The 47,528-nt window shown below is 33.7% G+C and carries 37 protein-coding genes, 5 pseudogenes and 1 riboswitch; of the genes and pseudogenes, 8 read left to right on the forward strand and 34 right to left on the reverse strand.

The genetic code is table 11. The features are described from left to right. Window positions 1-582: 582 nt before the first annotated feature. Together DN392_RS27565 and DN392_RS30550 are read left to right on the forward strand one after the other, a co-directional pair. Window positions 583-2,049 (forward strand): catalase, encoded by a 1,467-nt coding sequence (locus DN392_RS27565; protein WP_116349226.1) that lies wholly within the window; start codon window positions 583-585, stop codon window positions 2,047-2,049. Window positions 2,050-2,838: 789 nt separating this feature from the next. Next, window positions 2,839-2,976: a hypothetical protein gene (locus DN392_RS30550; RefSeq protein ID WP_002162343.1), complete on the forward strand. Its 138-nt coding sequence runs from the start codon at window positions 2,839-2,841 to the stop codon at window positions 2,974-2,976. A 50-nt stretch (window positions 2,977-3,026) separates the two neighbouring features. Here the strand turns inward: DN392_RS30550 and DN392_RS27575 are convergent. The 3 genes and pseudogenes from DN392_RS27575 to DN392_RS27590 form a co-directional block, all read right to left on the reverse strand. Next, window positions 3,027-3,119: pseudogene (locus DN392_RS27575) on the reverse strand (helix-turn-helix domain-containing protein); the annotation flags it as partial. Window positions 3,120-3,405: 286 nt separating this feature from the next. Further along, the gene (locus DN392_RS27580; RefSeq protein WP_370512831.1) at window positions 3,406-6,540 is read right to left on the reverse strand and encodes an immunoglobulin-like domain-containing protein; all 3,135 of its coding nucleotides are present in this window, start codon (window positions 6,538-6,540) and stop codon (window positions 3,406-3,408) included. 1,308 nt (window positions 6,541-7,848) lie between these two features. Next, window positions 7,849-8,232, reverse strand: a pseudogene (locus DN392_RS27590) (IS4 family transposase); the annotation flags it as partial. Window positions 8,233-8,297: 65 nt separating this feature from the next. Between DN392_RS27590 and DN392_RS27595 the strand changes: the two are divergent. Continuing rightward, entirely contained in the window at window positions 8,298-8,984 is a 687-nt protein-coding gene (locus tag DN392_RS27595) for an IS6 family transposase (RefSeq protein WP_149238155.1), read from the forward strand. Window positions 8,985-9,405: 421 nt separating this feature from the next. Here the strand turns inward: DN392_RS27595 and DN392_RS27600 are convergent, their stop codons facing one another. The 5 genes and pseudogenes from DN392_RS27600 to DN392_RS27620 form a co-directional block, all read right to left on the reverse strand. Beyond that, window positions 9,406-10,644, reverse strand: a complete 1,239-nt coding sequence (locus tag DN392_RS27600) for a cytochrome P450 family protein (RefSeq protein WP_000253789.1) — start codon at window positions 10,642-10,644, stop codon at window positions 9,406-9,408. A gap of 295 nt (window positions 10,645-10,939) precedes the next feature. Next, a pseudogene (locus tag DN392_RS27605) lies at window positions 10,940-11,584 on the reverse strand (IS6 family transposase). A 163-nt stretch (window positions 11,585-11,747) separates the two neighbouring features. After that, entirely contained in the window at window positions 11,748-12,827 is a 1,080-nt protein-coding gene (locus DN392_RS27610; protein ID WP_149238156.1) for a Ger(x)C family spore germination protein, read from the reverse strand. A 2-nt stretch (window positions 12,828-12,829) separates the two neighbouring features. Further along, a complete protein-coding gene (locus DN392_RS27615; RefSeq protein WP_149238157.1) occupies window positions 12,830-13,912 on the reverse strand; it encodes a GerAB/ArcD/ProY family transporter in 1,083 nt (360 codons plus the stop codon). A 20-nt stretch (window positions 13,913-13,932) separates the two neighbouring features. After that, complete coding sequence (locus DN392_RS27620; protein ID WP_149238158.1) at window positions 13,933-15,432, reverse strand: spore germination protein; 1,500 nt, start codon at window positions 15,430-15,432, stop codon at window positions 13,933-13,935. A gap of 642 nt (window positions 15,433-16,074) precedes the next feature. Between DN392_RS27620 and DN392_RS27625 the strand changes: the two genes are divergently transcribed. Beyond that, window positions 16,075-16,281, forward strand: a complete 207-nt coding sequence (locus DN392_RS27625; RefSeq protein WP_000760018.1) for a DUF3955 domain-containing protein — start codon at window positions 16,075-16,077, stop codon at window positions 16,279-16,281. A gap of 67 nt (window positions 16,282-16,348) precedes the next feature. Here the strand turns inward: DN392_RS27625 and DN392_RS27630 are convergent, their stop codons facing one another. After that, entirely contained in the window at window positions 16,349-18,748 is a 2,400-nt protein-coding gene (locus tag DN392_RS27630; protein ID WP_179955929.1) for a discoidin domain-containing protein, read from the reverse strand. 133 nt (window positions 18,749-18,881) lie between these two features. Further along, window positions 18,882-18,967: riboswitch (cyclic di-GMP riboswitch) on the reverse strand. A gap of 703 nt (window positions 18,968-19,670) precedes the next feature. Between DN392_RS27630 and DN392_RS27635 the strand changes: the two are divergent. Continuing rightward, window positions 19,671-19,811, forward strand: a pseudogene (locus tag DN392_RS27635) (IS256 family transposase); the annotation flags it as partial. A 144-nt stretch (window positions 19,812-19,955) separates the two neighbouring features. Here DN392_RS27635 and nheC read toward each other — a convergent pair. The 4 genes from nheC to DN392_RS27655 all read right to left on the reverse strand — a co-directional run bounded on the left by nheC (window position 19,956) and on the right by DN392_RS27655 (window position 25,205). After that, window positions 19,956-21,104 (reverse strand): non-hemolytic enterotoxin subunit C, encoded by a 1,149-nt coding sequence (nheC, locus tag DN392_RS27640; RefSeq protein WP_149238160.1) that lies wholly within the window; start codon window positions 21,102-21,104, stop codon window positions 19,956-19,958. 273 nt (window positions 21,105-21,377) lie between these two features. Next, window positions 21,378-22,514: a non-hemolytic enterotoxin subunit B gene (gene nheB / locus DN392_RS27645; protein WP_149238174.1), complete on the reverse strand. Its 1,137-nt coding sequence runs from the start codon at window positions 22,512-22,514 to the stop codon at window positions 21,378-21,380. Between the two features lie 64 nt (window positions 22,515-22,578). Then, window positions 22,579-23,745, reverse strand: a complete 1,167-nt coding sequence (gene nheA, locus DN392_RS27650; protein WP_149238161.1) for a non-hemolytic enterotoxin subunit A — start codon at window positions 23,743-23,745, stop codon at window positions 22,579-22,581. 887 nt (window positions 23,746-24,632) lie between these two features. Next, entirely contained in the window at window positions 24,633-25,205 is a 573-nt protein-coding gene (locus DN392_RS27655; protein ID WP_149238162.1) for a tyrosine-type recombinase/integrase, read from the reverse strand. A gap of 416 nt (window positions 25,206-25,621) precedes the next feature. On the opposite strand from DN392_RS27655, the gene DN392_RS27660 reads away from it, so the two are divergent. Continuing rightward, window positions 25,622-26,902 (forward strand): phosphatidylinositol-specific phospholipase C, encoded by a 1,281-nt coding sequence (locus DN392_RS27660; RefSeq protein ID WP_149238163.1) that lies wholly within the window; start codon window positions 25,622-25,624, stop codon window positions 26,900-26,902. Between the two features lie 364 nt (window positions 26,903-27,266). Then, window positions 27,267-28,379, forward strand: coding sequence for an RICIN domain-containing protein (locus tag DN392_RS27665; RefSeq protein WP_149238164.1), 1,113 nt, complete (start codon window positions 27,267-27,269; stop codon window positions 28,377-28,379). Between the two features lie 196 nt (window positions 28,380-28,575). On the opposite strand, the gene hfq is transcribed toward DN392_RS27665, so the two are convergent. The 5 genes from hfq to DN392_RS27690 all read right to left on the reverse strand — a co-directional run bounded on the left by hfq (window position 28,576) and on the right by DN392_RS27690 (window position 30,604). Beyond that, window positions 28,576-28,764 carry an RNA chaperone Hfq gene (gene hfq, locus DN392_RS27670; protein WP_149238165.1) on the reverse strand — a complete coding sequence of 63 codons (189 nt, stop codon included), beginning with the start codon at window positions 28,762-28,764 and terminating at the stop codon, window positions 28,576-28,578. Between the two features lie 39 nt (window positions 28,765-28,803). Then, complete coding sequence (locus tag DN392_RS27675) at window positions 28,804-29,127, reverse strand: hypothetical protein (RefSeq protein WP_046958517.1); 324 nt, start codon at window positions 29,125-29,127, stop codon at window positions 28,804-28,806. Between the two features lie 289 nt (window positions 29,128-29,416). Next, complete coding sequence (locus DN392_RS27680; RefSeq protein WP_002193623.1) at window positions 29,417-29,695, reverse strand: AbrB/MazE/SpoVT family DNA-binding domain-containing protein; 279 nt, start codon at window positions 29,693-29,695, stop codon at window positions 29,417-29,419. Between the two features lie 430 nt (window positions 29,696-30,125). Next, the gene (locus DN392_RS27685; protein WP_033732564.1) at window positions 30,126-30,389 is read right to left on the reverse strand and encodes a hypothetical protein; all 264 of its coding nucleotides are present in this window, start codon (window positions 30,387-30,389) and stop codon (window positions 30,126-30,128) included. A gap of 26 nt (window positions 30,390-30,415) precedes the next feature. Next, the gene (locus DN392_RS27690) at window positions 30,416-30,604 is read right to left on the reverse strand and encodes a hypothetical protein (protein WP_149174034.1); all 189 of its coding nucleotides are present in this window, start codon (window positions 30,602-30,604) and stop codon (window positions 30,416-30,418) included. Window positions 30,605-30,719: 115 nt separating this feature from the next. Here DN392_RS27690 and DN392_RS30555 point away from each other — a divergent pair, with 115 nt between their 5' ends. Further along, window positions 30,720-30,872 carry a ribbon-helix-helix domain-containing protein gene (locus tag DN392_RS30555; RefSeq protein ID WP_000290205.1) on the forward strand — a complete coding sequence of 51 codons (153 nt, stop codon included), beginning with the start codon at window positions 30,720-30,722 and terminating at the stop codon, window positions 30,870-30,872. Between the two features lie 214 nt (window positions 30,873-31,086). Here the strand turns inward: DN392_RS30555 and DN392_RS27695 are convergent, their stop codons facing one another. The 16 genes and pseudogenes from DN392_RS27695 to DN392_RS27765 form a co-directional block, all read right to left on the reverse strand. Further along, window positions 31,087-31,749 carry a restriction endonuclease gene (locus DN392_RS27695; protein WP_149238166.1) on the reverse strand — a complete coding sequence of 221 codons (663 nt, stop codon included), beginning with the start codon at window positions 31,747-31,749 and terminating at the stop codon, window positions 31,087-31,089. After that, entirely contained in the window at window positions 31,742-32,719 is a 978-nt protein-coding gene (locus tag DN392_RS27700; protein WP_050001299.1) for a DUF3991 and TOPRIM domain-containing protein, read from the reverse strand. Before DN392_RS27700 ends, DN392_RS27695 begins: the two co-directional genes overlap by 8 nt. A 97-nt stretch (window positions 32,720-32,816) precedes the next feature. Next, complete coding sequence (locus DN392_RS27705) at window positions 32,817-35,474, reverse strand: type IA DNA topoisomerase (RefSeq protein WP_149238167.1); 2,658 nt, start codon at window positions 35,472-35,474, stop codon at window positions 32,817-32,819. A 15-nt stretch (window positions 35,475-35,489) separates the two neighbouring features. Further along, a complete protein-coding gene (locus DN392_RS31015) occupies window positions 35,490-35,624 on the reverse strand; it encodes a hypothetical protein (protein ID WP_255257104.1) in 135 nt (44 codons plus the stop codon). 145 nt (window positions 35,625-35,769) lie between these two features. Beyond that, window positions 35,770-39,009 carry an LPD25 domain-containing protein gene (locus tag DN392_RS27710; protein WP_149238168.1) on the reverse strand — a complete coding sequence of 1,080 codons (3,240 nt, stop codon included), beginning with the start codon at window positions 39,007-39,009 and terminating at the stop codon, window positions 35,770-35,772. After that, window positions 39,002-39,277, reverse strand: coding sequence for a hypothetical protein (locus tag DN392_RS27715; RefSeq protein WP_105590236.1), 276 nt, complete (start codon window positions 39,275-39,277; stop codon window positions 39,002-39,004). The genes DN392_RS27710 and DN392_RS27715 overlap by 8 nt, the downstream gene beginning before the upstream one ends. Window positions 39,278-39,319: 42 nt before the next feature. Next, window positions 39,320-39,751, reverse strand: a complete 432-nt coding sequence (locus DN392_RS27720; RefSeq protein WP_149238169.1) for a hypothetical protein — start codon at window positions 39,749-39,751, stop codon at window positions 39,320-39,322. After that, window positions 39,752-40,945, reverse strand: a complete 1,194-nt coding sequence (gene mobP2 / locus DN392_RS27725) for a MobP2 family relaxase (RefSeq protein WP_149238170.1) — start codon at window positions 40,943-40,945, stop codon at window positions 39,752-39,754. Then, on the reverse strand, window positions 40,938-41,198 hold the full coding sequence (locus DN392_RS27730) for a hypothetical protein (protein ID WP_016102512.1): 261 nt from the start codon (window positions 41,196-41,198) through the stop codon (window positions 40,938-40,940). The genes mobP2 and DN392_RS27730 overlap by 8 nt, the downstream gene beginning before the upstream one ends. Window positions 41,199-41,457: 259 nt before the next feature. After that, complete coding sequence (locus DN392_RS27735) at window positions 41,458-42,354, reverse strand: hypothetical protein (protein WP_149238171.1); 897 nt, start codon at window positions 42,352-42,354, stop codon at window positions 41,458-41,460. A gap of 22 nt (window positions 42,355-42,376) precedes the next feature. After that, a complete protein-coding gene (locus tag DN392_RS27740; protein WP_149238172.1) occupies window positions 42,377-42,955 on the reverse strand; it encodes a MerR family transcriptional regulator in 579 nt (192 codons plus the stop codon). Window positions 42,956-42,982: 27 nt separating this feature from the next. Continuing rightward, window positions 42,983-44,116: a bifunctional lytic transglycosylase/C40 family peptidase gene (locus DN392_RS27745; RefSeq protein WP_149238173.1), complete on the reverse strand. Its 1,134-nt coding sequence runs from the start codon at window positions 44,114-44,116 to the stop codon at window positions 42,983-42,985. 4 nt (window positions 44,117-44,120) lie between these two features. Further along, a complete protein-coding gene (locus DN392_RS27750; RefSeq protein WP_016128052.1) occupies window positions 44,121-46,058 on the reverse strand; it encodes a VirB4 family type IV secretion system protein in 1,938 nt (645 codons plus the stop codon). A 15-nt stretch (window positions 46,059-46,073) separates the two neighbouring features. Next, on the reverse strand, window positions 46,074-46,886 hold the full coding sequence (locus tag DN392_RS27755) for a hypothetical protein (RefSeq protein WP_016128053.1): 813 nt from the start codon (window positions 46,884-46,886) through the stop codon (window positions 46,074-46,076). Between the two features lie 14 nt (window positions 46,887-46,900). Continuing rightward, a complete protein-coding gene (locus DN392_RS27760) occupies window positions 46,901-47,188 on the reverse strand; it encodes a DUF5592 family protein (protein WP_002130425.1) in 288 nt (95 codons plus the stop codon). Between the two features lie 47 nt (window positions 47,189-47,235). Further along, window positions 47,236-47,528: pseudogene (locus tag DN392_RS27765) on the reverse strand (hypothetical protein); the annotation flags it as partial.

Below are 47,528 nucleotides of genomic sequence, written 5' to 3' on the forward strand. Positions count from 1 at the left end.
AAAAGAATTGATATTGGATTTTTAATGAAATTTTTCGACAAAATATTTACTTTTAGAAATTATCATTTTATAATGATTACAACTTAATAGATATACTACATAATGTGTAATAATTACTTAATTGAACATATAGTTATCAAAAGAGGGATTTTTAAATAATCCTACAGATGGTGAACGAATGCTCATTACGGATTAACATCCGGAAATATAAGGAAACTAAAATTCCAGAAAAGATGTGTGATTAGTATGCTCAAGTTTAGAAGATTACTAATTGGTTAGCGAAGTGTAGGGAATACACCAGATTCATGGATTTGATCAGATGTACAAGACTTGACGAGAGGTTTATATATAAAGTAGGTTATGACTCTTTTGTTTATTGTCCAATTGGATTTATTGCAGAGTATTTTAGACTGGCTATGCTAAATATACAAGATATATTTATGGATTGTTTCGCGGACCCTATCTCAAAAAATGAAAAAAACGATTTTAAATTATTGACAAGTAATAAAACTAAATATATATTAAATTATAATATTTACAATAAAATAATTATTATTGAATATAAATAGGAGGTTCCCCTTTATGAATCCGAATAATCGCTTAACAACAAATCAAGGTTCTCCTGTAGGAGATAACCAAAATTCTCGTACAGCTGGTCAACGTGGACCAGTATTATTAGAAGATTATCATTTAATAGAAAAGCTTGCTCATTTTGATCGTGAACGTATTCCAGAGCGTGTTGTACATGCACGTGGTGCAGGTGCTCATGGTATGTTCGTAACAAAAAACAGTATGAAGCAATATACGAAAGCAGCATTTTTACAAAATGAAGGAACTGAAACACCTGTATTCGTTCGTTTCTCAACGGTTATTCATGGTCAAGGTTCTCCAGAAACAGCTCGTGATCCACGCGGATTCGCTGTTAAATTTTATACAGAAGAAGGAAACTACGATATCGTAGGTAACCATTTACCTGTTTTCTTCATTCGTGATGCAATTAAATTCCCTGACATGGTGCATTCTTTAAAGCCAGCACCTGATACAAATATCCAAACACCAGATCGTTACTGGGATTTCATGACGTTAACTCCAGAATCTACACATATGCTGACATGGGTATTTTCTGATTATGGTACACCGGCAAACTATCGTGAAATGGAAGGTTTCGGCGTACATTCATTTAAATGGATTAATGCGGAAGGGAAAATTGTTTACATTAAATATCATTGGAAACCACAGCAAGATGTCCGCAATTTAAGTGCAAAAGAAGTGGAAGAAGTGCAAGGTAAAGATTTCAACCATGCGACTCGTGATTTATTCGAAGCGATTGAAAAAGGAAACTATCCAAAATGGGATCTACACGTACAGGTTATGCAATTAGATGAAATGGATTCTTTAGAGTTCGATCCATTAGATCCAACAAAAGTATGGTCAGAAGATCTCTTCCCATTAATTGAAGTAGGGACAATGACTTTAAATCGCAACCCACAAAACTTCTTTGCGGAAGTAGAGCAAGCGGCATTTACGCCAAGTGCAACTGTACCTGGTATTGAACCATCTGAAGATAAACTATTACAAGGTCGTTTATTCTCTTACCCAGATACACAGCGTTACCGCCTTGGTGCAAACTATTTACAAATCCCTGTAAACTGCCCATACGCAGCTGTTCGTAATCAACAACGTGATGGTGCAATGCAAATCAATCAAAACCCATCAACAATTAACTACGAGCCAAGTCGTCATGCTGAAAATCCTGTTGAAGATTCAGCTTACTGTGATTCGAATATGAAACTTGAAGGCTATGTATCTCGTGAAAAAATTGATAAACCAAACGACTTCCAGCAAGCTGGTGAGCGTTACCGTTCATTCTCTAAAGAGGAACAAGATAATTTAATCGCAAACTTAACAAGCGATTTAAAAGATGTGAATGAGCAAACGAAACTACTTGCAATTTGCAATTTCTTCCGCGCAGACCGCGAGTATGGTATGCGCCTAGCGGAAGCATTAAATGTTGATATTTCAGCGTATGTAGGAAATTCTACAAAATAATAACATTCATAATTCTATTTTATTCTCAAATTTAACTTGCAATATGTGTTTACTAATACAATATATGAGAAAAGAAGTTGTCTCAAAAATTCGTTGAAAAACGATTTTTTAGAGACAACTTCTTTTTTAAGCTTCCTTCAACAATAGGTAGGAATATTAATACTTTATTTTTTATTTGTTTGACGGATCTGGCCATTCACTTTTTTATGATTTTGCATAGACACGCATCCTATTGATACCAAAACAAGAATATAGAACTATCGTTACATATTCAATTCAAAAGAAGGAAAGAATCCCTTGGTGAAGATCTTTGATTTGTTTATTAATAAATACGGTACGTGAAATTATTATATGTCACGTTGAGAATGCCCCCATATGAGAACTGCCTAAGGATATTTCATATTCGAGTTAGAGCTATTGTAACTACAGCAGAACCAAATTAATGATATTTTCAGCAATATTACCTTTGTTAGGATTAGTAATTTTTTGGAGGGTATATCTAGAAGAACTTAAAGAGATTGCGAAAGTGGAAATATTCTTGGCCAATGATGTTGAGGATGACAATGATCTGTGGGTATGTAAGCGTACGAAGTTTTATCATAAGAGTTCTATTTGCTTTATAGAGAAAAGAAATGAGATAGAATGATAGGTTTAATGAAAAGAGCCCTAAGGAGATAGGGGCTCTTTAGGGCTCGCCTAATCGGATAAATTGATTAGGAGGAATATAAATATTTTAACATATAGATGACTCATTTGAAGGTAACAAAAAGATAACAAATGAGAATGTATATGGCAATGAAGATTTTCACTGTAAAAAACGGATCAAAAACAGAAATTTGCATCAAAGAGTTAATTGAAGAAGGTGTGGCGAGATTACCCTTGTTTGAAAAGAAAATGAAGATTTTAGATTTTTCTTTAGACCTTTAAAGCATAGATAATCGAAGGGAAAAAAGTTATATACTCATGATTTCTGGCTATACAAACCGACTGCAACCAATCGTTTTAGCAATTACTATTTCTTGTTTCTTATTTGGATAGATACGAAATTTATATGCTTTATTTACTAACATAGGTTGCACCTCGCTTTGTTATAGGACATCTACAGTATACAAAATACTGGCATTCATCTCCCACCTACCGTTGGGCTAACGCCCTTCACACGCTTGAGGAAGGAGTATTCTGTCAGGAAACGATAAATTGTACCCCTGTTATTTCTCTATTTTTCCACTTTGGATAAATTTCTTCCATTTTAATGAAATAGCTCATACTTACCAAGATTCCTTTCCTACCTGAAATTAATAAAAAGACATCTTCATTATTTGAAGATGCCTTTTTATTCACTGCACTTAGTCACAATTATTTTAGTACCTTTTTAAATTTGCGACCAAAAGTAATTACCATACCTGCAAGAACCATCAATATGCCCAATGCTGCACTGTTATTTGTACTTGCACCCGTTTTGGGAAGCTCTTTATATGTATCTTCTTTTTTATCAGAAGTACTATTGTTTGAGATATTACTGTTACCAGTATCAGAGCCATTGCTGTTGTTAGTACCAGTACTGCCATTATCAGCACCATTACCGTTGTTGGTATTGTTATTACCATTGTCTTTATCTTTCACAACCACTTTTTGTATTGTAGTTACCTCATTACCACCGGAGTCACGAACAAGGAATTTTACTTCGTAAGTACCAGTTTTAGATGTATCTACTTCACCAAATTGTATTACTTTATCAGTAATATCGCCATCTTCTTTATCAATAGCTTTAACCCCAGACATTGGATCGAATTTATCTCCAACTGTTACTGTAGTTTCTGAAGGTACAGTTAACTCAGGACCTTGAATTTCAACACGTTTTTCTTTTTCTTCTTCTTTAACTGTTACAGTTTGTGTTTGAGTTGCCAAATGACCTGCAGAATCTTTAACTGTGTAAGTTAAAACATACGTACCCGGTTTAGTAGTATCTACTTTACCGTCAACTGTTACTTTAGAAGTAAGATCTCCGTCTTCTTTATCAGTAGCAGACACTCCTGACATTGTGCCGAATTGATCACCTACATTCATTGTTGCTCCAACAGGTACTGTTAATTTCGGTTCCATATCTGGAGTTTCTCCGCTTTCTTCTACAATTACAGTCTGTGTAGCTGTTGCATTAACCCCTTGAGAATCGACAACCGAATACTCTACAATGTATTTACCCGGTTTAGTAGTACCTACATTACCTTTATATTTGACTTTGCTTGTTAAATTGCCATCTTCTTTATCGGTAGCAGACACTCCTGACATTGGGTCAAACGTATCTCCTACATGGAACGTAGTTGTAAATGGTACTTTTAACACCGGAGCTTGGTCTTCCGAAGGTTTTTCTGCCGCTTTAACAATTACAGTACGTAATTTAATTATTCGATGACCTTTAGAATCCTCCACAACATACTTGATTTTGTAAGTATCCTCTTTATCAGTACCTTGGTCTCCGCTATATGTTACTTTAGAAGTGATATCACCATCTTCTTTATCGATAGCTTTAACTCCACTCATTGGGTCGAATTGATCACCAACTGTTAATACTGTTTCCTCCGGTACTGTTAACTCTGGCTCATTGTCTTCAGCAGGTTTTTCTTTAACTGTTATAGTTTGTGTTTGAGTTGCCAAATGACCTGCAGAATCTTTAACTGTGTATGTAATCGTGTAAGTGCCAGGTGTATTTGTATCTACATTACCTTCATATTTTACTTCCGACGTAATGTCACCATCTTCTTTATCCGTAGAACTTACATCTTTCATTGGATCGAATTTATCTCCTTCAGTAATTGTCGTTTCTGAAGGTACTTTTAGTACTGGTGCTTCATCTTTTGTTTCTTCTTTCTCTTTAACCGTTACTGTTTGTTTTGCAGTTACTTTATGACCTTTAGAGTCTTTAACTGTGTAAGTTAAAACATACGTTCCCGGTTTAGTAGTATCTACTTTACCGTCAACTGTTACTTTAGAAGTAAGATCTCCGTCTTCTTTATCAGTAGCAGACACTCCTGACATTGGGTCGAATTGATCACCTACATTCATTGTTGCTCCAGCAGGTACTGTTAATTTCGGTTCCATATCTGAAGTTTCTCCGTTTTCTTCTACAATTACAGGTTTAGAATCAGTTGCTTCCCAAATAGGAGCGGTTAATATCGGATAGTTCAAAGCTTCTATTTTTTGCCGTGTTTCTTGTGATGCTTTCAGTCCCCATTGATCAAAAAATGGAAGTAAATTTTGTTTCGCTACTTTTGATGTATTGTAAATAAATGCTTGTATTTTATCTTCATCCGTTTTTGGAAGTTGATTCTCTGGTAACTCTCGATATAGTTTGTGAAGATTTGGATAAAAATCTTCACCATATGCTAGATTAAGTTGCCAAAGCATAACAAGTTTCACAAACAAGTCATTAATATTTTTATAGTCTTTATCTGTTTGTTTTATATATGTAAAGGCTCTATCGTAATCCCCCGATTTTTCTAAACGTGTTGGTTGATTCGGGAATAATTGCTTTTGTGCAGCTAAAGAATATAGATTAACAGTTACTTCCGTCATACCTCTTAGATCATTCCAAATCCATGGGTATTGTTGTCTTGCATGTCCCGCCTCATGCATTTGTCCCCATCCAAATTTATTTACATCTAAAGCACTTTCGATTGCATTACCAGCAGTAGTAAATACGGCTCCATCAAGAGAGGCATACATGCCCCAATCTGGTTTGTTAGGATTTTCTACAAAAGCCCAAATGCGTCGAGTCGAACGATGTAAAGGATTCGGGTCTGTTTCAGATAATCCTGATATCTTATCTTGTGCTCGAATCATTTCATCATATTTTTCTAATAGAGGAACAGGATCTTGATCCACAATATATTTCTGGGCACTATCACGAGTGACAGTAAGTACTGCTTTTTCCGATTTCAATTGTACCGCATGTGCATCTGGATACTTGTTCATCATCGTAATCCAGTCTTCTCTCGTATGCTTCCCTAGTTCAAAGAATGGAACAGGGCTTCCGCCTTGTGTTACTTTCACCTTAACTGTTCCTGTATCTTGTGGGTTATCAAATCCTAATAAACCACCGTTTGGAGAGGAGATGGTATTAGAACCAGGAGAAAGATCAACTTCTTTTCCCCATTGTTTATCATATTGATGCGTCCCAATAATCGCTCTAACCTTTTGCGTTCCCGATACTTCAATCGTAATTTGTTCATTCGGTTTTACATAGATTCCTGTTGGCATATATGTTTTTTGCTCACTTCTTCTTTCTCTTTTTGCTTCACTACTAAAACTTCCTGTACCCGGAAGTTCAAAATCCCTCTGTTCATATTGGTTTGTAGTCTGTGCAGCAACTGTTTCAGCTTGAACTGTTAAGCTATTTGTTATAGTAGGTGTAAATAGTGTAGTTGTCAAAATAGCAGATGTCGCAAGTACTTTCATCGGTTTTTGAAACATATAATGCTTCCTTTTCTGCATATAAATCATCCTTTCCTTTTCAATTCGTTCCATTAAAGTCCTTTCGCTGAATGAATGTAATTGATTTCAATTTCCTGTCGGTTTCATTTTTTGAAAATTAAGAAATAAGTGCTCGTAAATCTTCCTATAGTTTGATAAATATAAAACATACCTGAAGAAAGAAATCTCCATCCGTGTTCATACTAAATAATTACGAAAGGTAGGATATGGGAATGGAACGAACCCGTTTCCTTTTTTCTTATTACTAAGAATTTAACATCGAACAGGTCGTATAGCAATCAAAATTAGACAAATTTAGCTATTTTCCGACATTTTTTGTCGACTTACTAAAATAGTAGTCTCACGTTTATCAACTAAAAAAGTTTGAAATCAGTAAAGCGAAAAATGAGGTTCTGCTGCAAATTTTTGTAACACATAAAGATATGAGAAAATTGAGGTCCAATTTTATGAAACCGTTAATATATTCTGTAATTCGTTGTACGCCGAAAAGATGGAGTCTATTTTCACAAAAAATGAGGTATAATTTTTGTTGAAGAGCAATCTGTAAGTCCCAGTAAAATATGTGGTAATTTTACAGAATTTACGATACGGGAAAGCCCACGCAGGACTTTAGTCCGTCTTTAGACGTGGGATGAAAGTATCGTTTTTGCGTAGCAAAACATGGTATATTTTATTCATAGTCATGCAAAAGACTCTAAAACGACTGTTCTCTGAAAACAGAATACATATGAGGTTGGGGTAGCAAATTCTTCTACTCCGTAAAATGTATTAAGTCGTCATGCAAAAGACGTAAAAATATTTGAGAACCAACAATCTTTACGGTATGGTCACAGTACCGTAGCCCACGAACCTATATGGTCTGTTGTGGGAGTGGTGATGGCACACCGCAATCTTGCACGTCAGCGATACCAGAAATGGACTTCGCCTTTGGTAGCGAGAATCCCACTGACGTTAGTCAGCTGGCCCCTTTAGGGGTGGGAGTGTCAAATAGGATATGCAATACATATTCGAAAAGAGATACTGCACTAATAATAGTGTTCTTATCTCTTTTTTACTTATATTATGTAGGAATTAGTTGAAGGGAAATTCAGCCTCTAAAAGGATGTTCCATCTAACTTTTTCAATTTCATGTTTACTATATAGTTTTTATATAACAAGAAAAAAGTAGGGGAAAGAAGTCATGCCCATCAGCTTAAGAACAGCAACAAAATGAGATTTCGTTCATCAGGACTAAAATACGCTTAAAGCAGTGGTACATCTTAAAAATGTGCATGCCAAATAAACCTAGATAGGCATTATTTTAAAAAACTATGCAGCTTTATTTTGTCTTCTCAAACCACTATACTCATATACAATGCCCAGAATATCAAAGACTGTCTTCTTCTCATACCTGTGAGATTTCTGTCCGTTTTTTTGTAAAAGATTAAAAAGATAGAGAAAAACTTTTGTTATTTCTTGGTTACCTTTTTGTAGAGCTTCGTACGCTAAATACAGATGATCTTGAATCATGTAAATAGCTTTATATTCACTTAATTCGTTTTGCTTTTTCTGTAGTAACAGTTGTCTCATTTTGAAAATAGTGGAAGAACAAAGAAAAATAGCGATTAATTGTCCATAAAGATGACATTCTAGACTCTCCCGCTTAATATTGTGACAACGATTGATACCAAAAAGAGATTTCCATGTTTTAAATGGTTCTGTTGCAAAGTTTTCTAAATGAGACTACACTCTAGAAAAAAGAGTAAGGAGAATCACAAATGCGATATTTTAAAGGGAAACAGTTCAAGAAAGATATTATTTTGGTAGCCGTAGGCTACTACTGTCGTTTTTCTTTAAGCTATCGTGATGTCTCTGAAATTTTAATAGAACGTGGAATTTCAGTTCACCCGACAACCATCATGCGCTGGGTTCATGAATACGGAAACCTGATCTATCAAATTTGGAAAAATAAAAATAAAAACGTCCAATTATCTTGGAAGCTAGATGAAACCTATATAAAAGTCAAAGGGAAATGGTGTTATTTATATCGTGCAATAGATACAGATGGGCACACATTGGATATTCACCTTCGTAAAAAACGGGATTATCAGGCTGCCTATGCCTTTATGAAAAGACTGGTGAAAACGTTTGGAGAACCAACAGTTCTCACAACAGACAAAGCGCAGGCATTACTTTGCGCATTGAATAAATTACAAAAGCAAGGTTTTTATTTAAATACAACTCATTGTACAGTGAAACATTTGAACAACCTTATCGAACAGGACCATAGGCATGTCACGAGACGTTTTGCCAAATCCGCAGGATTTCAAAACCTTCGTCATGCTTCACGAACCTTGAAAGGCATTGAAACCGTTCACGCTTTATATAAACAAAACCGAAATCTGAACCCAGATTTCGGTTTTTCGACGTATGATGAATTACGAAATTTAGTAACAATCGCGTAAAATATAGAGCCTTTTGCTGGATTACCCTATTCTTTAATAAATTTTGCAACAGAACCAATATAAGTATATATCTGGCTGTAAGAATGCTACATTTTACGTAGTAGTAACAGTTATATTTTCAAACCATTCTTCTTTCATGAAATTACTGCTAGTAATTAAATCTTCCAGCTCACGTCCTACTTTTTCCATATCTACATTGGTTTCAGAAAATAGATTAAAGTGATGGTATACTGTTTTCCCCCCTTCAATTTAAAGTTCCCTTTAATTCTCCTCTTCACTCTATCTATTCAACAGAAAAATGGAAATCCAGTAAAATAAAAAATCTCTCTCCGCTATTAAAATTCCAATAGCATTAAAACATTCATGAAGAGGGAGTCTTCTTTTTGAAAAGAAACTCCCTTTTTATTGATAGCTATATTAGTTAAAACTTCAGAGGCAATTCTTCTAATGACCTCATTAAGTAGTTTTCTTTCCATCTCACTTGCTCTTTATCGCCTTGTAGTTGCATAGTTGGCATACGGAGTAATAATGTAGAAATTGCAATTTTTGCTTCTAAACGAGCGAGTGGTGCACCAAGACAAAAGTGACTACCATGACCGAAAGCGATGTGACGATTGTTTTTTCTTGTAATATCAAATACATCAGCATTCGGGAACATTATTTTATCGCGATTAGCAGATGCTAATGAAATAATAACCCTATCTTTTGGTTGAATATTTTGACCGTGCAATGTGAATGGTTCTGCTGTCCAACGTAAAGTAGTTAACTCAACAGGGCTATAAAATCGTAATGCCTCTTCTATTGCTAAATTGATTAAATCAGGGCTTTGACGTAGTTTTTGTAATTGAATTGGGTGTTCCAGCAATGCTAAAGTCATATTTGTAATTAAATTTACAGTTGTTTCATGTCCGGCAACGATAAGCAACGTAATTGTTGAATATAATTCTGATGAATTTAATTTCGTTTCTTCACTTTCTGCCTTTATGAGTGCACTTATTAAATCATCAGCGGGATTTGTTCTTTTTTTATGAACTAAATGCTGTATATATTCGGCAAATTCCCCTAATTTTTGATTGTTTTTTTGCATGTCTTCTAACGTATGTGGAGTATCAATAATTGCTTGTGACCAAACTCTAAATTTATGTTGATCTTCAAGAGGAATACCTAACATTTCACTAATTACCATAATTGGTAAGGGGAAAGCATAATCACTTACAAGGTTTATAGATTGATTATGTTCCACTTTACTTAATAAAGTATCAGCAATATGTTGAATTCGGCCTTCAAGTTGTAAAATCATCTGAGGAGTAAATGCCTTTTGAGCAAGTGATCGTAGACGGCTATGATCAGGGGGATCTGAATTCAGCATATGATTTCTTAAGAGTTCTCTATTCTCTAATGAGATAGGAACGTCTACTTCTTCTTTGTTACTGAACACGTTTTCAATATTTTTCATTAATTTTGCATCTTTTAATAAAGAGATTGCATCCTCATATCTCGTAATAAGCCAACTTTGACTCTGTTCCCCCGAAGATAAAGGGTAAACAGGTTGAAATGCGCGTAATTCTTCATAAATATCATATGCTTCCTGTTTAAATATAGGAGAAGATAATTGTGTTTCTAATAATAGCTTGAGATTTAGCTCGTTTTTTGAAACCATTCATATAACCTCCATCTTTATAGATCTTTGGATAACTGCAGCACCTAATTTACATTATAACCCATGTAAATTTAATAAAGGTGAGAATATTCCGATAAAATATTACTTTACTTGGTGAAATAAAAACAATAATCCTTAGATACATACTTCTTTTATTATGATTAATATGTAATAAAGTTTAGTTCTGGTGCAAAAAGATGTTAAATAAAAAAGAATCAAGGATTCCTAATGGAATCACCCGTTAAGTAGTTAAGGCAAACAGCTGGTTGATGAAAAAATTCTGATTTTAGACAGACTAATCCCGTAAATCAATTTGTTCTTCTTTGACCATATGCATTGCTTCTACACCACTCAATATAGAGGCTGATGTTTTGTATGATTTAAATCCCAACATAGAGTGTATACGTTTTTTAATAAAACGATGATCTTGTTCTACTATGTTATTTAAATATTTTATCCTTCGGATTTGGATGCCTATTGGTACCCTTTTTTCTTTCTTCAACTGTTCGATAGCGATTGGATAAGCAGGGTTCTTATCAACCATGATGATACAAGGTTTTGAGACATGAAAAGACCGCAAAGCTTTCTTGAAGAATCGCTTTGCAGCCTTATGATTTCTAGATTTACTCAAATAAAAGTCAATCGTGTTTCCTTCAGATTCAATGGCACGATATAAATAACACCATTTTCCTTTCACCTTTATATAGGTCTCATCTAATTTCCACGCTAATGGTACATTTTTGTTTTTCTTCTTCCAAATCTGATAGATCCGGTTTCCATATTCATGAACCCAACGCATGATAGTGGTTGGATGAACTGATATTCCACGATTTCTCTAGATTTCAGATATATCTCGATAGCTTAAAGAAAAACGACAATAATAGCCAACGGAAATTAAAATGATATCTTTCTTAAACTGTTTTCCTTTAAAATATCTCATCTTATCGTGCTCTTACTCATATTTTCTAAAATGTAACGTGGTTTAGAAAACTTTGCAACAGAACCTAAGTATTTCAACTTTTCATAAGATGCTTTCCTCTTTTCATCCCATAACACCTGGTTTCATTTATTAACAGCTTTCATACCTTATCTGATTGACTTTTTTATTCCGTCACACCAGATTGGGTAATTTTCACATCCGCAGTTACATGAAAACGTAAATGCTTATAGGAGTTTTCCCACTCTTTATCGTTCCACTTTCTTGTTTGAGTCCTACCAAATTTTCTAAGACCTATAGGATCTGTACCCTTATTGATAAACCTTTTTATTAATTTAGTTGCCTTTTGTTCTATTTCATTTTCCATTATTTTTTCCAGCTTTCGTATTTCTTTGGCATTATCCAAGCTTTTTGTTTTTGTAATTTCTTGAATTTCACCTGTCACTTGAATATGTGCATCTATGAATGGATTCCGGCTATTTCCCTTCATTTTATATTTTGTTCCTGCTCTAATATTTTCTATTGTGGCATAATTATCAGAAAAACCAGGAAGGTGGAATTGGTACGTTCCATGTTGAAATTTATCGGTCAACAACTTGAATATAAACAAATCTTTAGATGAGAGCGTATCAACCATCCTATACCTTTTGAATAAAACCACACCATTTACCTCTAGTGAATTTTCTTTTTTGGAAATTAGAGGCAAATATGAATCTCTCGCATCATCATAAAGTTGATTTAAAAATAAATAAAGATTTGTTTCTGGCTGTACTCCATTCTTAATATTTTGCTCAATTAAGGAAGATAAATAGGTAGAAACTCCTTTTTCTTTAGAGTAAGTTCCTTTTAAAAGTGATTCTCCTTTTTCATTTGTAATCGCTAAATAAACAGAATTCCCTATATTTGGAATTCTGTTCGCGGTTTCTAAAATTTCTTTCATCCCCTTTTTAGCTAATTTTTCATCAAATATAATCATGCGTAATTGACCTAATTCTAGAGGACCAGAGGATTTTTCAGATGCTCTTGCAAGTACTTCTTTACTAGTTTTCCCTGAAGCTGAATAAATTTTTGTTTGGCCTTCTCCACTATCTTTATATGCCGAAACCGCAAATGTTCCCTGTAGTTTATTCTCATCCTCTACATCATATGCAACGACTTGAACTAAACCTATGTCATCTACAATTTTGGTTTTAGCACACCCTGCTAAGAGGACACTTAATATGAGAAAAAATAACCACTTTTTCATCTTTATCTCCTTAATTTTATTTGAATGGTTTGGATAATCCACAATATAGGAAGGTACATATATATGTAAATAAAGCCAGCTTGGCCTACCCAAGTGTTTAATACATTTATTTGATTACGATTATTTAAGAAAAATGTTAAAATGAAGATAAATAGGATAAGAAACGGCAAAACATATTTTTGTTTTATCCTCAATGTCTCTTTTATGCCACGGCTTACTCCCCATAATGTCATAGATATATTTGGTAATATAAAAAATGCCCAGACAGAGATTATAATGTACTCAAATCGCTCTATAAAAGGAAGTTGGATGATTTTGGTCATACTCAAATATGCCCATATAGCACTGGAAAGTTGTTTTTCACTAAAAAATGTGAGTGATAAAATCATAAGGTACGTGTATGTGACAGTGGTTACTAAATTCCCGTAGTGCGCATATCTCTGAGAGGTTCGCGCATTTTTAATAAAGGGATAATACATCAATAACATTTCAAATCCTAGATAGCTGAACATAGTTCCTTTCATTCCCTTAATAATTTCTTGGACTGAATGCTGCCATATTGGAAATAGATTTCGAAAATCTGCATATTGCAAAGGATAGAAAAATGTAAAAAACAGTATACTTGGAATGACAATTCCAAAGAAACCAATACCTGCAACTACACGGAATCCTCCTGTTACAATGTAGTAACATAAAATCAAAAAAACCCCTGAAAGAAACCACGTTGACATAGAAGGAAACATCCAAACATGTACTACCTCAATATAGGTGTGTAATGTTGTTGCACCCAACATTAACAGATATACTAAAAAAATGAGGTTGAATACTCCACCAATCCATTTTCCAAAGACATTCTTTTGGATTGTGATGATGTCACTATTACCTCGATTCAAAATTTGATATATAATCCAAATTATGACGTTAACAGACAAGCCAAAAAACAGAGTACTAATCCATGCATCGTTTCCTACTAACTTTGCACTAATTCTTTCAAAACCGAGCATGCCGACTCCCATTTGCATAGTACAAATTAAAAAAAACACAACAAATGGGGAGACTTTATACTCAATTGGAATGTTTTTCATAACGCTCCTCCATGTTTTGTTCAATCATCAAAGTCATTTCGTGATGAAATTTTATTTTTCTTTTCGTTTTCAGGATTAAACCGAATGCGCTGTTTGGTTCTTGAAAACAAAGGTCGCTGAAACATTGATGAGATTGGCATACGAATAATACTGTCTTTCCAATCTGTCAGTCTTGTTGGATAAAACGGGAATAAATAAGGACGTTTTAACGATTTTGTACGTAATAAATGCGTTAGAAGAAAAGAGCTTGCTATAACAATCCCTAGTAACCCTAGTAGTTGTGCTGCTACTATAAAGGGAAAGCGGATTACTCGAATTGTAATACCAATTTTATAAATTGGAGTTGTAAATGATGTTAGTGCTGAAAGAGCAACAATAATGATAAGCACGTTACTTGTGAGACTGGCTTCTACTGATGCTTGTCCAATTACAATACCACCTACTATACCTACGGTTAATCCCACTTTAGTTGGTAAGCGTGTCCCTGCTTCTCTCAGTAATTCAATAGTTATTTCTAAAAAAAATGCTTCGATTATCGGAGGGAAAGGTATCTTACTTCTAGAAATCACCAATGTTTCAAGAAGTTCTTTCGGAATAAGCTCGTAATGATATGTTAATATCGCAACATATAAGGGCGTAGTTAAAACGGAAAATATAAAAGCAAAAATTCTTAACAACCGAAAGAAAGAAGCTAAAACCCAAGGCATCGTATAGTCTTCTGTTGAAGTGAAAAATTCAATCAATGTCGTAGGGAGTGTAATAGCAAAAGGTGAGCCATCTACAAATAGTGCAATCTTTCCTTCAGCCAAAACAGCAGCTACACGATCTGGACGTTCTGTATTAAGGAAGTGTGGAAAAATAGAACTTGGATTATCAACAAGCAGTTGGGTTAAATAAGTACTATCAAGAATGTGGTCTATTTTTATTTTACTTACACGTTTTATGATTTCCTCTACATTTTGATTGTTTGCGATTCCTTCAATAAATACAACGGCCACAGAGGTATTAGATAAATCTCCTACTCTCAATTCTTCTACTTGGAGAAACGGCGTTGGAAGCTTTCTGCGCAGCAAATTCAAATTTGTATCTAAATCTTCAACAAATGCGATTTGCGGGCCTACAATATTATATTCAATTTCGGCTGTTGTAATATCCCTTCCCTCTTTTTTGGATATATTGATTAACAATCCGCTTGACACATCTCTATCCATTTGAATTAGTATATACCCGTTTAAAATATCATTCTGGATGTCTGCTATTTGTTTTGTTATTTTTGAAATTCCGATTGGTAAAACAGCTTGAATATCTTGTAGTGAATCGAAAGGTTTTTCTTTTATGTACGGTAAAACATCTTCTTGTAACATATTTACATCAATTAATGTCCGAAAATATGAGACCACTATAGGTGATTTATCTGAATGGATTTTAATTTCATTGAAATCTTTAGATTTCTTTAACAATTGAATAAGGTCTTTCAAAGATTTCATAGGATAACTAGGGATTTTTTCATGTTGTTTCAATTGATAATCCCCTTCCCTTCAGAAATAAACTATATAATATATTTCAAAAATTCATATTCGAAAATCCGATAAGAGTAATACGAAAATATACTCATTGAAATTGCTACATTCCCTCTAGAAATAACTTAACCCAAATCGATTGGGAAAATGTATACAAAGGAAAAAAGGTTCTGTAGCAAAGTTTTTTTACATATAGAGACCTGGAGAGAAATAGGGGGTACTTCAAAATCTTAGCTTGATGGCGATGTGGTGATACCCTATTTTTACTTATAAAGTCTTACAAAACTGTCACCTTTATGTAAGGATATTAGATAGTTTAACTATTATTTCAATGTGATAATAAAAATATAAGAAATACATAAAAAATATATTATACAGAGGTAACCATACGATGATTGTAAAACTAGCATTTATACTTTTTGGAGTAGTCTTAGTATTATGGGGTATATATAGTACGAAAACATATGAATCATTTTTAGACAAACTCACTGGAATAGGACAGTTATTAGGCGGAATTACATGCATAATTGCTGGGATTTTATCCTTTATAATTAAATAATTTATAAAGGAGTAGCTCCAGCCTTACTAACCTATAAATCACTTATTTTGTATCAAACAATCCTTACATACGGAGGTTTTAAAATGAAAAAATATATTTTAACTTTAATACCATTTATCCTAGGGATAGGGTGTGTAGTTAGTTATAATACTATCGGATCTAAAGTTGCATCGGATGGTACTCTTGTGGAACCATTCTATTTACTACCAATGGGTTATTCATTTTTAGCTATCGGTATAATTAGTCTTTTTGTAAGTAAAATTAAAAAAGTTAATAAATCATTGTTTTGAGCACATAAAAAAAAGACTGTAGCAAACATATAAAATACTTTTGCTACAGTCCCCATTCATCTTTCAATTAGTTATTATATAATTTTATTTCTGAAGCTGAAGCAAATCCACCGCTTCCTGATACCACTTCAAGCTTTACATATTGCGCATCTACTTTACTGAAACTTGCATTCTTTGTAAGTTTATTATTTTCCCAATTTCCAGTAGCAACCTTTGTAAAATTAACTCCATCCAAACTTGTGTATATATTATAACTAGTTATGTTACCGTTATTATTGCTATCTTGTCTGGGAGCATAAGCTAATTGCGATATATTAGTAATTTCATTAAGCTTTATCGTAATGTATGGAGCTTTATCACTTCCATCCCATAACGTATGCCACATTGTCGTAGAGTTTCCATCAACTGCATTTGCAGCAGCATCACCCTTTGCATTTTGTTGACTTGAGAAACCTGAAACCGATAAACTTGTATGCGGTATTAATCCTACTACAGCAGTATCAGTAAACTTTAAGTTAACAGCATCACTTGCTGGATTTGAACCAACAGCAAACTTTCTAACTGTTAAAGTAACATTTCCCGTTAAATCCGGTAAATTAGGAGCAGCTGGATTATATTTTGTCCAATTCGAACCTTGATCGATGCTGAATTCCATCGTACCGTCTATACCAAAAACTAAATTCGCATCATCATTTGAAGAAACTTTAACTTTACCAGCTTTTTCAATAGGAATTAATAAAGGCTGCTTTGTTCCAATCACTCTTGTTAAAATACCATTCGTTGAATTGATTGCTGAGATTTCTTCATTACTAAGAAGCATATCATTGCTTGTAGCAGCTTTATACGTTTCTCCCCCATCGATACTGTATTCCGTATCAGTTTTAATTCCCATTAGTTTTCCTGCATTTTCTCCATCAAAGCTAAAAGTAGCAAGGTACAACCCTAAACTTGGCATTTGGGCTTTTATATTATTAGCTACTTGTTTTTGATTAACATTCGTTATTGTGGAGAATGCATTTAATATATTTAAAGTATATTGCTGAATCTTAGCTCTATCACCTGTATTCAGAACATGGCTTCTAATTTGAGTAAGAAGATCCATCATAGGTCTTGGCTCATTAGCAAAAGCAGTAACTATACTGTTATTTAATTCTTGCCACATAGCATCTGTTGTTATATTTTGATTTTGTAACGTGAAAGAAACGTAATCTTTCCATACTAAAACATTAATTGGTAGAATTTTAGTAGCTGTTTTATAAATTGCACTTTTCTTAGCTGGTAAAGATATCGCTTTCGCTAACCAGCGTAATCGCTCTGATTGATCTAGTTTTACTGAATCACGTGCAGCATCTTCAAATAATAACATGTACGGTACTTGATTTTTCGGGCTATTATCTGACCAAGGAATAACAGTGACATCATGACGATTTGATTCACCCCATCCGGATATATCATTTCCTAAATGCCAAGAAGATGGGTTGTCATTCCATATGAGTGCGCAATGTCCAGGTTGTCCAACAGGCATCGCTGCCACACCAAAAGCTTGGCTTACTTGTGTACCAAACTTTGAAATATTACCGCATACCCCGCCAAATCTGTAAATGGAAGAAAGATTCCAACCTAAACCATAGAATGCATTATTTCCAGCTTGAATGCTAACTCCATCTTTGTTATGTTCTTCATATTTAATTAAATATGCACTTTTTCCTATCTTATCTTGGCTTTTAAGATCTGGATGTTCCGTATTAATCATATTTCTTGCCCAAGTTAAATCTTCTTCAGGTGACCAAGTATTCACTACTAATCTTAAATGCCAAACATCATATGTTCTAAAGCAAGGAAGTAACTCATTATTTTGATCTGCTGATTTATAATGTTGATACCTCGTTAACGGATTAATAGGTTTATTGTTTGTCCAATATTTTATAGGTTCAGCATGAGCTAACGATGTAGCTATAGCTAATTTTAAATACAATCCTTGGTGAGAATCTGCATCCGCATTCCATATTGTATTCCATATCTCAAGTGCATTTACAGGATTGTTTCCTGTGGGGCTGCCACCTTCAAGGTATGTATTCATCACATCTGTATTTTTCATAGTCCAGCTAAGAAATTTCTGATGTTCAGCATCTTTTTTAGCGAATGTATTCATTGCTGCAGCACCTGTTTGTGAGATCAATTGCCACTGAGCCAAAGCTGCTGCAAATCCTGGGTCTGCAAGCTTATTTTGTAAACCCGCTTCAGTGATATTTCCAATTTTTACATTCAGATACACTGTGAGATAACTCAAATGACCCTCAAAATTACCATTTGCAATTGCCTGATCTGTCTTTTGGTTCAATGTTTCTAGATTGAATGTTTCTTGATTGGATGGCACCGTTGCAGCTGAAACTTTTGTATACGGAATCGTAGCAACACTCCCTAAAATAATTGGCATAGTTAATAATAAAGATGAAATCTTTTTCAAAATAAGTCCCCCTTGTTTTGTTTTTGACATTTGACTGCTGCATTATCTTCCTTTATATAAAATAATTCCCCACACCTAAAGGCATGAGGAATTAAACAGCCAACCTGAATAAAATTTGGTAGTTTCCTAACCTTTCGGCAACTGGCTAACATAGTGCAATGCACCTTAGTCCCTATAGCTTTGCGCCATTAGCTTTCACTAATTTTGCCTTTATCGAATTTCATTATCGGATGGAATCATAACAAAATTCAAAATATATTTATATATTTTGAAACTTATTAAATCAAATTTCATTTAATAATGTGGTAATCCTTAATTAAGGAAAAAATTCTTCTATAGTTTTTTACCACTAGTTATTATCGTTACGGTTCATCGTGTTACATCTAAAATGATAAATAAAACTTTCACGAAAAAAAGCGACTTGAATCATAATAATTCGTTTTTTTTCCGTAGGATAGAAAAACGAAAGAGTAGAGATGGAAAGTGCACAAATAATAAAAATATATTAATTCTAAATTTTCGGAAAATTAAATCCAAAGGGGGTTTGTGCCCACTCTCTCTATAATTAAGATTTTATCACTAGAAATAAAATAAAACAACAAAATTCGCATAAATTCGACATTTTTTTCGTGAATTAAAGACGTACGGAAACGCTTCAAAGAATAACCCACTACATCTGAAAAATTCTCCAATTTCGGCGGGTGTTTTTTCTTATACTTTGTCTTGTAGTTTCCTATATAAAGCTAATCTTGAAACTGCACTAATAATAGTGTTCTTATCTTTTTTTTACTTATATTATGTAGGAATTAGTTGAAGGGAAATTCAGCCTCTAAAAGGATGTTCCGTCTAACTTTTTCAATTTCATGTTTACTATATAGTTTTTACATAACAAGAAAAAAGTAGGGGAAAGAAGCGCAAATAACAATTTCCTAATGAAGAATTGGTAGAAAGATTCCTTGTTTCACAATTTGAAACATACAATCAGCGTTTCACAACTCGTTGTCACTTAGGTTTCGATCAAGCTCAATCAGAACTAACAGCTATGTTTGAAGATAAAAAATAAAGAACCCTCTCCTCTGCAAGAAAAGAAATTCTTTATTTACACAAAAATATTGACGGTACCTGAAGTAGTACATCTCTATAAAAGAAACATACAACCTTACCAACAAATACAAGGTTGTATGTTCTTAATATTATTTACATGTATTCAGGAGCAATCCGGTCCTATTTGCGGTTGTCCTATTTGTGGTTCTCCTATTTGTACAATCTCTTCATTTTGTGCAATCTTAGCACCTTCATATAATTTATCCGTATAATTTTTAAGGTCTTGCCAATTATCCTTCGCTGTATCCAGATCTGCTCTTATAATCTCATCAAACAGGTCTAGACTAATGTTGTCAACACTGTCAATCAATGATTTATATTTTTTCTCCACTGTCCCCCACTGAGTCTTTATATTTTCAAGAGCAGTAACAGCTGTACCAACTGTTGCAGCCATATGTTCCGTTTTATTTTTGGCATCAGTCAAAATAACTACTTCTGCCTCTGCTCCAGAAATTCTGGACTTTAATTGTTCTATTTCTTGTTGTGCAGATGCGATATTCTTGTCAGCAGTGACAATCAATGGTATACCAATCGGAGGCATAAATACAGATAAAGCTATATAGCCACCACGTTTATCATAGTTTTCTTTAATTGTATTATTACAATTCTCAATTCGTTGTTGTAGAAGCGGAATACCAGCGTTCGTACTTTCTAGAATATTCTCCAATTGATTGAAATCTTCTTTGAAATTTCTTGTATTTTCTGCTATTTCACCTTGAAAATTTTTCAATTTTTCTAACAGTACATCTAATTTTTGACTATTGTACAAAATACTATTGTACAAATTTTCTAGTTCATATTTTAATTTCTCTGTATCTTTTTGCTCTATAGCAGTTAGTAAAAGCTTATAACTTGCTTGAAACGTATCATTATAACTTACAATATTCTGATGCGTGTACATAATACGAGTTTTAAAATGCATGAACCAAAAGTCGGCATTCTCTATTGCATCCCGTTGATGCTTAATCATGTTTGCTTGTAAATCACCATTTATAGAACTTATTTTACTTAAATCTGTCAGCTGTTGATTACTGATTGTATTGGCATATGAATCCATTGTAAGGATATTTGCCACCATTTTTCCCATTACTTCTTTAAATTCACCAGGACCAAGGGAATAGTTCTTCAAACTTTCTTGCTGTTGGGACACAGTTTGTTCTGCTGCCAAAGTATGAAGTGGAATTACATTACTCACTGCCATTCCCGTAATGATTGTTGACAAAATAATTTTCTTATATAAATTCTTATTCATCTTTTTCACCTACTTTTTCACATGTATCACATATTTTATTAAATTCATAAGCTTCTATTCTTTACTTCAAATGAATTACGATTATTGCAAATAAAATAACATATTAAAATAGAAGTTTTCATACTTTCTTATTTAATAATCTTTATCAAGTTTCATAACTATATAGGAAATCTCCTGCTCAAACTTGAACAGGAGACTCATATTATGTGTTCTTCAAAAGGGAAAGTCAGTATATTATATTTTTCATTACTTCGGCAATTTCTTGAAGTAATATTATTTTTTCTCTTCTACGAATGAAATCTCACTCTTTTGAGTATTTTCAGCATACTTTCTAATCTGCTCCCAATGATCCTTCGCTGTATCCAGATCTGCTGTTATATCCATAGCAAGGAATTCTGGGTCAACAGCTTTAGCACTCTTAATCAATGCGTCATATTTTGTTCCCATTCCATCCCACGCAGTCTTTATATTTTCAAGAGAAACAATAGCTTTATCAATTGTATCTGTTAAATTTTTAATATCACCTTGCACTATCGTTAACCTAGCTGACTGTAGTTTCGCCATTGAAATATTTTGTGTTAGCTTTATAATTTCTTCTTGTGCCTTAATTATCTGCTGCTGCGATGAAACAACTCCGAATATCGAGCCTCCTAATCCAGCTGCACCAATAGGCGCAAAAGGTGAAAGAATTAAGTATACACTAAAAGCAGTTGCAACCGACGATCCAATATAAATTTTGTTATTTTCATCAATTAATGCTTTATTTGCTTCGATTTGTTGCTGAAACAGTGGAATTCCAGCTTCTTGACCAGTTAAAATATTTACGATATTTTCAGCATTCCCTTTTAAATTTCGTGTATCTTTTTCTAATTTGCCGCGAAAGCTTTTCAAATCATTCACTAATTTGGTCACTTGATCTTTATTCTGTGAAATTTCATCATTCAACTTTGTAAGCAAAGCTGTTAGTTTGACTGGATCATTTTTATATTGTAATAAATAACGAGAATAATTTTGGAATTTTGTATCATAACTGATAATATTTTGATTCGTCGTAATTATTCCTGATTTCAAATTATTTAACCAGTATGTTGCATTTTCTCTAGTAAGATTTTGGTTGGCTTTAATGTCTGTTTTTAAATTATCGCCAACTGAAGGTAAACCATCCAAATTAATATCTGCTTGTTTAAGTATAGTTAAAGCATACAGGTCCATTACCAACATATTGGATTTAGTGTCCCTCATTGCATGATCAAGCCCTGTTGGTCCAAGGTAATAACTAGGGTATTTAAGGTCTTGATTTGCATAAATAGGTGCTGGTTCCTCTGCCGAGGCATATGATGGCATAATGCCACCCGCTACGATTGTTGCTATTAATGTAGATAAAGCCATTACTTTATAAGGTTTTTTCATCACATTTTTCTCTCCTTACATTATATTATATTATTAAGAATTATTGTTCTTCATTCTACAAATTTCATCCTGTTACTGTTACTTTTATTTTTGTAACACTCTCTTGATATTCCGTTGTTTGTTTTTTCAATTCATCCGTAAACTGTTTAAGCTCTTTTAATCGTGCTTGTAATGAATTAGAATCTATTTTCGCATCAGTATTAAGACTTGTCCCCGTTTCAATCATTATGTTATTAAAGGTGTCCCAACTACTTACTAGATTGTCAAAACTCTGAGTTTGCTTTTTAACTGTTCTTGTAAAGTTATTTAATTGCTGCTCAATAAGTGTCATTTGAGTTGCTTGCACTTCAATATTCGATAAATTTTGTACCAATTGAATTAGTTTCAGTTGCTTCTGAGCAATATCTTTATTCAGTTCTGTTACTTTATCATTTTTGAGTTGTCCATATTGGTTATAAATCGCTCCTAAATTAGACACGTCTACAGTTTTCTCCTTAACTCCGTCTTTCAAAATATTAATAACCGACTTTGTAATATTTAAAGAGCCGTCTAGATTTTCTTTTGGTAGAGCTAGAAGTTTTTCAAAATCTTCTTGAATGCCTGCATTAAGTTGTCCCATTTCCGTTCTTAATTTTTCAATGTCTCCGTCTGAACTCTTATAAGATTCAAACGCTCTGCTAACTTTACTAGAAAAATTATTACTATCTTCAACCAATTCGTTTTTAGAATCGTTTAAGTCTTCTGAAGTTATTTTCATATTATACTGAATTTTTTGCACGTCACCTTGAAGTAAATTAAAAATACGTACAAATAATGCTTTTGCTTCCGAATCTTCATTCATTTTTCCAGCTAGTTCAACTAATTTATTGTAATAATTTGTAAATCTTACTCCGAAACTCTGTATGTCTTGATTTACAACGGATAATTTGTGGTTATTTACATCCAGGCAGTCTCGAACATGGTTTCTTACAGTACCTTGATCAGTTGTTATTCCATATATAGTATTTACATCAAGGTCTGGTTGCTGTAATATGATTAGCCCATATCCTTGAATTAATGGCGTCTGTGATCCTAATTTCGTAATCGAATTTGATAACCTATCCATAGCGGGTCCAAGTATACTACTTGGTTGTAAATAAGTTGTATTACTTTCTGCAAAAGTATTTACAGGTGAGAAGCAACTTGTAGATACTGCTGTAACTAATAACCCTGCGATTAACGTTTTTTTCATGGTAACTCCTCCTATTAATTGGTGTTTTTTGATAAAATAGTTGGACTAAATTTTAAAGGTTTAATTTTTATTTATATGAAATCTAACCTTTCGACAATTAATTGTCATATACAGTTATAAAAATACATATTGTGGGAATCTAAATATAGCTTGTAAATATTTGTACATATTGCCTACTATAAACGTATTCCCTAAGCAGTTACATAAAAGACATATACAAAGGTAATCTTGATTTTATATGTCATAAAATGTAACTAATATCTTATGCCCTTATTAAAACATTAAACTCCATTGCGAATATAGTAAAATTTTGTCGTAAATAGTAAAATTTTGTCGTAAATATTAGAATTTTATCTTATGTATTCGATAATTTTATAGTTACATACTTAATATGAGTGAGGATATATTATACCAATAAAATTAATGATGAATTCTATCGTAGTAATTATAATGATTACAACTTAATAAATCCAATGAAAAAATAACTATATTAATTTAGAAGGGGTTAGTTTTTATTTTAGAAAAATACTTATAGAATAATTTAATGGTATTACTTATACATTTAACCCTTTATTTGGATATGTATAATTGCATAATCACACTCTATTGATAAGATCACAAGTTATTGATTTTAAAGGATTTAGAGGTTCTCAAATACAATTATCAAAATTAAAGCGTGGTATTTAATTCCAGAGTGGCCCTTAAAACCCCTAATCGTTTCCGTCCCCCTTATACAATAGGGCATTTTTATTCGTCGAAAACTAAAAATCATAATAAGAAATATACTTGTATTGGATTGAAAGGAGGTAATACACAAAATTTTTACTTGCAGGGGGCACTATATCATTTCAACATATCTCCGAAAATAAAGAAGCATCTAATTTAAATTAGATGCTGAATGTATCAAGTACATTATCTTTTTCTTCCTTATTAATCCCGATGTATCTTAGTGTAATTTGTGGTGTACTATGATTCAATATTTCTTGTAACATAGCAATATCTTTTGTTTGCTTGTAAAACCAATATCCAAATGTTTTACGCATGGTATGGGTACCTAAAGATTCAACTCCGGCAAAATCCCCGGCTTTTTGTAACTGTCGATAGGCTTGGATTTTACTAATGGGTTTATCACCTTTTCTAGAAGGAAATAGCCAGGTACTTTTTAGATCTTCAGCGTATGGCAATACTTCCTCAAAAATGGATGTAATATTTATGATACGTTCCTTTTTTGTCTTCCCTTCTTTCACTTTAAATTCTTTCCGTTTTTTTCGCTTCAGTTTTAAAATGTCACTCGTTTCCATTTTAAGTAAATCACTTACACGTAACCCCGTATTAATACCAATTAGAAATAAAATGTAATCACGATCTGAACAATGACGTTTGAGCGACCATTTCATATCATTAAGCTGTTCTATGCTCCGAATTGGTTGTACATCAATTAAATGTTGTTTTTTATCCATCTGTTTTTCAATCCCTTTATTTTCAGTGATTTGAATGTATACTTTTTTGTCTATTTTTATGATATCAATGAAATTAGATAAAAGTCAATGTTTAAGGGGAAATAAAAGTAAACTTTTGTCTAAAAGTTTACATTCGTTTTTAAAAACATTTAAAACTAAATTTGTAATAAATTTCTCAATATGGAAATCCTATAGATTTCTAAGTAAATGGTCTCAATTTAATTTTAATAATTTATATTTATTGAGTGGTACCAGTTTTAGGAAAGTCAATTAGAAATATAATCTGACAGTTTTTAATTTTGTATAGAGGAGTGATATCCCACTGAGTATAACAGTTATTTGTGATACTTATTTTGTATCCAATATACAACTGCGACAATTGAATAAAAAATTTTACGAAAAGGTAGGCGAAATATATGAAACCGAACTCACCAGAAAATCACCCCCCATCACCAAAATGGTACAAAGGCGACTATGACAAATATCGTGACGGCTATGCATATAATGAAAATATTGGATACGAAAATAAAAATTGGATGAGTGTACTTCGAGTTACAACAAAAATCAGTCAGTTATCTATTCCTGGTACACATGGATCGACTGCTTTGCATGGCGTCACCGGTGGTAGTCGTTGGATTATAAACCAAAGAATGTCCATTACAACACAATTGAATTCTGGTATTCGCTATTTAGATATACGTGCTAGAAGGACTGGAACTGCCTTTGCCATGCATCATGGAGCGGTGTATCAAAAGAAAATGTTTGGTGATATTTTAAACGAAGTCACTGCATTTTTACGTCAACATTCAGGTGAAACAGTTTTGATGCGTTTAAAAGAAGAGCATACACCGGAACCTGGTTCTCAGTCATTTGAAGAAATATTAAAAGGGTATTGGGATAATCCTAGTTATAAAAATTATTTTTGGCAACCAGCTGGCTCAGGAAATGGCTCTGGCGTTAACGCTAATCCAGAATTAAAGGACGTAAGAGGAAAAATTGTACTTTTACAACAGTTCTCAGTTTCTAAGGCATACGGTATTAACTATTCGAACCTTGAAATACAAGACCACGATAACGTTAGATTTAGCATGGATGGTATGTATGCAAAGTGGACTGCGGTAAAGAATCATTTAATCAAGGGTAACAGTGATCAAAACAAAATCTACCTCAACCATCTCAGTGGAAATGGTGGTCCCAATGGTGGATGCGATCCTCAGTTCGTTGCCAGCGGATATAAAGGTGGAGGTGATGACGAACCACTAATGGGAATAGGCAGTCCTAGTCAGTATCCCGATTTTCCAACAGAAAATTATAGGCTTTATTATGGCGGAATGAATATAATGACTACCCAATACATCCCAAGGTCAGGACTCGAACATACTGGTATTGTTGCAGCTGACTTCCCAGGCAAAGGGCTAGTTGGAAGTATTATTGGACGGAATTATAGACATATTAATAATGAACAAAGAGAGATTTCAATAGGCTTAGTAATACCTGAAAATTCCGTAGCAAAAGTTACAGTGTATTCAACTACAGGTGCTACCATAGGAAAACAGGTTATGGCTAATACAAATTTAGTAGAATTAAATGTAACTTTCTCTTTTCACATTCCAGATGGAGTGAGATATGATAAATATACCTTAGAGATATTCCCTCTAAATACTAGAAAAAGAGAATTATTAGCAGAATTATTCTAAAAACTGACTTATCAACATGTATTAGTCACTAAGTTAGGTAAATATTAGGATTTGTCCGCATATATGGTCATCATTACTAAAAAACATATTGTCGTGTTTAGAGCACCTTGGAACAGGTGCTCCTTTTCGATTGTAACTTTGTTAAAAAAATTATTCGGTTATATGGTGATCCCTTATAGCTAATTTTTCAATAAATTTCTCAATATGAATAATATGTTTGTTTTTAACTTAAATGTTCTAAACTGGAATTAATCAATCTATACTTATGGAGTGCTATCAGATGAGGAAAAAGTTAGCATAGCATTGGTTTTCAACCAAGACAAAAACTGAAAGTATTTTATTTCGTATAGAGGAGAGATGTATAATGACAAATGGAAATAAAAATAATGAGGATTCTGTGCAAAATGAAATCAAATCGATAGTGGATTTTCCTGATTTTAATATTTATAAAATTCGTACAAATTACAATAAATATGTTGATGTAAGTGGTGATCCTAATGATAATTTTGCACCTATTGTACAGCATGATGGGCACAATGGAAATAATCAAAAATTCCTAATTTACACTCTTGATAATGGTTATTCTGTTATTGCTGCAAGACATAGTGGAAAAGTAGTAGATGTACGTTATATTAACTTTCCGAGTCCGTTTCCGCCTCCGATAAAAGACCATCTCATACAACATGATTTTAAAAATGGAGATAATCAAAAGTTTAGGTTAGCGACTGAGGGAACGATTGAGATACAACATGATGGACAAGTATGGGATGTTGAAGGAAGTGGTAATAAAGCACAAATTATACCATATCATTATCATGGTGGATCAAATCAAAAGTTCAGACTAGAAAAATCCGGATCAGTTTCTATAAAAACACCAAATATAGAAATTTTACCTTCTGCACCTGATTTCAAAACAGATGACTTAAATGAAGAATTACCTGATGAGACAACTCCAGTTGTTACACATGTCACATATTTACCATATTTCATGGTAAAAGACTCTTATTACAATCCTCTACAAAAAATACAAGATTCTCCATACTATGTTTTAGTACGAAGACAATTTTGGAAGAAAATAACTCATAGAAAACTAGCACCAAGTGAAGCATATGACTATGAGCAAATAACAGGCGTCTCTAGAACAGATCAAACCTCTATGACGGAAACAACAGAAATATCAATAGGTGCAGATTTAGGATTCATGTTTAAAGGATTTTCTTTAGGGTTATCAACATCAATTACAAAAGCATTATCGGTTACTAAGAGCACATCAAATACGGAATCAACTGAAAAAAAAGAAGGGGTGTTTTACAAGAATCCATTTAATTATCAAATTGCATATGCAAGATATATGTTGATTAATGAATACTATGTAACACGTGCGAATGGCGAAATGATAACAACAGGTGATGCAGCTTATTGGAGAGTGCCAAATCCAGAACGTACAGTTTCACAAATTATTCCTCGAAAATCATAAAATGTAAACAAAAGAAGAATCCAAAATGGACTCTTCTTTTGTTTGTAGAAATTTAATACAAAAAAATAGAATCCTTATTATAAGGATTCTGCAACAGGAAATAACAAAAATATAAATAATAAAAAGAATTACTTACATTATAGTGTATATAGTAATGATTAAATATTGAGAAATATTCACATAAATCCAGTATGTATTACGTAGCAAGTGTAGAGATTGCTTGTTTGTAAATTAGTTGTTGTTTACCATGAACCATCATTAGGACGGTAAATTTATCTGTTGCAAGGATCTGCCCACGTACTGGAACGCCATTCTTTAAAAATACTGTAACTGCCCCTTTTTTCTCTTTCAATTGTTCATACATATCTTCTTGTAAATTAAACATGAAATGCGCCCCCTGGTTTGTTTGTATTTACTTTTCTTCTCATACCTGCTGCTTTTCACTGTTGGATATTTGTGATTCCCATTCACTTTCTATTTTTCTAAACCATTTTCCTATTTTGCTTAGATAATATCTTTTTACTTCACCATTAGGAATCCAAATTTCACGTTCCTGTATTTGATTCATCACTTCATGAAGAATCTCATCATGTTCATACTTTCTAGGTTTTCTATAATGTGTTTTTACAAACTGTGTATATTCTCTACGTAACCAATTAGAAATATGTTGTCTTTGTCTTTGCTTGAGATGTGACCATTTTTTATTTGTTTGAAGGATTTTTCCATTTACTTTTATGTGGTTTTTCATCGACACTCATCCCCTTTTACTAGCAAAACGAATATATCACTATCGTATCACATTTAAATCGAAATACTGCTCTAGGTACATATTTCGCAAGAAATCTATACGAAATAAAAATAATATCTCCATTTCACATAAAATAGTATCCAAAACAGACGAGACGGAATTCATTAAGCGGATTAATTAGGCACAAAATTAAATGTAGACTATTGTTTATGTAGTTTGTTTTTTATTAAACATTACGGTACGTGAAATTATATATTCCCCTTACAAAAAAGCCCCTTGAAAGGAGCACTTATTTTACAAGATATTGTTCTACTTCTTTTAGTAATAGTTCTGCACCTTCTAGACTTAATGTTATCTTGCCATTTGCTAATGCTATATTACGATTTGATACTTCTCCTGTTAATGCACAAACATGACCGGGCTGATACTTCTGTAAAATGATGTCTTCCCCTTCTACAAAAATCTCTAATGGTGATTTTTCTTTTATACCAAGCGTATTTCTAAGTTCCTTTGGAATTACTACACGCCCTAATTCATCTATTTTTCTAGTTACTCCGGTTGCTTTCATCTAGCATATTTCCCCATTTCATTATCAATTTGTACCCAAGTTATTCTTTACTATTGTAACAGGCTTTCTCCATACATGAGAAACATAATGAACCAAAAACAGACAATCATAATAAGAAACTCTTTACACCCTTGCTGAAAGGAAATACGACCTTCTTCCATTCTACATGCCCCTTTTCTCTACAACTTTTTATATGTTAAAATATAGAGGAAAGAAATCTACCAATTTCTTTCCTCGACGGTCACTCAGACTTTTGCTCTTTGTTTGCTTTTTGCAAATGAAGAGCTTTTATTTTGCATACTTATACTTACTTTCTAACATCGCATAGCGCAATAGCTTTAACTTTGTCTCTTTTTTCAATGCTTTCCACTCAGATACACCAATTTTCATTTTTCATTCCTCCAATAATTAAATTTGTTATTTATATAGCTTATAAGTTCCAGTTGTAAATCTTTCTAATTTGTTTATCGCTAAACCCTTCATGGACAGCGAAGATTTCTGGAAAATCAGAGATACACAAATCAATAATTGTATTATCAGTTGTTCTTATATAGTAATATTGAACAGCTCCCTCATAATTCGAATATAAATAGTATTTATGAATTTTATAAGTTAATCCATTTTTCTCTAATACCTCATAAAGCTTATTTTTAGTTTCATCCATTACGTCAAAAATAGTTAACTGCTCCACTATTAACAGCTCCTCATTGCGTAAATTTACTAAACTAACTCTAAGAACAAGGTTGTTTCATTATGTTCATTGGTATGCACATTGAACTGTTTTCCCGTAGCTTCTAATGCACTAAAAAGCATTCTTTTATATCCTAGATCCATAAAATCTACACTGATTTGACCATGATTCATAATAAATTGAAGATCAGCCATTATCTTTTTAACTTTCCGTTCCATGTAATAACCTCCTCAATATAGTTATATAACTTATATAACTATTCTATTACTCATTTTTCTGGTTGTCAATATAAGTTATATAACTTATAATATTTTTTATAGAGGAGGTTGTTATATGGCTGTTAATAAAGACAAGTACACTCAAATTTTAGTTACTTTTACAAAAGAACAAGTGGAACAAATAGAAAATTATTGGCATGAAAATAAGCTGAAGAATCGAAATGAAGCAATTCGTCAGATCGTAGACAAAGGGTTAAGTCGTAAATAATGACTGCCCTTTTTATTTTCCCTAAAAAACCTAAAAACGCATGTAAAGTCCGTTTCTCCCTTTACATACGTTTTTATGACAAATACGACTTATTATATTAACAACTAATTCAAAATCTCATACAATCAAATCTGAAGAGTCATTTTTGTGTTAAACTGATTTTTTTCGTGTATTCTTTAAACAAATAAAAAAAGAGCCGGATTTTCATCACAGCTCATGTATTAATTGGTTCTGTATGTGTACATGTAGGATATTGAGTACAACCAAAAAACTTATTTCCTGTTTTATTTGAATTACGAATCACTAAATCATGTTTACATGTTGGACATTTCCGTTCTGCAGGTGTTACCCCTTGATACACATCTTCAGCCGAATATTCGGGATTAATTTTATTAATCAATTTCTGAAGTTCTACACGATCTATTAGTTTTACATTACAAGCTTCCGCTAATTCCTTTGCTTGTCTTGTATATACACTGTTTGTTACAACCCAGCCCTCATGTGCTTTGTAATAGGCTTGTGCTGCATATATCTCTTGTACGGCACTGATGCCGACTCTATTTTTCATCCCGTAGCGTTTCGCCTGGATTACAATACGATTTTTCCCCTTCAATACCAGATCCGCTCCGAAATCATTTGACTGCTTTGTGACTGTTGGAGAATAACCCAACTCTCGAAAGAGGGCTTTTAGGTATACTTCGAATTGACGTCCGTCCATTTTGTCTATAAAACGAATACCAGACTTAGCCATTCGTTTTAATATTCTTCGCTCCTGGATCTTCCGGTACATGAATTTACAAATACGAAAAAGAACATAAAGGATAAAACCATACATCAAAATTTGTAATATGTTTGGCATTTCTGGTAGATTAGACACTTCGCTCCACCTCTTTAATTGGTTTCATTTTCTTTGGTTGGGCTGTTTCTTTTGCCTGTTGCTCACTCACTTGTTTCTTCCGGACATCGTTCCAATCTTTTTCATTCGTTGGAATATCCTCTTTAAGATCTACAAAGCATTTCATTGTCTGAATGAAGTCTTTCCCAGCCTTATCATTATCAACTGCCATTATGACCTCTTTAATATCGTGCCCTTCTTTTTTCGCATCCATTAAAGATTGAATCACTGTTTTTGACTTCAATCCATGCATAGAAACCAGGCGAGCGTTTTGGATATTATTTTGTTTAATGCTCCAATGAGATAACATGTCGATTGGATCTTCATAAAAATAGATCTTATCTGGCTTACCCACATCAACCGTAAAACCTGCATTGATTTTTTCATAATTCGGGACGATTTGTTTAAAGCTGCCTCTTTTATTCTCCATTTTTACAGTGCCTTGACGGTTCATTCCAATTATTTGCCCTTTGCCACCTTCTTCTCTCCATTTGAACACGACATTATTTTTCTTATCCTGGACGATAAGATCCTTTTTAATCAGCCAGTTCACCAGGCGAGGATCTATTTTCCGCTCATCAATTAAGTATTGCTTGATTTCTGTTTGTTTCGGCACCTCTAAGTGTTTTGGATAACTAAAAGGCTGCTGCTCTTTTTTGCGTTCCTCTTCAGCTTTTGAACGATCAAACTCTTTGTAATCCCCTTTATTGATGTCTAATACAGCTTGCGGAAATGTCATTTCATAGTACATCATCGCAAAGCTAATCGCTCCATAGCCCTTTTCGCCACGACTATTCCAGGCGTATTGATTCCCTTTAACGATGAGACTGTCATGTTCCGTATGACGGTAATAGTTTCCCTCTTTCTTAAACGTTTCTCCCTTTGCTTCCAGATATGAAATCAAATCAATATTTCTTGCTTTCATCGCATCCTCCGTACTGACATGTGCCATTACGGAATCCCCCCTTTACTCTATAAAATGAAATAAAAAAGAGGACTATTCCGTTTCCTAGTCCTCTTTTGCTACTTATAGTTGATACATTTCATTTTTATTTGCCGAATAAGAATTTTAATCTCTTCTCCTGTACGCTGTATGATAAACGAGCATCAAATTTCTTCCCGTTTTTGTTGGAGATAAACCCTTTGATCTGATCCGTTACATTCTTCTCTAATAATTTTTTCACATGGTTACTACTTAGATTTTTACCAGAGAATGTACCAAAAATAATGAAGTCACAGCCTTTTTTGTATTTCTCACATAAGTAGTTACTTTTCCCTACAAGAACTCTACTCTTACATAATGGACATTTGCCAATTGTACGATCTTCAGTCGTTGGAAAACGGAATTTCAAACTTCCGTCCGCTTCCATATATATAGCTGCTGTAAATTCTCCCTTTTCTCCTTGAAAGCCGTTGATAAAATCCGTTGTTTTATACTGAATTAACTTTTTCATCTGATTACCAGGGATTGCTTTCCCTTTCATCTTGGCTGGTAACATAAAATCACATCCATTTTTATGCTCCGTGCATCCATAAAACGTTTTACGATGAAGCATATCCCCTTTTTTACATTTTGGACATTTACCAAATGACAGCTCCTCTTGTGTTGGGAACTGAAATTTAACTTTCCCTTCATGTAATACTAGATAAGCGGAAAACTCCTTCTCATTGGACTTAAACCCTTTTAAAAGATCTGTTTTCTTATCCTCAAACAGCTTTTTCGCTTGCGCTTCCGGAATCGCTTTTTCTTTAATTTTTTTCGGTAAGGAGATTTCACATTCTGGATAAGTACTGCACCCATAAAAATTTCCTTTATGAAGGATTTTTCCTTTTCTACAAGGGCATTTACACACCTCAATTTGCTGATTCCAAGTATTAATAATGCTATCCGACACTTTATCATCCATTGCGCCTAATTGTTCCACCGTATCTTTTACAAACGTATTTGTTTTCTCTACAAATTCCTCATATTTCATTTCTTTCTTTTCGATCATGTAGATCATCCCTTCCATTTCAGCCGTAAAAGCTGAATTTTTGATTTCATCTACCGGAAAAGCATCTATAAACGCACGACCAATATTAGTGGTTCGAATCTGACTGTTGGTAACATCAATATAGCTTCGCTCTAACAGTTTCGGAATAAACGTTTCTTCCGTTGCGACTGTCCCAATCCGTTTTCCCTTCATAAGTTCTTTCAAATGTTCATCATCCAATTTACGTCCTGCCGTCTCCATAAAGGTTAAAATGGAACTTTCCGTATGAAAGGCTGGTTTCTTTGTTCGAGATTCAATCAAGTCATACTGAACGATTCTGAAAGAATCTCCCTCTCGTAAAATAGGTATCTGAAATGCTTCAACTGACCCCTCTTCTATATCCTCTTGAAACACACTTAGAAACCCTTTCTCTTGTAGGATCTTTTCTTTTGTATTGTATGTGTTGCCCTCTTGATCTATAAAATGTACTTCTCTTACCAGGTAGATTGCTGGTTTCATAAAATTCCCGATAAATCGTTTTACAATCAAGTCATATAACTGTTTTTCTAATGGATTTCGGTTGGTTCCGGCATATAATTTTGTTGTTGGGATGATGGCAAAGTGACTACTGACTAACTCATCATTAAATGTAGTGTGTTTTTTTGTAATAGAAGATGGAGATACTTGTTGTACGAGATTTGTATACGAGCTTTTTTCTAATGCTGCCATTACTTCCTTCACTCGTTCCACTTGTTCTGTAGGTAAGTGCCTGGATGAAGAACGAGGATAAGTAATAAAGCCTTCTTCATACAAACTCTGAATATGTTTTTTTGCTGTTTCCGCATTTATCTTCAGTTTGGCGTGAGCATCTTTGTAGATATCCGTTAAGTTATATAATAATTTTGGTTTCTTTTTTCTCGTACTCTCTTTAAATTCCGTTACGATTACATTCGTTTCTTTCAAGCTATCTCCAAGCTTTTGTAGTGGCGATGGATCTATCAGTTGATCTTCTGTTTTCATTACTGGTGATAAACCGTTTTCCGTTAGTAGCTTTAAATTGTAATAGGTTTGTTCTTTATAGTTTTGGATAGCGATTTCTCTCTGACGGATTTCATTTAAGATACACATTTGAACACGACCAGAAGCCAACAAGAATTGGTTTCTTGCTAGTTTTGATGTACAGCCCCTTGTAACATTAATCCCTAGAATATAATCCAGGTATTGTCTTGCTTTAGCGGATTGTGCAAGCCCATCATAGTCTGTTCCTGGTTCTAATCGGTTCAATGCTCCCTCTAATTCTGCTGCCTCATAGGAAGAGATAAAAAGACGGGATTCTCGCTTGTTCACACCTGCATATTCAACTATTTCACGATAGATAAGCTCACCTTCCTTATCCGCATCACAAGCGTTTGCCACATGATCTACATCGGGACGATTTAACAACTTAACCAGTATTTCAATTTGTTCAAGACTATCTGATTTCGCTTTATATTCCGGCTCTAAAATAATTGGCAAGTGATCAAAATTAAATTCTTTGTATCTTTCATCCATTTCCTCCGGATATTTTAGTTCTAATAAATGCCCTCGGCACCAACTAATAATGTAATTTTCATTTTCATAGTATCCATAATATGGCTTGCTTCCTGGATGCTTTTGTGAGTTTCTAAATCTAGGTGATTTTAATAATTCAACAGCTACCTTAGGCTTTTCTGCAATAAACAATGTTTTCCCCATACGTAATACCTCCTATTAATCTACAATTTCAGTTTCACGCTTCCATTTCTTATTTCTGCGCTTTTTCATTATTCTGTGACCAAATAATAGCAACATGTTCAAAAAGACCGCTACAAGGAACATACAGCCTGCAAACAGCCATACATTCATGACATTCACTCCTTTCGTTCTATAAACAAGAAAGAGGGTTTTTCCTTTTACCCTCTTTCATTTCTAGATATAAAAAAATCACTTTCCGTTTTCTCAATTGAGTAACAAAAAATGATTTAATCTGGTGTTCCTGCTATACAATTTTTCATCGTTCCATTTCCATTGTTTCTTTTTTTCTACTTGATTTCTTTGTAGCCTTCGACTGCTCTACATTACCAGGCTCTGGCTCCTTGTCTTTTTCTTTATGATTCGTTTGTTTTCCGTTTAATGGCTGAAATTTTTTATCTACATCCATTTCCTTTGAAGTTGTAGACTGATTCACCGTTATTCCTTCTTTCCCAAGCTTCTCATTCACCTGGTTTTCTAATTTCACAACGTGTTCCTGGCTTACCAGCTCATTATCAATCGAAACATACTTTGTTGTATAATACCGCTCTTCAGCTTTTACACGAGTGACAATACTATCAATATCATCTGGTGTTTCTTCATATTGTGAACGTCTGTATGCTTCGAATTTTCGGCTTAAGTCCTTATCTAACGTAGTTGACTCTTTTTCTTTTGAAGGCTGAATTTGTTGATCTAAAGAGGCAATAGGTGCATAGCCCTCTTTCTTCATTTCTTTATACAATTCCACTTCTTTTTCACTAAATGAAGGATCTTTTTGTTCCTCTGCCTTATCAACTAAAATTCCATATCGTTCATCTTTTACGATTTCATCCAGGCTCATATTCGCATCCTTTTCATGAATTACAAATGATTGATTCCCTTTTCCATCAAAAATAGAGTCTTGAACTTTTTCATATAAATCTGATTTCAAAATATTATCCAAATAGACATTTTCTCGTTCTCCATTTTTCTCCATTAAGGAAACATATAAATCTTCTGGATTTGTTTTATCTCCGTTCCATACCGATAAATAATTAATATCTTTCGTAACAGCATCCATCATGTGGATTCTTGCAACTTCTTCATCTTGCATATCATTTGCTAATACTTCAATTGTAACTAAATGGTTGGGTGTCTCTTTCGATTTTTCTAATGGATTTTCTTGTTCTTTTTCCATCGGTATTTCTTTGTTATTTCTATGGTTCACCACCTCATCTCGTAACGCTTGTTTTACTTCATCCGATAGATACCTTTTCTCGTTTAATACTTGTTCATATGGTGTCTTGTAGTCCCCATCTCCCATATTGAAACGATCCATACTCACAAGCTCCATTCTTCCAAAATCCCTATCGACTTCTTTTGGAATGGCAATATGATAACGAGCTTGATCGTAGGGGATGGTTTGACCTCTTTCTTTAGCTTCTTCTCTTGCTTTTTCAATACTTACAATGACTTCAGCCATTTTTTCATTGGCTTCTCCAAATGGGATCAGTTGATTATTCTTAAAAGTTTCGTTATCGCTCCATTGAACTAGCATAGTTGGTCGATTCATTTCATTCTGATTAAGTGCTGCATACTTTTCTTGATTCGCCTCGTTAAATGCATCAATAAATTCTTTATCACTCAATTTTTCTGCACCTTCTACAGGTTCAAACGCACGATTCCTATCTGCTTGTTCCCTTAACTCTGTAACAGAGACAAGTTCTTGTGTCGTGTTACTTAAACTCATGTATTCCACCAATAAGATATTTTTTTCATCCTGTTTTTCATTTACAAGACTAGGTTGATCGTTTTTTTCTAGTCCAATTGGTGCAAGTATTTTTTCTTCTACATGTTCATATTCAATCGTTGTATAATACCCATCCTCTTTATCTAGACCTTTAAAACTTGCCTCTTCTGCTACTGTATATCCATGACCCTCAACATGAAAAACTTCTTCATTTTGCTGTAATGGCTTACCTGTTTCTTGGCAATAAATCACTTCTGATTCGTCTTTTGGATATAGTCCTTTATATTCAATATCATTATTCATTACTTCTTTATGCGCTGTTGAAATTCGGTGATTAATTACATTCAAAGCTAGGCTCACTGAATTTTGAAACCAAAAATCCTTATGGTTTTCTTTCACATACTCATTAACACAATCGACTTTTAAACTCTTTTCACGATCTAACGAAACCCTAGCAAGTGGTATATCATTGAAACTATCTCCTAACAAATCAGCTTCATAATATGGCTCTAACGTATCTGTAATTTTTTTAAGTGCATCTTGTTCTCTGTTTGTACCAAATTCATAAACGATCTGTTCCATCTCCCTTAAATTCAAACGAACATTAGGGTTTATTTCTTCTAATACACGATTATCTTCTGAAAGTTGAATTTCATAGTTTTCCCAATGTTTTTCAAAATTTAATCCTAGCCTTTCATCAATAAGTCGCTGCGCATTTTGTTGAATGCCTGTTAAAATTTCGAAATTGTCTCTTACATTTCCATCTTTATTTTCAGACACTTGTTTTGCCATATGATCTACTCCTTTTTCGTTTGTTTTTTCTTTTTCTTTTTCCAACGTGCTTTCAATTGTTTCGATAAATTCAATTGAAGTTTCATGTACTTCTTTTAACAACTTCGTTTTATCTTTCATTTCTTTTCCTTGTGTCCAGCTTGCTAAATACCCTAAGGAATATTCGCTCGTATCAATCCCAAAATAAGAAGAAACTGTATAAGCTGTCATTTCTGCTTGAAACTCTTTCTCTGGTGCTGTGTAATTCATATGTGTCTCTGCTGTATGAAGTTTAGCGTGTGCCAATTCGTGAAGAAGTGTTTTTACATTTTGTAATTCACTGTTTCTAGGATTCAAAGCAACCTCTTTTGTTAGGGGATAGCTCACACCTTTTGCAACACCCAGCTCTGATTTTGGTGCAATGATTTTCACACCGTTTTTTTCCGCAATGGCTTCCATTCCTTTGTACAAACTTTTATAATCTGTTACGCTCCCGTCTAGCCAACGATTCGGAAAAATACGAGGAAGATCTTCCGCTTTTGCGTTCGTTTGGGACACATCAAACACATGACCGACAGCAAAATATAAGCGACCAGGTATCACTTCTACACTTTTAGATTCGATTTGATTTCTCTCTTCCTCACTTGCTTTAGTTACTGTTTTCCAAGTGCCTTCTTTGTCTTTAAATTTTGCTACAGTTCGGTTTGGAACAAGGATTTTAATTCCTTTCTCACCCTTCTTAACCGGAAATCCTTTTTCTTTCCAAAAAGAAAAGGAACCCACTGCCCTGGCTCCCTCGAATTGACTCTGTATTAATGAAATATTAGATGGTGAATAGCGATAAAACTTTGCCATAAACGTTAAATAATCTTTTAAATCTCCTGGTGTACGAAAATAACCTTCTACGCTTTTTTCCATCTTTTTTGTTAAAGCTTGCACCGCTTCTTTCTTTTCTTCCGGTGATTTCGTTTGATACTTTTTCTTATAACTGTTACTCATGATCTTCTCCTACTCTTTCACTCGCTCTTTGCAATTCCTCCATGTCTTCTTCATTCCATCTTTCAGTTGTATCAAAGAAAAGCGCATGTGTTTTTAGGTTAACCGGAACTAACATATTCTCTTGATTCATAACATGAACTGCAAGTTCTTCCTCTTGTTCTCGTGTAATTTTGATTGTTAGTTCTTCCTCTTTTACAAGTAAAACGAGTTCACCTTCTCCAATTTCTTTAATAACTCCTAATGCAATATCTTCATGAAATAACAACATCCTAATAACCTCCTATTTTTTTATAAAAAAGAACAATGTAGATTACGTTACATTGTTCTTTGATGCCTCATGATCTAAACGTTTTTGTCTTAAATGGCTAATTCGTTCTTCCACAGTTTTCTTTGCCATCTTCACACTTTCCATCTCCTGTTTATCAGTCGTAATAATGCTGTCTACGCCTTCTAAAAAGAAATAACCATTTAATAACTCAATTAAAACTTGTGTATTTCGATCCGCACTATTTGCACCAAGACGTATTTTTGTTAACTCACTTTTCAATACATCGTGTAGATTTTTTGACACAATTTCAGAGACATAATTCAATGACCATTCAGTATTTTTGGATGCTTGATGTTCTCTACAAATTCTAACAATTGCTTCACCGTTATATCTGATATTGTGTTCTTCCATATAATCTTTAATATACGTATCTGTTTCCTCATCCAATGTAATTTGCATACGAAAGTCTTTCATTTAATAACCCCTCTCATTTTGATATGCACTTTCTTTTTGCATCCGCTCATAATACTTTTGATTCTTCCAACTTTCATATTCGCTTTTAAAAGCACGTTCCATTTTTTTCATTGAGTATTGAATAGATACATTCTCTTGAAATTTTTGAAACGGTTTTGATTTTTTCATATGATGGATTCTCTTTTGTTCTTTATCATATGTCTTCATTTCTTGTAAAAAGGCGTTACCCATTCTTTTATACAAGTCATTAATTTTATTCGTCTTGTAATTTTCATATTGCTTCTTATCATACTTGCCTTCCCCATATGCTTCTTTAAAAACTTGCACTTCTTTATCTAACTTTTGGAGAAACTGATCGTAATCTTTTTTATGATGATGTTGAATATATCTACTGCTTAATTCATCAATTTCCGGCTTCAATGGTTGAATGGTATTGTAGCTATATTGCCACTGTCTTTTATCACTTGGTAACTGTTTATAGATTTGTAAAAACAATGGTTTCAAATGTTGATTGCGCCAATCAAAAACGGAATCCTCTTTTTTACTTCCCACCATGTTTTTTCGAATTAAATCATTAATTTGTTTTTGTTCCTGCTTACGATCTAACAAATTGTTTACGACTTTTCCCCTCATCGCATCTAATGTTTTTGGTTTTCTTTTGCCACGTTCTCTCGTTGGAAAAGGTTCAACAGTTGCCACATGAATATGAATGTTATCCGTATTAAAATGAATGGCTGCCGACCAGGTAGAACTTTTTTCTAATCCCTCCCTTTTCTGCATTTCCTTCATCGCAAGCCGTGTCACATCCATTAACTTTTTTTCGTCCAATGTTTTAGTTTTCTCATCATATATGCCTTGTTCCTCTAGCCAAGGATTATGAAAAGAAATGACATCTTGCCACATGATACTTCCATTTTCGTGAGCGGTTTTAAACATTTCCTTTAAGGCTTTTTTCTCACTTTCTGTTAAACGATTTGAGTGTTCCGTAAACAGTGCCGATGTCTTTTCTGGATTCCCCATATATTCTTGGTACGTCTCAAACATTTTTGGATTCAACTTCACTTCACTTTGTGCTTCTTCCCGGTCTACATACTCAATATAGTTCTGGAATGCATCGGAACTCGGTAATACAAATTTTGTTTTTAAAACAACACCAGGGGTAACAGAAGATTGAACAGTGACTGCATTACTCATTTTCATCATCCTGCATCATGAGTTGTATAAACTCATTCATTTTTTTCATTTCGCTATAACAATCATTCATCATATGGATGTTCTTTTGGATGATATTTTCTAATTCCATTTCTCTTTTATTTTGTTGCTGAAAAAATGCCAACATTTCAATTTGGTCTTTCAAAAACTTCTGCCTGGATAATCCTTTCCTCTTTGCAATTTCATCTATTTTCTTTACGGCAATTGGATCTACTTCTCTAATTCTGATTTCCACTTTTCCCTCTCCTTTCTGCAATTGTGGGTAGAGATCAAAAAATAGTGAGAAGAGCATAAGGGGTTTTTGTTCCCACCTAAGGTGTGAAGCTAGGCGGAGCCTAGCGAAACGATGGGAACAAGAAAACCTTCTAGGTGTAGACTCACTCACGACACAAAATCTTATGATGTAGACTCACTCACGACTCATTTTTTCGTGATGTGGACTCACTCACGATACGAAATCTCTTGATATAGACTCACTCACGACATGACTTTTTTCACTTTTTATTAATTTCTTGTGCCTTTTCTTCTAACTTTTTGATCTTATCCCGTGCAATTTTTTGTTCTCCTTTAAACAATTCAACGTTCTTTTCTGATGATTTTATTTTAGATTCTAAGGATGCTATTTTTGATTGTGTTTCCGTTTTTTCCGCTTCAGTTTGGTACTTCATTTCATCTTTTAATTCTTTTACTTTTTCATAAACTGTCTTCGCATTTTCTTCTTCCATTTTGATTGCTTTTCCATAATTTTTTATCTTTGTTTCTATATCTTTTTTGTCTCTTTCTATAAAATCTAACTCATATGTTTTTTTATCTTCAGCTAACAATTCATCATTCGCTTTTGTTTTTCTTTGATCGGTAAAAATCGTCTGAACAAGTTTATTGGGACTCTTTGTGCTTGTATTTTCTTCTTCGTATTCGTTAACATCTTGTGTAAACTTCCGAATATCCATTTGTTCTTTTTCACTGTTTTTATTGTAAATATCGAAAGCTAACGCTCCCCAATTTGGAGATAATTCTTTGACTTCTATCACGTAATTTCCGTTCTCTTCATACAACACTTTGACAGGTAATTGAACACCAGACTTTCCTTTTTCTTGTGCCTTAAACGTAAATCCAGTTTCCTCATATCCTTCTATCCGAAATCGAATTTCTATGAAGTTTTTATGTGGATTATATTCCCTTTGCTCTACAATCAATTTTCCCATCCCCGACAACTTGATTACTTTATTTGTTTCCGTATGGAATAGTTTTTCATCGTTCGGCATGTAAATTTTAGATGTCAAGAAAGCGAAAAAACCGATAAATAGAAAGCTGATAATTGCTAGGTAGATCCACGACTTATTTCTTCTCAAATTGATTCTTTCACTCTTCCTACTGATTGCACCTATCACACTCTCACCTCATCTTTTTTTGTTATAAAACTTGCACATTGAGTTCTTCTACACTTGTAACTCGCCATGTTTCCTTTTCCTTTTTTATGATGATTCGCAACACACTTTTAACTTTTTCTTCTCGATTTTGCGTTGAATCCGTCGTGACATTTATAAATTCAGCTAACACAGATACTTCTTCTTGATCGGGTTCATTTTCTTGTAAATAAAACTTCATTTCTATTGGTTTTGTTTTATAGGTATCTCCTAATTCGTATTTATCAGTGGGATAAAATTGTTGTAAAAGTTCTTCACTCATAATGGATTTTGCTTTTTCTTTTCGCTCATTATAGCCTTCTTTTTCTCGATGAAAGGATAATTGAATAAACGTTTCGGCTGTCGATAAATACGCTCTTCTCTGTTGTTCTTGTGCGGAGGGAAGCACCTTATCAAGTCGTCTTTTTAAGTCTTCATTTTGTTTTGTTAGTAATTCATTTGAAAGTTTTAACTGTTTTTCTTTGCCATCACTCATTGATTTTTTGCTCAAATAGATATTAAAAGCTGTCACACCTACAACTAAAATGACAAACACAATAAACAAAGATTTTCGTTTATCTTTCATTCTTTCAGTCTCCTATTCTTTCGATTTTTAGAACCTTCTTACATGACCAGAAAAGACTTTTTTCCAATACGGATTATTTAAATCTTCAATGGAAACACCTTTATTTGTTTGGCAACCAATGAAAGTATTTTTATCAATTACAATGCCAACGTGTCCGTCATGTTTGTAGGTATCAAAGAAAATAACATCACCCGGTTTCATATCATTTACTGATACTGTTGTACCGATTTTATTTAATGTTTCCGTACTTACAGCTCCTATCGGACTGGTATACATCCCTACTTGTTCGAATGCCCAACGTACAAAACTTGAACAATCAAAAATTCCTCTTGCAATGTCATTTGTATTACGTCCTCCACCAAATACATACGTAGAACGCCCTATCCATTGGCGACCTACATCAGCAACTTTTGAACCGCTACTTCCTCCACTTCCTGGATTTCCTCCTCCACCAGAAACGACAGAACCTGGTTGATAATATTTCAAAACGGCATCAACATAAAGCGCGTCGCCATAGCACGCGGAGTAGGGTATCATCTCTGGCCTTACACAACGATACATGCCCGTATGTTTCACTTTTTGATATTGTTGTTGTGAAAATTTAATTGCTAATTCTTTCGTATACTTGCCACCATTTGCACCAATAAAGTCAAAAAATCCTGTCCCGAAATTGTAAGCTTGAAGTGCTGTTTTGATATGGTCCATGTCTCCTGGACTCGTTACTCCGGCTCTTTCTATCGCATGTTTAAACTCCTGTACACCAGCCCAAATAGAATAGTCAGGATCTGTAATACAGTTTGGTGATTTACAATATTTCGTATTAAATGCCCCTTCAGAACTCTGCATCGGATCACTACCACGCCCTCCGCTTTCTTGCATCATTTGGGCAAGCATTAAAGCGACAAAGGGTTCCACGCCAAACTCTTTCGCATACTTACGAATCGTAGGTTCCCATTTCAAAACTTCGGGCGATACATTCATCACTTGCCCTTCACCTGTATACGTAATGTCACCCGTGTCTGTTCCTGTTCCACTATCACTTCCCATTGCTGCAATGAAAATACTAACGACTCCAAGTAAAAGAAAAGAAAAAAGACCCATCACAATTAACGCTAAAGTGATGAGCCATCTCTTTGGTATAATCTTTAAAACTAGATGCATGGTATTAAGCACCTCCCCCAAATAACATCAATTCTTCGTCTGTTACTTCTACATGAAAATGAATATTTTTTACAGCCCCAATACTTAAAATAACGTCCCCTGTTGGTAAATGTGGGATCGCTGCAATTTCACTTTCACTTAACTGTCCAGCAAAAACTTTTCGTAACATATCTAAACTATTGTTATCTTGTTGCATGATAAATTTGTACTGTGTAAGTTCAAAGAGCTTTTTGATTTCATCAATCATTTCTTGTGAAGATCCTTCCGGTACAAAATCTCGAATCGTATGACTTGCATATAAAAGACCTGCAAAATATTTTCGGTCTTCTCGGCTAAATTTTATTAAAAATTGTAAAGCGTGAGCACTTTCTTTTCGTGTGTTAATTATATGATGTGCTTCGTCAATAATAATGAAATATCGAATGACATCTTCAAAAGCAATTTGCTTTTTGTTAAAGGCTCTTAATTGAGGCGCACCATTTGATATCATTTCATCCCATAGGAGATTTAACACATTAAAAATTTGCGCTTGAAACACTTCTGCTTTAGAACTGGATATATTCCGTAAGGAAAAAGATACAACTTGTTCTTTCTTGAAATCTTCAATTGTAGAATGCCCATCGAATAATTGTGCATACACTTCTACTAGATTCATAAGATTTAATTCAATTAATTCTAAACGATGGATTCTACTGTCTCCTAAATTTTCATGGTGCTTTTTACTTACTACATCTTGATATAACTCTTTACGAACAAAATTTAAAAAATCAGAGAAAATAGGATATTCTTTTGGTTTTCTTGTTGTAATTTCATTTGTTGCTCCCTTTTTATCATTCCATAATTCCATACGAATATATAATTTTCGAAGCAAATTTTCATACTCTTTAATTTCATCATCTTTTGCTTCTGGTGCAATAAAGCGATAAAAAGTTGTCATTTTAGATAAATGCTGAATGAAACTAACTTCCTCACTTTCTGCTGTCTTATATACTTGAAGTGGGTTAATTTGACCTTGTGATCCATCTAATGCAATTGTTTTTCCATTCAAGTCACGTACTGTTTCCTCGAATTCACCTACGATATCAAAAATACGGATAAAATGTCCTTTACTTGCATAATCCACGGCTTTCTTTTTGAGTAAGGTTGATTTTCCAGCACCAGGCTTTCCAACCATTACACCGTTATAACTCTTTCTTTGTTTGTCTTTATGAAAAATATCAAAAATAACATTTCCTTTTGTTTTCGTTGTTCCATAATACGTACCGTATGGATCGTGCAAATAAGAATAGTGAAATGGACATCCACCAGCCAAACTGACTGCCGGAATTTCTTTCCCTTTTCTTCGGTTCACATAGTTTTTTTGTGTATCAAAACTCGTTACGAGTGCATCCCATTCATATTCTTGTTCATTTAAAAAGACAGCTCCGCGAAAGTTATAGGATTCTAATGTTTCCATGATTTCTTTCACTTGTTTTTCTAACTCATCTAATGTTCTAGTGGAAACATAGATACGGATGTGAATACGCTTCATGACTTCTCCTTGTTTTAAGTCCGTATAAAGAGCTTCCAGCTCTAAGAATTCATTTTTCGCATCAATCCGATCTATATTATCTTTCGCTGTATCATGACGAACACTTTGTTCGCTCATGGACTTATTAATGGATTCAACAACCTCTTTTCGGTCATCACTCATTACATCTAATGTTGTGATCACATTTGGCATATTCATAATTTGCTCTAACCAAAAATCATTTACTTCTGTTGGATAATCAAAAACATGGATACAAGTAGAAAATCCATCACCTGTTTGAACATAACTTTCTTTAAAACTTACGCCTCCTTGTGGCTGAACTCTAGCCACTAAATAAGGGTTGTAACCTTTCTTCTTTTTTAGTTCTTCTTGTTTTTCCTTTTTTGATTTTTTACTTTTGAACGCAAACATATTGTTTCCCCCTTACTACCATATATTTTTCGTTCCCAATTTTGCATTTTGATTAAACAATTTAAACATAAGCTCTAGCTTTTTCTCTTCATCCACCTCTAATAGCTCGGTAGAGCGTTTGATATATCGCTTTGCTGCATCTACACGTTCTTTTACGATTAATTCCGTTTCTCCGTAAATAAATAAGAAGGCTTCCCGATTTGTTCTGCCCCATTCTAAAAACTGAAGTTCTTTTAACTTTTGATTTAAAATCCGTTCATACAAAGGACTAGTACATTCTTTAATTTTCTTCTCTATATAACGTTGTTGTTCAGTTGTTTGACATGGGAAGTTTAAAAAAACGAGTTTAATGGACTGTTTGTAGGCTTGATAAAAATAAGCATGTGAGAAAATAACAAATGCTTGCTCATCGCTATTCTTAGAGAACATATCGTCACCTTCCACTTGAAGAATTTCTAAAAACTCCTCATTTTTCAGCTCAAATATGCCATCCTCCGTCATATCTACGATTTGCATAATTTCCGCAATACTTTTCTTTACCTTTGGTGGTGCTTCTTTCTTTTTTCTAGATAAAAAACCTAAAAGTTTTGGATTTTTCTTTTTCGAAACATCTTTCTTTGGCTTTTCTTTCTTCTGTTTTTTTACGTTTCTTTCTACCTTTGTTTTTTCTTCTTCTTTCTTTTTGTTGGGTATCACCTTAACAATTTCTTTTGGTTCAGAAAGTGATTCTTTTACATTTTTTTCGTTAAATCGAAATGCTTTTTTCTTCGGTCTTTCTAGTTGTTTTGGCTCTTGTTTCTCTACATCTTTTTCGCTGAATAACGCCATATGTGATCCCTCCCTTATTGATCGTTATCAATGGCACAATATGCGCCTTTTCTTCTTAGCAATGTAATAATCAACACTTCATACATTCGTTTTTGAGGATTCGTACTTGGTCGCCAAATCATGATAATTGCAATAGCTGCCATGAAAATAACAAATGGTAATTGAAAGGAATCATGTACGAAGTTCCTAAGAATCATCGTTACAACTAATAAACCAATTAATAAAAAGAAATCTATTAAATAAAGCACTTTATTAATCCGTAATTCTGTACTGATTTCCTTCGGAATCCGATAGCTTCTCATCGGGATTCCCTCCTTTTCAACAATAAAAAATAAGCGTACGATTACGCTTATTTTTTATCTGTATTATTTTTGCTCACAATATCTCTCCAACTTTTACCTGTATTTTGACCCATTTGATAAAAACGCTTTGTATTCTGTACCGTTTCAGAAGTATTAATTCGTTCTTGCACTCCTCTTACTTTTTGTTTCATGGATGATGTAGTATTTTTAACTTTATCCGTTGTATATTGTCCTAATGTCCGTGTTTCCTGACTTCTACTTGCTGCCACTTCTTTATCACTTTCATAAGGAATAATCGGGCTACTTCCGCTTGGCACTGATCTTGATGTTTCCACTGGTG

It is taken from the genome of Bacillus sp. BB51/4, from assembly GCF_008368845.1.
Taxonomy (GTDB): domain Bacteria; phylum Bacillota; class Bacilli; order Bacillales; family Bacillaceae_G; genus Bacillus_A; species Bacillus_A wiedmannii.

Bases quoted from the DNA above. Each gene is read 5' to 3' on its own strand.
- DN392_RS27565 (WP_116349226.1), top strand. From the start codon at position 583: ATGAATCCGAATAATCGCTTAACAACAAATCAAGGTTCTCCTGTAGGA.
- DN392_RS30550 (WP_002162343.1), top strand. From the start codon at position 2,839: ATGGCAATGAAGATTTTCACTGTAAAAAACGGATCAAAAACAGAAATT.
- DN392_RS27580 (WP_370512831.1), bottom strand. From the start codon at position 6,540: ATGCAGAAAAGGAAGCATTATATGTTTCAAAAACCGATGAAAGTACTT.
- DN392_RS27595 (WP_149238155.1), top strand. From the start codon at position 8,298: ATGCGATATTTTAAAGGGAAACAGTTCAAGAAAGATATTATTTTGGTA.
- DN392_RS27600 (WP_000253789.1), bottom strand. From the start codon at position 10,644: ATGGTTTCAAAAAACGAGCTAAATCTCAAGCTATTATTAGAAACACAA.
- DN392_RS27610 (WP_149238156.1), bottom strand. From the start codon at position 12,827: ATGAAAAAGTGGTTATTTTTTCTCATATTAAGTGTCCTCTTAGCAGGG.
- DN392_RS27615 (WP_149238157.1), bottom strand. From the start codon at position 13,912: ATGAAAAACATTCCAATTGAGTATAAAGTCTCCCCATTTGTTGTGTTT.
- DN392_RS27625 (WP_000760018.1), top strand. From the start codon at position 16,075: ATGAAAAAATATATTTTAACTTTAATACCATTTATCCTAGGGATAGGG.
- nheC (WP_149238160.1), bottom strand. From the start codon at position 21,104: ATGAATAAGAATTTATATAAGAAAATTATTTTGTCAACAATCATTACG.
- nheB (WP_149238174.1), bottom strand. From the start codon at position 22,514: ATGAAAAAACCTTATAAAGTAATGGCTTTATCTACATTAATAGCAACA.
- nheA (WP_149238161.1), bottom strand. From the start codon at position 23,745: ATGAAAAAAACGTTAATCGCAGGGTTATTAGTTACAGCAGTATCTACA.
- DN392_RS27655 (WP_149238162.1), bottom strand. From the start codon at position 25,205: ATGGATAAAAAACAACATTTAATTGATGTACAACCAATTCGGAGCATA.
- DN392_RS27660 (WP_149238163.1), top strand. From the start codon at position 25,622: ATGAAACCGAACTCACCAGAAAATCACCCCCCATCACCAAAATGGTAC.
- DN392_RS27665 (WP_149238164.1), top strand. From the start codon at position 27,267: ATGACAAATGGAAATAAAAATAATGAGGATTCTGTGCAAAATGAAATC.
- hfq (WP_149238165.1), bottom strand. From the start codon at position 28,764: ATGTTTAATTTACAAGAAGATATGTATGAACAATTGAAAGAGAAAAAA.
- DN392_RS27675 (WP_046958517.1), bottom strand. From the start codon at position 29,127: ATGAAAAACCACATAAAAGTAAATGGAAAAATCCTTCAAACAAATAAA.
- DN392_RS27680 (WP_002193623.1), bottom strand. From the start codon at position 29,695: ATGAAAGCAACCGGAGTAACTAGAAAAATAGATGAATTAGGGCGTGTA.
- DN392_RS27690 (WP_149174034.1), bottom strand. From the start codon at position 30,604: ATGGAACGGAAAGTTAAAAAGATAATGGCTGATCTTCAATTTATTATG.
- DN392_RS30555 (WP_000290205.1), top strand. From the start codon at position 30,720: ATGGCTGTTAATAAAGACAAGTACACTCAAATTTTAGTTACTTTTACA.
- DN392_RS27700 (WP_050001299.1), bottom strand. From the start codon at position 32,719: ATGGCACATGTCAGTACGGAGGATGCGATGAAAGCAAGAAATATTGAT.
- DN392_RS27705 (WP_149238167.1), bottom strand. From the start codon at position 35,474: ATGGGGAAAACATTGTTTATTGCAGAAAAGCCTAAGGTAGCTGTTGAA.
- DN392_RS31015 (WP_255257104.1), bottom strand. From the start codon at position 35,624: ATGAATGTATGGCTGTTTGCAGGCTGTATGTTCCTTGTAGCGGTCTTT.
- DN392_RS27710 (WP_149238168.1), bottom strand. From the start codon at position 39,009: ATGAGTAACAGTTATAAGAAAAAGTATCAAACGAAATCACCGGAAGAA.
- DN392_RS27715 (WP_105590236.1), bottom strand. From the start codon at position 39,277: ATGTTGTTATTTCATGAAGATATTGCATTAGGAGTTATTAAAGAAATT.
- DN392_RS27720 (WP_149238169.1), bottom strand. From the start codon at position 39,751: ATGAAAGACTTTCGTATGCAAATTACATTGGATGAGGAAACAGATACG.
- mobP2 (WP_149238170.1), bottom strand. From the start codon at position 40,945: ATGAGTAATGCAGTCACTGTTCAATCTTCTGTTACCCCTGGTGTTGTT.
- DN392_RS27740 (WP_149238172.1), bottom strand. From the start codon at position 42,955: ATGAAAGATAAACGAAAATCTTTGTTTATTGTGTTTGTCATTTTAGTT.
- DN392_RS27745 (WP_149238173.1), bottom strand. From the start codon at position 44,116: ATGCATCTAGTTTTAAAGATTATACCAAAGAGATGGCTCATCACTTTA.
- DN392_RS27750 (WP_016128052.1), bottom strand. From the start codon at position 46,058: ATGTTTGCGTTCAAAAGTAAAAAATCAAAAAAGGAAAAACAAGAAGAA.
- DN392_RS27755 (WP_016128053.1), bottom strand. From the start codon at position 46,886: ATGGCGTTATTCAGCGAAAAAGATGTAGAGAAACAAGAGCCAAAACAA.
- DN392_RS27760 (WP_002130425.1), bottom strand. From the start codon at position 47,188: ATGAGAAGCTATCGGATTCCGAAGGAAATCAGTACAGAATTACGGATT.